The following is a 43,730-nucleotide window of genomic DNA, read 5'->3' on the forward strand; positions in this document are numbered from 1 at the left end:
AATCATGTTCGGCAGGCTCAAGGACTGGCGCCGCATCGCCACACGCTACGACCGATGCCCCAAGGTCTTCCTCTCCGCCATCGCCCTCGCCGCAACCGTCATCTTCTGGCTATGAGTCCTGAGCCTAGGACTGCCACGCCGACCGGAACGTAGAAATCCTACGGCGGCGATCATCGTGACGTGGCTTCTGGAGCCCGATCCTGGCGTGCATTACCCGTTCGGAACCGTAGTTACAGCTGGAACCCCCGTGCTGGGCAGGTGTTTCGGAGTTCTGTGCGCCTCGTTGACGCCGGAGCGTGTCGCGCGATTTCATTACATTCCGTAACCAGAATGTTTACCATGCGTCAACCTGGTCGGCAAAGTGTCAACCAACTCGCGTGATTGTCCATCGACGTTCTGGTCCGAGGTCATGCTGCCGTCCCGATCGCCAGTTGCGCACGCCATCGCCGGTTCCGTCACGCTCTTCGGCCTGCGCTGTGCCGGCAGGCCGTTACGATCAGCCTGCCGTGCCTTGTCCTCCTCAGCGCGCCAGTCGACGCCCCCTGTTCCCCCAGATCGCCCTCCGAAGCAGCTGCACCCGGCGCAACGTCACCGGCGGATCACCATCGCCAGAGATGTCGCGCAAGAACTCGATCCAGCGCCGCTCGTTATCGGTGAGCGCGCCGCAGTAGCAGGTCGGGCGGTCGCGGTGCTCGGTGAACCGATGCGTGTGCCGGCTCATCGACCGAAGATCCCGCGCAGGGTTGCCTTGACCCGGCTGGTCAGCGTGGGGTCGCTGTGGTCGCTGGCCTCGCGGATGGCCTCCAGCCAGGCGACCTCGTTGCGCGTGACGATGGTGCCGAAGATGTCCTCGACGGTCTGCGCCGAGGTGCCGCCCAGTTCCTGCTCCAGGGCGAGCTTGAACATGTGTTTCGGATCGACCTCCAGCGCCTTGGCCAGGGCGGGGACGCGGTCGAGCGGCACCTTGGAGCTGCCCTGCTTCAGCATGGTCAGGAAGTTGATCGAGCGCAGGCCGGCCTCGGCGGCGATCTCCGCCTGCGTCTTCTTGGGCTTAAGCTGCAGGATCCGCAGCTCGAGGAACTGCGCCAGCCGGGTGTCGGCGTAGGGGCGGCCGGGTCTGGTGGTCGACATGGTTGTAGCACTCCTTGTCAGCAGCGCGTCAGTGCGTGCGTCATAAGTGCTTATAGCGACGGCATGATCGGGATATCGCAGGGGACAGCGCGGTGATCTGTGCCCCCTGCGTTTTCGGAGCGAGGCGTTGGTGGGCGCATTGGGGAAGCCGGGCAGCGATGCCGGGACCAGCTTGGCAAGACGATCTGGACCGCTGCACGTCGCCGAAGGATGGCGGAAAAAAATCGCAGATTCCGCGGCAATGCTATGGCGCCGCCGCTATACGCCTCTGTTGCCACAAGCCAGGACCCCACCGATGCCGTCATCACAGCTCAAGAGATTGCAGGACGCCCAGAGGAAGGTGGCCCAGCTGGTTCATCTGGACCCCGTCTATCTGCCCATCTTCGAGCGCCTGGAGGCGGAAATCCAGGCCGCCGAGACGACCGGTGACGCCATCGAGCGGGCGCGGAGGCTGGTCGCGCTTCACAGGGCGAAGGCCTGAAGTGTCCTGTGCGCCTGCTCCAGCGAGGCACCGGCCCCGTAGCGCTCCCGGGTCAGGCTGTGTCCGAGGATGTCGCGACGGATCCGATCATCCACGCCGGCTGCCAGCATCCGATCCTCGAAGCTGTGTCGCAGGCTGTAGAGAACGTGATGCTCGGTCTCCATGAGGCCGTTCTGGCGCAGGAACTTGTTCACCGTGGCCGACAGCGAGGGGTTGTCATGGTAGCGGGGGAAGCCATCGGGGAAGGTGCGAATGGCCTCAAGGCTGACTCCGGTGAGAGGGATGACCCGCCGGGAGTGCTTTGTCTTCACCTGCCGGTCGTCGGGTTCGATGACAATGTGCGGTATGTCGACATCGAGCAAGATGCGCTTCGGTTTCAGGTTGGCGATCTCGCCCGGTCGGCCACCTGTGTTGATCATTGCCAGAAGGATGCAGCGGGCTTCGGCGTTGAGCCCGGCGAGAGCGCCCTCTGCGAGGAGCCTGTCGCGGATCCACGTATCGGAGAAGGGTGGCCGTATCTTGCCTTCGCCCTCTTTCAGCGACAGGTCGGACAGCGGCAAAACGAGGCTGAGCCGCTTCATCTTATTGACCGTCTTCAGGATTTTTCCGAGGTGGATGAGGTCCTTGTTAGCGCTGTTGGCGGTCAGGCCTTCTGCCACGACCCGTTCTACCCACCACTGGCGAAAGTCAAGCATGTCGTCGCCGGTGATCTCGGCGAGTGCCTTGTCGCCAACGATCGCGATGAAGTTGCGCACCGCCTTTTCGTGGGGATTGCGCCAGCGGCGCATCTGGTCGGGACTTTTGCCATGGGTTTTGTCGGCCGCCAGCGTCCAGTAGAGTTCGAGCGCCCGGCTGACCGTGATCGGTGGCTCTTGTGCTCCACCGAGAAAGGCCCGCGCCTCGATCGGATCCGGCTCGCTCTGGCGGACCGAGACATTCTCCACTCGGTCAAGCAGCTCCTCGGTGGGCAGGTGGGCCACATCCACCGCCTTTAGGTAGCGGAATCCGCGCGTGGCGGCCAGCTCGCGTGCGGCGGCAAAGCGGCCATCGGCATCGCTGGTGTCCCCGGCAAGCTTGGCCTCCCACGCCTCGATCATCTGCGCCCAGCTGGCGTCGGCCTTGGTCTGTGCGATGGAGGGCGAGTCCGTGTGCAGGCTGACCCACACGAACTGCCGTGGCTCGATCGTTGCGTAGCGCCTCGGCACACGCCGGTAAAGCTGGAAGGTATTGCTGCGCAGTTTGATCATGTGGACGCACTCTCACCGTGGCGCAGGCCGTCAGCGAACGGACGTGGCCTTGCATACGCTAAGATGAACTAGTCATGTGTAAGATGAAATGTAAAGCTAAATGTATAGCAATAATCGGTGTGGGGCAAAGATCATGCTCAAGAGGTCCTGATTTTTTTAATATAAACAGTAGCTTGAGGATCTTCTTCCTGGGCTATAGTGGCGGAGGAGGTGGCAGCCATCATGGATTCTCAGGAGCTCCGGAGGTGTCTAAAAAGGTCAAGCAAGCACAGGCGTTTCTTGGCTTCCTGGTTCCGGTGGGTTCCTCTACATTCCCCATAGAGCCAGCCCCAAAAGGGGGAAGTTTCGGGGGAAAGAATATGGGAACGGATAAGGGGGAAGGGCGCGGTGGTGCGTATGGGGCCGGGCGCAGGCCCCGCCTGACTGCCACGATGGTCAAGAGCCTCGGGCCGGGGAAGTATCATGACGGGGGCGGCACGGGCCTACTGCTTCGCGTCGATCCCTCGGGCGGGCGCTTCTGGATTCAGAGGCTGACTATTCACGGCAAGCGGCGTGAGATCGGCCTTGGAGGGTTCCCCACGGTCACGCTGTCCGAAGCGCGTGAGGCCGCCGCCGAGAACAAGCGGGCTGCGTATAGGGGCGGCGACCCGCTGGCCGCCAAGCGCCAGACCCGCGAGGCCCTCACCTTCTCGACCGCCGTTGACCGATACCTTGCCGCCAAGCTGGCCGAGTTCCGCAGCGACAAACACCGCAAGCAATGGCGCGCGACCCTCGACACCTACGCCAACCCGGTGCTGGGCGACATGCAGGTTGCCGCCATCGCCGTGTCAGACGTGCAGCGTGTTCTTGCGCCGATCTGGGCGAGCAAGACGGAAACCGCCAGCCGACTTCGCGGCCGGATCGAGAGCGTGCTGGCCTGGGCGACGGTGCAGGGACATCGGACGGGCGACAACCCGGCGCGCTGGGCGGGCAATCTCAAGGAGCTTCTGCCTAAGCCTAGCAAGGTGGCGAAGTCAGGCAATCACCCTGCGCTGGCGCTGGCGGACGTGGCTCGCTGGTGGGTGGACCTCGCCAAGCGTGAGGGCATTGCCGCGCGGGCGCTGCAACTCGTGGCTTTGACCGGCGCCCGGAGCGGCGAGGTTCGCGGGATGGTTTGGGACGAACTCGACCTGGACCGGGCACTGTGGACCGTGCCCGCTGTGCGGATGCAGAAGGGAAACAGGGAATATCGGGTGCCGCTGACCGCTGAGGCCATGGCGCTGCTCAACGGGCTGCAACGTGTGGAGGGCTCACCCTATGTGTTCGCCGCCCCCCGTGGGGGCGCGCTGAGCGACATGAGCCTCAGCGCCGTCATGCGGCGGATGCACGCCGACAAGGCCGCCTGCGACATTGCTGGCGGCACTTCCGAAGGCAAGGCGGGGTGGCGTGATCCCAGATCCGGGCGCCCAGCGGTGCCGCACGGGCTGCGTTCAACCTTTCGCCAGTGGGCCGCTGAGTGTGGCCACGACCGCGACATGTCCGAGATGCAACTCGCCCACGTTGTCGCGGGAGCCGTCGAGCGAAGCTATCAGCGCGCCGACATGCTGGAACGGCGTCGCGCGATGATGGCGCAGTGGGCCGCATTCCTTCGCGGTGAGGAGACTGGGGCCGATGTGGTGCCGCTTCGCAGTGGTGCAGGCGGCGCCTGACCTTCCGGCGCGATGCGTCGAAGGCTAGTCAAGCGCAAAATGTTCCGGGGCGGCCGGTTTTGTGGCTTTTCCCCGGCATGAGGTGGTGGCCTTATGGAACCCGCCCGCTGCTACCGGAAGCTGCGGTGGGTGCCGGCCCGCCCACTACATGCTGTTGACGCAGCATCGGGCAGGCCGGCGGTAGAGCAGGACCTGATAGCCCCTGCCCTCCATATGTTTCCAAGGAAGGCGCGTGCGCAATGGAAAATTGGCCACGCGCGCATGGAGGACTCGAATGTCCAAGCCCAATCAGGCCCTTGAGGCCGCCCCCCAAGCTGCGCCAATTTCGAACCTCGACGTGATCCTGCGCCGCCCCGCCGTGGAGGCCGCGACGGGCCTGTCGCGTTCCACAATTTACTCGCTCATGGCCGCCGGCAACTTCCCCGTCCCGATTCGCCTCGGGGTGCGGGCTGTCGGGTGGCGCCGCTCGGACGTGACCGCCTGGATCGACTCCCGCCAGACGCGCGCGTGATCTCATGTCCCACATGGAAAACCCCGGCGCGCTGGCGGGCGCGACCGGGGCTGGTAAGGTGTGCGATGCGGAAGCCGGGCACCCCCAAGATATAGTGCATGATCACGCGAGGCGCCAGCTTCGCGACCATAGTTCGCACACCGTCTCCTTGGTGAAAGGGGGTGCGGGATGACGGACGCAAGGACCCTGGCCGAGATGCTCGGAGGGCGCTGGAGTGGCCGCTCGGGTAACGCCCCGTGCCCGGTCTGCCAGCCGGAACGGCGGCGCGACCAAGCGGCCTTGTCCGTCACGGACGGCGACGGCGGAAAGCTGGTGCTGCATTGCTTCAAGATGCGGTGCAGCTTCGGTGACATTCTCGACGCGGCGGGCATTGGGCGGGGGGACTATACGCCCCCCGATCCGGCCGAGATAGCGCAGCGTGAGGCCGAGCGGCTGGCTGTAGCTCAACGCAAGGCCGACCAGGCGCTCCGGCTCTGGCGAGAAGCCCAGCCCATCGAAGGCACCCTGGCGGCGCGGTATCTGTACAAGGCGCGCGGCATCCCGCTTGAGCGCCTGCCGGCGGTGCTGCGCTTCCACCCCGAGTGCTGGCACGGTGCCACGGCCCGGCGCTGGCCCGCGATGGTAGCGGCGGTGCAGGGGGCGGGCTTTCCGGCCGTGCATCGCAGCTACCTGCGGCCGGATGGCTTGGGGAAGGCGCCCGTGAACCCGCCCAAGGCCATGCTCGGGGCTGTCGCTGGCGGCGCTGTGCGGCTTGCTGATGGGCCGGGGCCGCTGCTGGTGGGCGAGGGCATCGAAAGCACGCTTGCCGCGTGGGCGCTTCACGGTGACGTCACGGCGCGCGCCTGGGCCGCGCTTTCAACCTCGGGCCTGCGCGGGCTGCGCCTGCCGCCCCAGCCTGCCCAGCTGTGCATCGCGCCGGACAATGACGCCCCTGGAATGGCTGCCGCCCATGCGCTTGCCGAACGGGCCCACGCCCTGGGCTGGGCCGTGATCATCGCCCAGCCCCCGAAGGGGCAGGACTGGAATGACATCCTCGTCGCGGAGGTGGCGAAATGAAGGTTTTCAACAGTTTTGATGAGCAGGGGTTTACTCCTGAGGCACCCCAGCCGCTCTTGCGGGAAATCCCGCCCGGGGCGGCGTACCCCGTTGACGCACTCGGGCCGCTGCGCCCGGCGGTGGAGGCGGTGCAGGGGGCGACGCAAGCCCCAATGGCAATCCCGGCGGCATCGGCGCTGGCCGTGGCATCGCTGGCGGTGCAGGGCTTCGCGGATGTGGAAACCCTCGGGGGCGCGCGCCCGTTGTCGCTCTACCTGCTGACGGTGGCGGCATCGGGGGAACGCAAATCGAGCTGCGACGCCCCGCTGATGGCAGCCCTGCGCACCTTCGAGAGGGAACAAGCTCGCGTCCAGCGCGACGCCTTCCAATCCTGGCAGAGCGCACACGCGATCTGGAAGGGCGAACGCGACCGCATCCTTGCCGAGGCCAAGAAGGGCAAGGGCGAGAAGAAAGCCGCCGCCCGCGCCGACCTAGACGCGCTGGGGTCGGAACCCCAGGCGCCCCCCTCGACCGACCGTACCGTGACGGAACCGACCTTCGAGGGGCTGACCAAGCTGTTTGCCTGCGGGCAATCGTCGCTGGGCCTGTTCTCGGATGAAGGGGGACAATTCCTAGGCGGGCACGCCATGAGCCCGGACAACCGGCAAAAGACGCTGGCCGCGCTCAATTCGCTGTGGATGGGCGACCCCATCCGCCGCACCCGCGCGGGCGACGGCGCCCTGACGCTCTACGGCCGCCGGCTGGCGGTGCACCTGATGGTGCAGCCGGTGGTGGCCCGGGGCTTCATGGGCGACCCGCTGGCGGATGGCACGGGCTTCGCGGCCCGTTTCCTGATGGCTGAACCGGCCTCGACCATCGGCACCCGCCTTCACGCGAAGGCACGGCCCGACCCGATGGCGCTGTCGGGCTTCTCGGGCCGGCTGGGGGAAATCCTCGAAGCCGATATGCCGATGGACCCCGAGACGCGCGAGTTGCAGCCCCGCGCCCTGCCGCTGGCGCCTGACGCCCGCGCGCTGCTGGTGGGCTTCGCGGATGCAATCGAGGTGGCGCAGGCCCCCGGCGGCGCCCTTGCGCACGTCACAGCGCACGCATCGAAGGCTCCCGAACATGCCGCCCGCCTCGCTGGTGTGCTGACCCTCTGGCGCAACCTCGACGCGGTGGAAGTCGCCTCGGCCGACATGGCAAGCGGCATCGCCCTTGCGCAATTCTACCTGACCGAAGCCGCCCGGCTGGCCGACGCGGCGACAGTATCCGCCGAAATCGACCGGGCCGAGAAGCTGCGGCGGTGGCTGCTGGAAGGCTGGCGGGAACCGGAAATCCTGGTGCGCGACGTGCTGCGGCTGGCGCCCATCCGGGCGCTTCGCGAAAGCCCGGCGGCCCGCGCCGCACTGTCGCTGCTCGAAAAGCACGGATGGATTGTGCCGCTGCCCCAAGGCACGGTGGTGCGCGGCACGCCCCGCAAGGAAGCCTGGCGCATCGTGCGCGGGGGCGGCGATGTGGTTTGATCCCGCGAAGGCGCTGGCCGCAATCGAAGCTGAGAAAAATCCAGCTTCAGCCGCGCGTGACGGTGCGACACGTGCGACATGTGCGACACAGGTTCCCGAGGCCCCCGCTCATGTCGCACCGGTCGCACATGTCGCACGTGTCGCACGTGTCGCACGCCCCCGACCTCTGATGTTGCGATCCCGCTTGCCCCCGAAGGCTTCGACCTGTTCGATTTCTTCGAGGAGCGAGCCGCCCTGCGCACGGCTCCGAATGGGGTGATCCGCACCGAGGCCGAGGCCGCCGCGCTGGCCGAGGTTGCGATGGACGCCGGCGTCACCCCCGACGATCTTCGCGACCTTCTGGACCGGATCAGGGGCGCGCCCCCATTGGACGCCGAGGGCCTACCCTTCGCGCCCTGCCGGGTCTGCCTTGGGCGCGACTTCTGGAAACCCGCCGCGCTGCCCATCGAGGGCGAGGGGTGGCGTTGCGCGGCCTGCGTGCCGCCGCCGAAGGCGGGCGGGAGACATGCGTGTTCAGTGCCAGCGGGGCGCGCGCCATGACGCCCCGGACCCTCGTCACCGTGCGCCCCGGCCCGGTGCTGCATGTCTGGCGAGCGGGGCGCGAGGTCGCCGTGGTGCCGCTCGAACTTCACGGGGCGCTGGTGCTCGCCGAAGCGATCTTGCGCGAGGCGCGGGCCGCCCAAGGGTCAGCGGATCAGACCCTGCGGCCCATTGAGAAATCCGAAGGTTCGGCGTGGGACGAACGCGCCACCCGTGGCTTGCCGTAACGGCCCGGAGGGGTTCGCCCTATTGAGAAAAATTAAGGTCTGCGAGGTGATCGCCTGCGCACCCGTGACCGCCATGGGTGTCGGGAGAGAGCGCAGAACCTGAAAAAACCTGAAATGCGGCGCCGGATGGCGCCTGCCCCCGTAGCACCTTCGAGGTGGGCGCGACGGCGGTTACCTGTTCAAAAATGTTCAGGTTCGGCGCGGGATGAACACCGGGCCGCTGGCGGGCGCGAAGGCTGCGGGATGGCCTCAGGCCAAGGGCGTGCCCCGACGCAGCACGACGCCCCCCTCATGATCCTCGGATGGGTCGATGAACCTGATCCCCGCCTCCTCCAGCGCCCGCCGGATCGCAGCATCCGTCGAGCGATTGAGGCCGGTCGCGGTCCTGCGCGGCCCCTCGGCGCGGCGCAGGGTGGCGACCCCGACCTGAGCCTTCTCGGCGACCTGCTGGGCTGTCATGCCAAGCGCGGCGCGGGCCGCCCTGATCTGCTGTGGCGTGAGCGGTAGCATATCGTTTGATTTCAAATTGACATCCCCCATGAGAATGATATTCTGAATATCACTCGGTATCAAAGGTATCAACAGGAGCGCCACCCATGACCGAAGCGAACATCTGCCCCGACCGCCTCTCGTTTTTCGCGATGGACGTTGAGAACCTCGCCGCGACCCTCGCCGCCGCGTCGAACGGCATCAACGCCACCGGCGACACCGAGGCGAGCGCGCGCGTCATGGACGCTGTGGCCGCCGCCCTCCAGCGCCTCTCCGACGCCATGGAAGCCGAGGCTGAGGGCACGCGGTCCCGGCGCGCCGCCTGACACCGCGCCCCAACCGCACCCTGCGAGGCCCTCTCCCGACCGGAGGGGGCCTTTCCTTTACGGCGCCCCACCGACCCGGCTCACCACAACTCCATCCGCCGCGACAGGAGGGCGGCCGTTTGGCCAAGGCCGTTGCGCTCCATCCGGATCAACAGGTCCTCCGGCGTCAGTTCGGGGCGGACCAGCCGCGCGCGCAGGCGGCGAACGGTCAGCAGGGCCGTGGCGCCGTTCGCCGGCAGGTCCAGCGTGTCGGCGATGAAGTCGTCGGCGCTGCGCACGTCGATCTGGAGCCGGCCCATGACCTCGGGCGGGAAGTCGCGCAGGTTGTTGGTGATGATCTGCGCGGCCCCGGCATGCAGCGCGGCGGCGGCGACATGGCGGTCATCCGCGTCAGGCATGTCGGGCAGCGCGGGCTCCAAATGCTCGTGTCCCTCGATCATGGCTTCGGGAAAGGCCGCCTCCATTGCGGCGCGCGCCTTGCGGGCGGCGGCCTCGGGGTCGGGGCGGCTGGCCCGCAGGACATCCCGGATCATGCCGCGCTCGAACTCATCGAGGATGCGGGCCGACCAGCGCACGCGGAACAGATGCGCCTCGGCCAGCGACAGCAGCAGGTTGCGCGTCAGCGGCGGGACCAGCACGCAGGCGTCGGTGACGACGGTGAAGCGGTTGGCGAACACGCGCGGGCGCTCAGATCAGGTCGGCGTCCGAGGCGAACAGCTCGTCCAGCGCGGCCGACCGCTTCGCGTCACGCTCGGCCTGATAGCGGAACAGGTCGTCGGCCTTGATGCGGCGGTGTCGGCCCACCGTCTCGAACGGCAGGGCGCCTTGCTCCAGCAGTTTCACCAGATAGGGGCGCGAGACGTTCAGGATGTCGGCCGCCTGCTGGGTGGTCAGCATCTGGCCCACGGGCACCAGCGTCACCGCCTCGCCGCGGCTGATGTGGCGCAGCACGTCCACCAGCAGATCGACCAGCATGGGCGACAGCACGACCTCGGCCGTTTGGCGCGTCTCGGGGTCGACATAGGGCAGGCGGGCGCCGCCCGCGTCGCGGCGGGTGGCGAGGATCTGCTTGAGCTGGTCGGCCGTGGCGCGATCCTGCGCGGTGGGCAGGCCGTGGCCCAGCGGCTGGGCCATGTTGGCGTTGATGGTCATCGTTGCGCGCTCCCTCCCGATACGGCGCCGGTTCGGGTCCCTTGGCCGTGTCACAGGATGTAACACCCTGGCCCTTTCCGGACAACGATGTTCGAAATATTCGAAACGGATGAACAGGGCGTTGCCGCACCGACCGGCGGTTGCGGCCGACCGGGATCGCGGGCAGGGTGCGGCGAAAATCAACGGTGGACAGTCGTTTATGCCCATTCTGCAGTGGTTGACCCGGGATCAGGACCTGACGGCGGCGGACCGGGTGCCGTATCGGCTGCTGGAGGAGGTGGCGGAGCTGTCGGTGCCGGCATCTGGTCCGGCGGCGGGGCCCGCGCCTGGGACTGGGGGCGACAACCTGCTGGTGCAGGGCGACAATCTGGAGGCGCTGCGGGCGCTGTTGCCGCTCTATGCGGGGCGGGTGAAGTGCATCTACATCGACCCGCCCTACAACACCGGATCGGCGTTCGAGCATTACGACGACAGCCTGGAGCACGCCAAGTGGCTGGCCATGATGGTGCCGCGGTTGCAGTTGCTGCGCGAGTTCCTGAGCGAGGACGGTTCGATCTGGGCTACCATCGACGACAACGAGGGGCATTACCTCAAGGTGGTGATGGACGAGGTGTTCGGGCGGCGAAACTTTATGGGAGAGGTCATCTGGAGGAACTCCGACAACAGCAACAACAACGTCACAAAGTTCTCTCAAGACCACAATACGATCCTAGTCTACTCTAGGCAGGTAAACTGGGGGCCCAACTTTCTTAACGACCCCACAAAGAGAAAACATTTCAAGAACCCGGACAATGATCCTCGGGGGCCTTGGTTCGATGGAAATCCCGTCAATAACCCCGGATTGCGGCCGAGCCTTCAGTACAACATCGTTTCTCCCCAAGGCCACACCATAAAGCACCCTCCGAATGGTTGGCGATGGTCCCGGGAAACCATTTCTGAGAAACTAGAAACAGGAGAGCTTCGGTTTTCCAAGGATGGCACACGCCTCATCCGTCGAACCTATTTGGCCGACATGAAAGGACTTCCGCCATCAACGCTCTGGACTGATGTCGAAGTTACCGGTCACAACAGAGCTGCGAAGTATGAGCTGAAGAAACTATTTCCCAACGTGGCCGTCACCAGCTTGTTCACAACACCCAAGCCGGAGCGGTTGATCCAGCGCATTCTTGACCTCGCGACGAACCCCGGCGATCTGGTGTTCGACAGCTTCCTCGGCTCGGGCACCACGGCGGCCGTCGCGCACAAGATGGGGCGGCGGTGGATCGGGGTGGAGATGGGCGATCATGCCCGCACCCACTGCGCGCTGCGCCTGCGCAAGGTGATCGAGGGGGAGCAGGGCGGCATCTCCCGCGACGTGGGCTGGCAGGGCGGCGGGGGGTTCCGGTTCTGCACCCTCGGGGCCACGGTCTTTGACGGGGCGGGCCGGATCAACCCGGAGATCCGGTTTGCCGACCTCGCCCGCCATCTGTGGTTCACGGAATTCCGGGTGCCGATGGCGGCGCCCGATGTTGGCCAGGTAGGGGGGCCGTTCCTGGGCGCGCATGACGGGCGGGGGCTGGCGTTGCTCTATAACGGCATCCTGCGCGACCGCACGGCCGGCGGAGGCAATGTGCTGACCCATGCCGTGCTGCGCCTGATCCGCGAGGGCGCGCAGGCCGCGGGCTGGGACGGGCCGATCACCGTCTATGGCGCCGCCAACCGGCTGTCGGAGCGGACGCTGGCGGGGGCGGGGATGAGCTTCCGCCAGACCCCCTATGACATCAGGGCGCGGGTGTGACGATGGAGTTGAAGAAGTACCAGCAAGCCGCCCTCGATGCGCTGTCGCGGTTCCTGACGGTGGCGGCGGCCAAGGGCCCCGCCGGTGCCTTCGCCGCCGAGGTCGCCCGGCAGGCGGCGGAGGCGAAGCTGGAGGGCCGCACGCTGGCGCCGCGCCGGTATGTGCCCCTCTCGGAAATGGCGGCGGTCCCTTACGTCTGCCTGCGCCTGCCCACGGGGGGCGGCAAGACCCTGCTGGCGGCCGAGGCGATCCGGCTGGGGGCGGAGTATGTGCGCAAGCCGCATCCGGTGGTGCTGTGGATGGTCACCTCGGACGCGATCAAGCGCCAGACGGTGGAGGCGCTGAAGGATCTGCGCCACCCCTATCGCGTGCGGCTGGACGCGGTGACGGGCGGGCGCACCCGGGTGCTGGACATCGAGGAATTCGAGACGCTGCTGCCCACCGACATCGGGCGGTTCACCTGCGTGGTGGTGGCGACGATCCAGTCGTTCCGGGTGACGGACACTGGCCAGCGCAAGGTCTATGCCTATCACGAGGCGTTCGAGCCGCACTTCGCGGGGCTGGCGGACGACGGGATGGAGGTGGTCACGGCCGAGGACGTGGCGCGCGAGCCGCTGCTGGCGGGGCGCGAGGGCCGGGTGAAGTTCAGCTTTGCCAACCTGATGTATCACCACGAGCCGCTGATGATCGTGGACGAGGCGCACAACGCGGTCACCGGGCTGTCGCGCGCGGTGCAGGCGCGGCTGCGGCCGTCCGCGATCATCGAGTTCACGGCGACGCCGCGGGGGGTGTCGAACGTGCTGTTCTCGGTCACCGCGGGGGCGCTGAAGGACGAGGAGATGATCAAGCTGCCGATCCGGGTACGCCCGCACGACAGCTGGCAGGAGGCCGTGCGCGGCACGGTGGTGACCCGCAATATGCTGGAGGAGAAGGCGCAGCGCGAGGCGGAGTTCCTGCGACCGGTGGCGCTGTATCAGGCGCAGGCGAAGAACGGGCACCCCACCGTGGCCGAGTTGAAGGCGTATCTGATCGAGCATGCGCTGGCGCCCGAGGCCACGATCAAGGTGGCGACGGGGGAGCAACGGGAGCTCGACGGCGTGAACCTGCGCGACCCCAACGAGCCAACGCGGCACATCATCACCGTGCAGGCGCTGCGCGAGGGGTGGGACTGCCCCTCGGCCTATGTGCTGTGCGCGACGCAGAAGGTCGCCTCGGCCACCTCGGTGGAGCAGTTGCTGGGGCGGGTGCTGCGGATGCCATACGCCAAGCGGCGGCGGGACGCGGCGCTGAACATGGCCTATGCCCATGTGGCCGAGCCGTCCTTTGCCGAGGTGGCAGCGAGCCTGCGCGACAAGCTGATCGACATGGGCTTCACCGACGAGGAGGTGCGCCAGTCACTGCGGCCCGCCACGGTGGAGCAGGACGACCAGGGCCATCTGTTCGACCCGGACCCGGTGGCGCCGAAGCCGGTCCTGACCTTCGAGATCCCCGACACCGAGGAGGCGCGCGCGGCTCTGGGCGCGTTGGCCGAGGAGGGCGCCGAGTTCATCCGCACTGATACCGGCACGCTGAAGGTCGGTGTGAAGGGGGTCGTGACGCAAGCGGTTGCGGGCGCGCTGGAACAGCACACGCCCGAGGCCGACCGCCCGACCCTGCGGGCCGAGTTCGACCGCCACGCCGCGCAGGTGGCGGCGGCGCTGTCACCCGCCGACAAGGGCGCGGCCATCGAGGTGCCGTTCCTGATGGTCGAGATGGAGGGCGACCTGTTCCAGGCCGACAGCGCGCTGATCATGGAGCGGGTGGAGTGGTCCCTGCTGAGCCATCCGGCGCAGATCACCGAGGCGGAGATGAGCTTCCGCCGGGCCGAGAACGTGATCGAGATCGACATCGAGGGCGAGAAGCTGGTCTATTCCCAGACCCAGACCACCCAGCTGCCGCTCTCGGGCCTGGGCGCGCCGGACGAAGCGTCGCTGGAAGCCACGCTGGTGCAGTGGCTGGAAGGCCGGTGCCGGATGCCGGACATCCCGACCGCCGAGCTGTCGCCCTGGCTGGCGCGGCTGGTGTCCTGGCTCGTGGCCGAGCGGAACATCTCGGTGCGCACGCTGATCGACTGGCAATACCCCCTCGTCACCCGCACCCGCGCCAAGATCGCGGAGATCCGGGCCGGCGTGCAGGCGGGCGCCCACCAGATGGCCCTGTTCGAGGACACGGCGGTGCTGGGCACCGATCCCTCCTGCATCGCCCGCTTCGACGCTGCGAGCTATGCCAACGTACCGACAACCACGACCGGCGCCTTCCGCCTCCAACGTCACCTGCTGGGCCCCGACCGGGTCCCCCTGATCGACGGCGACCTCGGCGGCGAGGAATTCCAGTGCGCCTGGGCGCTCGACAGTCTGGAGGCGGTCGATCTGTGGGTGCGTAACCTGCCGCGGCACCCCGCCAGCTTCTGGCTGCCGCGCGTGCAGGGCCGCTTCTACCCCGACTTCATCGCCCGCCTCACCGATGGCCGGATCTTCGTGGTCGAATACAAGGGCGAGCATCTTGTCACGGCACAGGAGGCCCGCGAGAAGGACCTCATCGGCCGACTGTGGGCCAAGAACACCGGCAACGTCTTCCTGACCGTCCGACGGATGCAGCATGGTGTGGGACCGGTCGATCAGATGCAGCACGCTATTTCCTGATCGGCTCTCGGGTGACCAACCCGCGCTGTGTGCCCATGGCTGTACCGACCCTTGAGGTCCTCGCGCGCCTGCTCTGGCCTGAACCAAGAGCGTGGCGCACCGCACCCATAGCCCTGCGGCCGGCGCCGAAATGATCCCCGAGTGGCCTCATGGGGCCGCCGGCCGATCCGATCAACCCTGCAGTATCGGGCCACCTGTTCCGGCAAAATCCGAGGGCATCCGGCATAGAGGGAGGGAATAATTGGGGGAATGGACTTCAAAAAATCCATCAATAACAATGATTTATGTGGCATAAATGGCGGAGGAGGTGGGATTCGAACCCACGGAAGGCTTTCACCCTCAACGGTTTTCAAGACCGCCGCATTCGACCGCTCTGCCACTCCTCCGGATGGCGGGATGTGACACCGTGCGCCGGGGGGGGTCAAGCGGCGTTCCCCGTCCGGGCGCAGGCGGGCCCGGACGGGGCTGGGCGGGGCTGGGCGTCACAGCGGCAGGCGGCGCTCCACGATGCGCGCCAGGATTGAGGCGCCCACCGGCAGGCAGTCGTCGTCGAGCACGAAGGCGGGGTTGTGCAGCGGCACCGACCCGTGCTGGCCCAGCGTGCAATAGGCGCCGGGGACGACGTGCAGCATGTCGGCGAAATCCTCGCTGCCCATGCGGCGGGTGGTGGTTTCCTGCGTGTTGTCCGCGCCCACCACATCGGCCGCGGCCGCGAGGTATTCGCGCGACAGATCGGCGTCGTTGACCAGCACGTCGAAGGCGTTGCGCAGGTCGGGGGTGATGGTGACGCCATGGGCCTGGCCCAGCCCCGTGCACAGCGCCTCGATCCGGTCGTGGATCAGGTCGCGGATGGAATGCTCGAACCAGCGGATGGTGCCCGACAGCACCGCGCGGTCCGGCACCACGTTGTAGGCCGATCCCGCGTGCAGCTGCGTGATCGACAGCACCGCGGCCGAGGTGGCCGGCAGGTTGCGGCTGACGATGGTCTGCATCTCCTGGACCAGGGCGGCGGCGACGACGATCGGGTCGCGGCCCTGGTGGGGCATGGCGGCGTGGCTGCCCAGCCCCTCGATGGTGATGTCGAAGAAGCTGGCGCCGGCCATGGCGGGGCCGGGCTTCACGCCGACCTGTCCGTGGGGTGCGCCGGGGTTGTTGTGGATGCCGTAGGCCTCGTCGCAGGGGAAGCGGGTGAACAGCCCGTCGGCGAGCATGCGGCGCGCGCCGCCCAGGCCCTCCTCGGCGGGCTGGAAGATCAGCACGGCGGTGCCGGAGAAATTGCGCGTGGCGCACAGGTACTGCGCGGCGCCCAGCAGCATCGTGGTGTGGCCGTCATGGCCGCAGGCGTGCATCTTGCCGGGGATGGTGGAGGCATACGGCAGGCCGGTCGCCTCGTGGATCGGCAGCGCGTCCATGTCGGCGCGCAGGCCCACCGAGCGGTTGGAGGCGCCGCGCCCGCGCACGATGCCCACCACGCCGGTGGTGCCGATGCCCTCATGGACCTCGTCGGCGCCCCAGGCCCGCAGCCGCTCGGCGACGAGGGCGGCGGTGCGGGTTTCCTCGAAGCCGATCTCGGGGTGGGCGTGGATGTCGTGGCGGATCGCGGTCAGGGTGTCGGCCTCGCGGGCGATCTCGGGGGTCACGGGCATCGGGGGCTCCTTGGATTGGAAGGGCCAGCATAGACCGGTGCCGTGGGGACATGCCAGCGCCCGCCCGTCCGTCTGACACCGAACCGGCACTGGTGAAAATAGCGGCGGGGTCCGCTCCAGGCGGCGTGGGGGCGAAGGCGCGATTGCCTTTGTGGCGAGAACCGGCTTAGATCTTGTCTCGCCCCCGTGCCGCGAGCCACGTCCCCCATGATGCATGCCCCTTCGACCGATTGTGCACCGTCGGCAGGGGATGCGGCCCCCCGGACGGGGCGCTGTGTCATGGTCCTGGGGATGCACCGCAGTGGGACCAGCATGTTGGCGGGGACACTGGCGGCGGGAGGTGTGCATCTGGGGCGCGTTCTGGACGCGTCGTTCACGCTCAACCCCACCGGGCTGCGCGAGCCCGAGGTCCTTGTGCACATGCACGAGCATCTGCTGGAGACCAATGGCGGGGCCTGGCACAGGCCGCCCGATCGGGTCGTCTGGGGCAAGCTGCACACGGGCGTGCGCGATCTGTTCATCGAGGCGCGCGCCGCCGCCGCCCCGCCGGGCCGCCCCTGGGGCTTCAAGGAGCCCCGTACACTGCTGGTGGCCGAGGGCTGGATCGAGGCGCTGGAGGACTGGCGCGGCGTGGGGATATTTCGCCACCCCGCCGAGGTGGCGGCCTCGCTCGCGCAGCGCAACGGCTTCGATCGCGACAGGGCGCTGGGGTTGTGGCTGGCCTATAATCGCCGGCTTCTGGCGTTGCAGCGGGCGCATGGGCTGACGCTCATGGAGTTCGGCGCCGACCGGGAGCGGATGCGCGCCGATCTGGCCGCAGGCCTGTTGGCGCTGGGGTGCGATGTGGCGGCGGCAGGGCAGGTCCACGATGCGGCCATCCCGCGCCATGCGGGCGTGGGGACTGATGCGCCGCTGCCGGATGCGGTGGCGGAGGTGCTGGCCGCGTTGCGCGCGGCGGCCCGCGGGCCCGGCCGGGTCACCCCGCCACCGCGTCCCGTACCGCCCCCCGCAGCGTCGCCCCCCGTCCCGCGCACCCTGGCCGATCTGCACAGCATGCGTCTGTTTCCCAGGGACCTCGGCGCGGCGGCCTACATTCCCAGCGGCATCGCCGCGCGCTGTGACTGGGTGGTGCTGAGCGATGTGGAGCCGCCGCAGGCAACGCTGGTGCGGTTGTGCGACACCGACCGACCGCGCCATGTCTTTGTGTCCCTGCGCAACCCCTCAGCCGCGCTGCGATTTTTCTTCGAGCGGGTACTGCCGGAGATCCCCGGCCCCTTCGTGCTGATCAGTGGGTCGCAGGATGTCACCGTGCCGGTGCAGACCGACCGGCGCTGGCGTCCGTTTGATGCGCGGGAACGGGCGTGGATCGAGGACCTGCTCGCGGATCCGCGGCTGATCCGCTGGTTTGCCGAAAACCTAGACACCGCCGGGCATCCGCGGATGGAGCCGATGCCGGTGGGGATGATCTGGCCCGCGGGAGTGCCGGATCCGGACGCCCCTCTGCCGGTTCCAGCGCCGCTGGGACCGCGTCCGCTGCGGGTGTTGTGTGCGCATCGAATCCGCGAGGGGGTGCAATGGCAGGCCCGGCGCGACGTTAGCGCGCTGGCGGCCGGCTCCTGGGCTGCGTTCTCAACCCTGCCGGACCGCGAGCTGTCGGAGGCCGAATTCGCGGCACAGCTTGCGGCCCACAGCTTTGTGCTGTGCGTTGAGGGTGGTGGGCTTGACCCCTCGCCCAAGGCCTGGACGGTGCTGCTGCACGGCGCCATCCCGATCCTGCGCGACACCCCCGTGGCCGCGGCCTATCGCGGATTTCCGGTGGTGGTGGTGCCAGAATGGTCCGCAGACGCCCTGACACCTGCTCGTCTGGGGGCGTGGAAGGCGTCCCTGCGCCCCAGCTTCGAGGACCCCGTGCGCCGTGCGCGCGTTCTCGCGCGCCTTGGAATCGCGCATTGGTGGAAGCGGGTGTCGGTCCATGTCCCGCCACCGCCTCAGATGTGAAAAGAAGCAGTCGTAGCCACCCCTTCGGATCGTGTCGGGTCGGTGGTGTTCAGGCCTGCGATGCCTTGCGCCGCCAGCCCATGAGCCCGAGCAGCCCCAGCCCACCCATCAGAAGCGGAAGCGCCGCCGGGACGGGAATGACAGTGGTCGGCGATGTGCTGAACGTGGCACTGAAGCTGCCACCCTCGCGGGCGCCCTGCAGGTCGCCCGCGATTCCGGCGAAGCCATCGAACACGTTCAGGAACGCCAGGGCGTTGCTGTCGGACGTCATGCTGAAGGTGAAGTTCCCGGAGGTGGTGATGGCGGGGCCACCAGTGTTGAGCACGTAGTCGTTGATCGACCAGGCGATCGGTATGGCGCCGCCAAAATTCAGCGTTCCGGATCCCAGGCCGGTGGTGCTGTTCGAAAGCCCGAGGATATCGGCCATGAAGGAGGAGATGGAGAACAGCCCCAGATTGGTGCGGTATTCGTTCCGCAAGCCGTTGGGGCCGCCGAAGCCTGTGGTCGTGTCTTCGTCGACCGCGTCGAGGAGGCTCGTCACCCCCTCATAGGCCATCTCGGAGGTGATCGACCATCCAAGCGGGGCTGCCCCGGTGGGGTTCTGGAAGCTGTTGGAGGTCTGGAACTGCCCCTGCATCACCATTGCCCGGGTGGCGGTGCCGTTCGGAACATCGAAGGAAACCTGCCCGCCGGTCAGGGTGATGTCCAAGGACCCGCTGATGGTGCTGGCCTGAACATCTGCAACGGTGAAGGCGACCGCGACCATTGCCAGTCCTGAAACGTACTTGTGCATGGCGATCCCCATGAAGTGCTTCCTTAAACTAAAGGATATGCTCTATATCCAGAGGAGTGTGGTCCATAATGATCTTTCGATCAAGTACCAAGTGTGGCTAGGTCGGCGCCGTTATGCATAGAATTTGATCAGATCAATCCGTGCAGGCGGCTGCTGGGATAGCGGCGCAGCCGCGCGCGGGGGCCCGACACGACCGACCCGTCAGGCAGGTCGCGCGTGACGAAGGCGCCGTTCAGCACCGCCGAGCCGTGCCCGATCCGACGCCGCTCGGCGATGCCCGTCTGCCCCGACAGATAGCATTCCGGGCCGATGTCGGCATGACCCGCGACCATCACCTGCGAGGACAGGAAGCAGTGATCGCCGATCCGCGCGTGATGGCCGACCACTGTCATGGACCACACCACCACGTTGTCTCCGATGATGGAAAACGGCTGCACCGCGCAGGCATCGAGGATCAGGCAGTTCTCGCCGATCCGCTGGGCATAGACGGTGCTGGCGGGGTGAACGAAGCGGGCAAACCGGTAGCCGCGCGCCTTGCCCTCGAGGTAGCGGTCGCGGCGCAGGGTGTTCATCCGCGCAAACGAGAACGGGCCGAACAGCGTCACCCGGTCGGGGGGGAAGTGGTCCTCCAGATCTTCCCAGGCGACCAGGGGGCGGCCGTCGTGGTGCTCGGCGGTGCGCCAAGCCGCGTCGACTGTGTAGCCGACGATTCGGATGCCGGGCTGGGCGGCCAGATGAAAGGCCACCGTCTGCGCCGCGCCACCGGTGCCAAATAGGACGAGCTCGGTCATCGAGCACGGCCCTCGGCTTCGGCACGGGCCAGGGCGGCAACGATCCAGGCGATGCTAGCGAGGTCCAGGTCGGGGGCGGTGGGCAAACCCAGAAGCCGGTCACACAGCCTGCAGGTGACCGGCAGGACCCCCGCCGCCTCCGCCTTCGCCTCCGGGGCCTGCGTGTCGGCAAACCAGGGCTCCCGGTGGACCCCGTGGCCGTACCAGCGCCGGCTCTCGATGGCGTCGGCGTGCAGGGCGGCCTCGGCGCGGGCGCAGGCGCCGGCGTCGGTGGCCTCATAAAGGGCATAGGCCGGGCTGATCCGGGGCGGCAGGTGCAGCCGGCCCGCCACCCGGCCCTGCGCTGCCCGTGCATAGCTGTCGGCCACATGCGCCTGCGCCGCGCGGCGCGCGGCCAGATCGTCCAGCATCGCGAGCCCGACCGCGGCGTGGTAGTCGCTCATCTTGGCGTTCAGGCCGATGGTGCGGGCTGCGCGCGTGCCGAAGAACCCGAAATTGGCGATCTGCATGACCCGGCGCTGTCCCGAGGCGCAGCCCCAGGCCACCGCGCCCCCTTCGGCGGTGGAAAAGCTCTTGGTGGCGTGGAAGCTCAGCGCCATCGGGACCGTGTCCGACACCGTCCCTGGGGCGTCGCACAGCGCCTCGAACCCGGCCGCCGCATCGACGACGACGGGCACGCCGGTTTCGGCCTGCAGCCGGGCCAGCCCGGCGATGTCGGGCAGGATGCCATAGGGGGCGGCCGCGACGATCAGCCCGGCACGGCCGAAGTCGGGGTGCGCGCGCACCGCGTCGGGGTCCAGCGTCCAGCGCACGGGGTCGACATCGGCGAACACCGGGCGCCAGCCGCACATCTCGGCCGCCTGGGCGGTCGCCACGAAGGTGAAGGCGGGCATCAGGGCCACCGGCCGCGCGCCCTCCGCCACGCCGCGCCCGGCATGGGCCAGGATCGCCAGCATCAGCGCCAGCGTGCCCGAGGCTGCCAGGCGCAGCCCATGGGGCGGCACGGCGATCAGATCGGCCAGCCGCCCCTCCAGCTCCTCCACCAGCGGGCCGCGGTTGCTGTAGAGGCGTGTCGCATCGATGCGGCGCAGATAGGGCAGCAGCCGCTCGACGCAGGGCAGCAGCGGGCGAAAGACGGGCACCGGCGCCCTTGGCGCAGGGTCGGCCGGTGGCGGTGCCGCCTCCTGCGCGCGCGACAGATTCGGCGGAAACCCTTGGTCGTCTGCCATCGCGGAGATCCCTGCCGCTGTTGGGTGGTGGTGCGCCGATTGGCGATTTCGCGATGATAGCGCTGCGGGCAGGCCAAGCACAGGGCCCGCCGCCGGGATACCACCGTCTTGTCGGCCGCGCGGCGGTGCTGCTAGATCCTGCCCCAGGGCCGCGTCGCCCCCCCGAGAGGCCCGCATGCCGCCCGCCAGCGATCCCCGCCATGACCCGAGCCTGGAGATCCGGATCCCGATCTCGCCTACGCGGGGCTTCTATCATCAGGTGCGTTTCTTCGAGCACAACCTGCGCCGGCTCGGCGGGATCTACGAGCGGGCCCTCCTGCGCGTGGTGGTGGGTGATGACGCCGACATGGCCGCGGTGCGCCGCGACAACGCCTGGAGCGCCGGCCGTCCTGTGGATTGGACCGGCGTGCCGCGCGACATCTTTGCCCGTCACGGCATGTGGGGAACTGCGGATTGGCGCCTGATGCTGCCCCCCGAGACCGACCTGGTGGTGCTGGCGGATGCCGATACGGTCTGGCTGCGCGACATCGACCCGTTGCGCCACGCGATCGGACCTGGCGCGGTGGTCGCCGGCCACATGGCCCACGGGCCGCCCCCCATGCCGCGCGATGCGGGCGTGCTGGCGCGCACCCGCCGGCATGCGCTGTGGCCGGTGATCCTGCAGCTGTTCGACCTGCCGATGCCGGACCGCCTGCATCCTTATTCGATGGACGTCGAGGGCGCGTTCGGTCTTGCGCCGGCCTATTTCAACCTCGGGTTTGTCGTCCTGACGGCCGAGGCCATGCGTGCCTGCGGCCGCCGCGTCCCACCCGTCCAGGACCGTCTGCTGGAGGTCTGCCGTTCGCGCATGCGCTGCCAGATTGCGCTGACGCTGGCCTGCCTGATCGAGGGAGTGACGCAGGAGGTCCTGCCGGCGGAGTACAACGCCGCCAACGACCCCGTGCATGCAGCGCACAACGGGGTGTCGCCCGATGCGGTGCGGGTGCTGCACTATCTACGCACGCGAGAGCTGCAGCGCGACCGCATCCTGCTGCCCGAGCACCGGGCCGAGACGCTGGCGCTGGAGGGGGGGCATCCGCTGGACCGGCTGTTGCTGGAGCGGGTCGCGGAATTCCTCGGCAGCGTCGCCACCGGGGACGGGGGGCGACCTCCGCCCGGGGCCGGATGAGCGGGCATGGGCCATGGGGCAGGGGGCGGCGATGACATTCTGGACCCTCCATATCGGGACCCGCAAGACCGGCTCCAAGGCGTTGCAGCGGTTCCTGCGCGACCGCGCGGCGGCGGACCCGGCCGGGCTGTGTTATCCTGCGTCGGGGCGCGGGGCGCTGTGGCACCAGCCGGTCCACATGGCGCTGTGCGACGGCGACGACGGACCGCTGTCGCAGGCGGTCCGCGCCGCTGATCCGGCCCGGCATGCCCGCGCGGTGCTGTCGTGCGAGCTGTTTCACACCTTGCCCCGTCCGGCGGTGGCGTGCCTGCGCCGACACTTGGGTACGGCGCGGATCGTGATCTTTCTGCGCCGTCAGGACGCTGCTATCAACTCGCTCCTCAACCAGTACGCCAAGGCGCATCGGATCAGCCATGCGCAGGTCGTGGAATTCCGCGCCGCCGCGCTGTCGGCGCTGCCCGAGTTCGACTATGCCGCCATCCTGCGCGACTGGGAGGACGTCTTTGGCCCCGGCAGCGTGGTGCCGGTGATCTATGACAAGACCGTCGATGTGGTGGCGGCCTTCTGCGCCGCCACCGGATTGGAGCCGCCGCGCGAGGCCGCCCCCGCCGGCAACCCGAATCCGGCGCTGTCGCGGGCCGGCTATGCGGCGTTCCTGTCTGCCAAGCGGGCGGTGCGTGACCTTGACGAACTGCCCGGGGTGGTGGAGGATCTTCGTCGACGCTTGGGCCACGAGCTGTTGGACACCCGGCAGGTGGAGCCGCCGTGGCTGTTCGAGCCGGCCGAGCGGGCCGCCATCATGGCGCAGTACAGTGACGGCAACGAACGGGTGCGTGCGCAGTGGTTTCCTGCGCGTCGCGCACTTTTTGACGGGGGCTGACGGGCATGGTGCACCCACGCGCAGCCCAAACCCGGGCCGTCGGCCCCCTCCCTCCGTCAGAGGCCCGCGGTCGATGCTTGGCGCGGAGCCGGCCATGACCGCCGGTGACAAGCCGTTGGTGCCGTTCGCGCCCGCTCACATCGACCATGTCCGGCGTGAGCTTGCCAGACTGGAGGCGGCCTGGGGCGGCGGCGATCCGGTGTCCACGCTGCTTGCGGATGTCCGCGGCATTGTTCTGGGAACCCATGCTTCTGGGGATGTGACCGCTTAGGCCGCCGCCACCGCCCTGCGGCAGCGCCGCCCGTTCTCAATGCTGCGTCGTAACCACCCGGTTGCGGCCGCCTGCCCGGGGTGAGGTCTTTTCCTTATGCTACGTCGTTATTGGCGTCGGCAACGACGTCGTATGCGACGGGGGCGGTGATGCGGGATGGGGTGCTGCTCGGGGTTGAGCGGCGGCGTCGCTGGACGGATGAGGCCAAGCTGGCGATCCTGGGCGAGGTCGGGGTGAACGGCTGGACCGTGGCGGATGTCGCGCGGCACCATGACGTGACGCGGCAGCACATCTACCAGTGGCGGGGCGAGATGCGGCGCAAGGGGCTGTGGCCTCCGGACGACGCAGCCCTGTTCCTGCCGGTGGAGATGACGGCTGCGCCGGAAGTCACGGCGGAGCCGGGCGGGCCCTCAGCGGAGATCACGGTGATGCTGCGCAATGGCCGACAGTTGCGGTGTCCGGGCGGGATCGGGGACGCGGCCCTCGTGCGGCTGGTGCGGCTTCTGGAGACGGCATGATCGGGCCGGGGACCGGGGTGCGGGTGTATCTGGCCTGCGGTGCGACCGACATGAGGAAGGGGATCGCGGGCCTTGCGGCGCTGGCGCAGGACCAGCTGCGGCAGAAGCCCAGCAGCGGGGCGGTGTTCGCGTTCCGGGGCCGCAAGGGCGACCGCTTGAAGCTGCTTTACTGGGACGGCCAGGGTTTCTGCCTCTACTACAAGGTCCTCGAGCGTGGCCGGTTTCCGTGGCCAAGCGCGGGCGACGGCGCTGCGCGGCTGACCTCGGCGCAGTTGGCCATGCTGTGGGAGGGCATCGACTGGCGACGGCCCGACTGGGGCGCGCCGCCGGCCCGTGTGGGTTGATTTATCCGGCTGGATCGCCTTGTTTTCATGGCGTTCACGCGTGGCCGGTGGTAACTTTCGGCATGTCCGCCGACGCCGCAATCCTGCCCGAAGATCCTGCGCTTCTGAAGGCGATGATCGCCGTGCTGCAGGCCGAGAACGCCAGGATGTCGGCGACCATCCGCGCCCATGACCAGCTGGTCCAGACGCTGCGACTGCGCATCGCGAAGCTGAAGAAGCAGGCCTTCGGCAAATCCTCGGAGAAGGTCGAGCGCGAGATCGAACAGCTCGAGCTGGCGCTGGAGGACCTGCTGATCGCCGCCGCCGAGGGCGACACCACGCCGGCGGCCGAGGACGAGGCCGCGCCCGCGGCGCCCGCCGGCGCGACGGCCGGGCGCAAGCCCCGCCGCCGCCCGCGCGTGTCGGATGCCACCCCGCGCGAGCGGCGCGAACTGGACCCCGGCCCCTGCTGCCCGGACTGTGGCGGCGAGCTGCGACCGGTGGGCGAGGACGTCAGCGAGATCCTCGACATGGTCGTGGCACAGCTGAAGGTCCTCGAGATCGCGCGGCCGAAGAAGTCCTGCCGGCGCTGCGAGAAGATGGTGCAGGCGCCCGCGCCCAGTCGCCCGATCCCGGGCAGCATGGCGAGCGCGGCGCTGCTGGCCTACGTCCTGGTCTCCAAATTCGACGATCACCTTCCCCTGTATCGGCTGGCCGAGATCTTCGCCCGCATGGGCGCGGATATCCCGGACAGCACGCTGGTCGACTGGTGCGGGCGCGCGATGAAGGTGCTCAAGCCCCTGATCGACCGGATCGAGGCCGAGATCATGGCCAGCGACCTGCTGCACGCCGACGACACCCCGATCCGGGTCCTGGACCGGTCCCTGCGCGACCGGGGCCTTGGCAAGGGCGTGAAGAAGGGCCGGATCTGGGCTTATGTCCGCGATCAGCGCCCATGGGCGGGAACCGCGCCGCCCGGCGCCGTCTACCGCTTCGCCCCGGACTGGAAGGAAGAACACGTCCACGAGCACCTTCAGAAGACCGAGGGGATCCTGCAGGCCGACGGCTACAAGGGCTATGCCAAACTCTACGATCCCGGGCCCGACGGCGCCGTCCAGCTCCGCGAGGCGGCATGCTGGGCGCACCTGCGCCGCGACTTCCATGATATCTGGACCTCGACGGGATCAGCGATTGCCCGCGAGGCACTGGACCGCATCGGGGCGCTCTACGACATCGAACGCTCCATCACCGGCCAACCCGCCGATGTCCGCCGCACCACGCGTCAGGAACTCAGCAACCCCAAGGTCGAGGCCTTCCGTGCCTGGTCCGAGCAGCAGCTCACACGCATCCCCGGCAAGGGCGACCTCGCCCGCGCCTTCCGCTATGGCCTCAGCCGCTGGCCCTCGTTCTGCCTGTTCCTCGCGGACGGCCGCGTGGCCATAGACAACAATCCAGCCGAGCGTGCCCTGCGGCCCATTGGAATCGGACGGAAAAACTGGCTCTTCGCAGGCGCCGACACCGGTGCCGAAACCCTCGCGCGCGCCATGACCATCATCGAGACGGCCAAGATGAACGGCCTCGATCCGCAGGCCTACCTCGCCGACGTCCTCGATCGCATCAACGATCACATGATCAACCGGATCGACGAGCTGCTGCCCTGGAACTGGGCGCCACGCACCGCCCCGCAGGCCAAGGCCGCCTGATGGCCACCGTCACACAGGTCTACGCACTGGACCACGTCGCGCAGATGCTCGGTGAGGATCTGGAAATGCTGGAAGCGATCGTCAGCAACGACGACAACCTCTGCTACGGAAACATCATCAGCGTCCACACAGGCTCCGACGAGAGCGCCACCGTGCTCACCGCCCATGGCATCGAGGAGCTGCGCGACATGCTCCGTGACGCAAGGCGCTCCCCCCAACACTGGAGCGACTTCCTCAAGGATTTCGTCGACGACCCGGACATCATCGCACGCGTCAAGGAAAAAGGACCGCGGTAGCAACCGGGTGGTTACGCTGCGTCTCGGCGACGGCGAGGGCAACGTTCTGGGGTGCCGTGATCCCGACCTCGACCCGGCGCAGGAGCTGGCGTGGTTCGACGTCGTCTTTCGCCTGCAGGCGGGGACCGGGCTCGGGGCTGGCGACGCGCTGGACTTCGCGGCGCGGTTCGAGCGGGCTGCCATCGCGGCAGATGTGCTGGGTATCCGCGGCATCATGCCTTGGGCGCCACCGCGCGATGTCTATGCGAGTATCGGTGGTTATGTGCGCAACTGCCTGGCCGATGGGCGCATCCGGGCCGCGCTGGGGCATTTGCGGGCGCAGGACCAGGTGGAACGCTGGGCTCGGTCGGGGGCGCTGCGCGGCAGCCTGCTGACCCATGCCTGGGTCCATATCCCGTTGCTGGACCATCTGCCCGATCTGGTGGCCCTGGCCGACCGGGTCATCGTTGTGAGCGGCCGCTCCGAGATGTTCGCGCCCTTTGCGCGGCGCCATGGTGGCCAGGGGACGGTGGAGTTCGTCGAGGTGCCGTTGGAGCCACCCCTGCGGGCTGGGCCGGGGCGGCATTACCCGGACGTGTTCGAGACGGTCTGCCGACAGCTGGAGGGGGATCTGCGGGGGTGCCTGGTGCTGGTGGGAGCGGGGATCTTCGGCAAGATATACTGTCATGTCGCCCGCAGCTCGGGTGCTGTGGCGCTGGACCTGGGCAGCGGCTTCGATATTCTGGCAGGCCACAAGACGCGGCCTGTCCATAGCTTCTTCGGGGATGCGCTGGCGCGGCATCGGCTGGTTTAAGCCGGCGCGCATCTCTCCCGGCACCTCAGCTGCGGGCGTAGACGTCCTCGTAGCGGATGATGTCGTCCTCGCCGAGGTAGCTGCCGGTCTGCACCTCGATCAGGACCATGGGCAGCTTGCCCGGGTTCTCCATCCGGTGGACGGCGCCGAGCGGGATGTAGACCGACTGGTTTTCCGTCACGAGAGTCACGGTGTCGTCCACCGTCACCCTGGCGGTGCCCTGCACCACGATCCAGTGCTCCGAGCGGTGGTGGTGGCTTTGTAGGCTGAGGGCCGCGCCGGGGTGCACGACGATGCGCTTGACCTGGAAGCGCGTGCCGATGACCAGGCTTTCGAAATACCCCCAGGGGCGGTGGTCGACGGGGAAGGACTCCGCCTGCGGGCTCTGGCGGGCCTTGAGGGCGGACACGGCTTCCTTGACGCGCTGCGCGTCGCCGCGGCGCGCGACCAGCACCGCGTCGGGCATGGCCACCGCGATGATGTCCTCCAGACCGATTCCCACCACCTCCTGGCGGGGGGATTCCGAGCGCAACAGGCTGCCGGTGCAGTCGATGGCGGTGGCGTGCTCGGAGACGACGTTGCCGTCGCCGTCGGGCCCGGCCTCGCGCCACACCGCGTTCCAGTCGCCCAGGTCCGACCAGCCCGCGCCGAAGGGCACCACCGCAAGGTTTTCGGCCTGCTCCATCACCGCGTAGTCGATCGAGATGTCCTCGGCCCCGGCCCAGGGGCCGGGCGCCAGCCGCAGGAAGCCGAGGTCGGCCTGCGCCCCGTCCACCGCCCGGCGCACCGGGTCCAGCAGCGCGGGGGCATGCGCCTCGAAGGCAGCCAGGATTGCGCGCACCGAAAACAGGAAGATCCCCGCGTTCCACAGGTAGCGCCCGTCGGCCAGCATCTGCGCCGCGTGCTCGGCATCGGGCTTTTCAACGAAGCGCACCAGCGGGCCGGCGGCGGTGGCGTCGGCCGCCAGCGCCTCGGGCAGCTCCAGCCAGCCGTAGCCGGTCTCGGGGCGGTCGGGGCGGATGCCGAAGGTCACGATCTGACCCGCGCGGGCGGGGGCTGTGGCTTCGGCCACCGCCGCGCGGAATGCCTCGGCGTCGGGCACCACATGGTCCGAGGGCGCCACCAGCATCAGCGTGTCGGGGTCGTTGTGCTCCAGCCACAGGGCTGCGGCCAGCACGGCGGGGGCGGTGTTGCGGCCCATGGGCTCGATCAGCACCGCGCCGGGGTCGATGCCGGCGGCGGTGAGCTGTTCGGTGACGATGAAGCGGAAATCCGCCCCCGTCAGCACCAGCGGCGGGGCATAGCCCGGCCCCGACAGCCGCCGCGCCGAGGCCTGGAACAGCGTCTCCTGCCCGACCAGGGGGACGAACTGCTTTGGGTAGCTCTTGCGCGACAGCGGCCACAGCCGGGTGCCGGAGCCGCCGCACAGAAGGACGGGCGTAATGGTCATGGCGCGAAGCTCCCCTTCTGGGTTTTGCGGTGCGGCCCGACGACGGGGTCCGCCAGTGTGGCCCCTCGGCGCGGTCATTGCCAGATGTCTGGCCGATGGATACGGCAGCGGTGCGGATGCGTCCATGCGCGTCGGCGCGGATTTTCGGCCCGGTGGGGGGTGTGCCCGAATTCGGAGCCATGGTGGGAGGGGTTCGGATGCTGCCTGGAGGGGGGCATGGAGGTGCGAAAGCTTGACAACCGCACGCCCTTCGTGATAAAAGTATGATAATGGAAAGATGTGTCCGCGATGGCCCTCGCGGGCTTTTTTCGTTTTGGGGCTTTGGGTTTGCAGGGGGCGATCAGGCATCCCGGTCGCCTGCGCCCCGGCCCGACTGTCCGTTTCCAGATGATATTCGACCATTGCGCGGCTCCGGTGCGGGCCGCCTCCACCGTGGCCGGCCTTGCCATGCCGCGCCCGCCTGTCCTTTCGACATGATCTCGTCCGATGCCCCGGTGTTGCGCGCCCGCGCCGCCGGGGCCGCTCGGCGTCCCTGCGGGCCCTGCGGCGGTCCGGTGCCCCGGCGCGGCCGGGCCGCCGGCGCGCCGTGGTGCCGGCCGAGCCAGGAGCGCTCTGTCCATGACCTTCCATCTTTGCCAGGTGACCGGCACCCTTGTGGCGCCGGATGGCTCCCCCTTGCCCGAGGTGCAGGTGCAGTTCCTGCCCGCCCCGGTGAGCGCGCGCGGCGTGGGGGCGCAGACCCTTGCGCCGCATCCGGTGTCGGTCCTCACCGACCCCGAAGCCCGAATCGATGTCGCGCTGACCCCCGGCGTCTACAGTGTGCGCACGCGGGCGCCTGAGGGCCGCGAATACCCCCCTTTTCTGGTCGATGTGCCCGGGGGGCCGGTGGCGACCCTCGCCGATATCCTGCTGCATCTGCCGGCGCCGCAATCGGTCTATGACGCCGCCGCCAGCGCCCGGGTCGCCAGCAAGGCTGCGGCCGATGCCGCCGGCAGCGCCGCCGCCGCCGGCACGGCCGGCGACAGCGCCACGGCCGCCGCAACCTCGGCCGCCGCCGCCGAGATGAGCGCCCAGGGTATCGCGGACACCGCGGTGCAGGTGCAGGCCGACCGCGCCGGTGCGACCTTGGCCGCCGGGCAGGCCCAGACCGCCGCGTCGACGGCGCAGTCGCAGGCCCAGACGGCCTCGGCCTCGGCGGTGCAGTCCGGGGTGCACGCCACCACCGCCACCATGGCGGCCGTGACGGCGGAACAGGCGGCTGCGCTGGCCGAGGCCAGCAACCGCACCTTCGCTTCGCGCGCGGCCTTCGAGGCGGCCCAGATCCCGGCCGACGCCGACAGCTGGACCGTGCTGCACGCCGGGCTGCGGCTGGCCTATCGCCGTGACGCCGCCGGCACCGCCATCGAGAGCGCCAATGGCACCCGCGGCGCACCGGTGGGCGGCGTGCGCCCCGAGCACTGGGGCGCGGCGCCGGGCGTGGACTGCGCCGCGCAGATCCAGGCCGCCATCGACTGGCTGGAGGCGCAGGGCGGCGGGGAGCTGCTGTTTGCCGCGCGCAGCTACCCGATTGCCGCCACGATCCGGGTCAGGCGCAACGTCTGGCTCAGGGGCGAGGGCTGGCACTTCGAGGGCGATTTCACCAATTCCGCCGTGATCACCGGCAGCCTGATCGAACTGCAGCCCGGCGCCAACTGCGACCTGGTGCTGTTCCGGGCCGATCCCGCGCCGGGGGTCACCGTCCGCCAGCGGCTGCATGGGGGCATGCGCGACATCGGCGTGTTCGGGCGCCGGTCGAACAACTTTGCGCGCGCCGCGGTGGATCTGAATGCCGCCGGGCGGGGCATCCGCATGGAGGGGGTGTCCTATGTCACGCTGGACAACGTGTGCGTCTTTCGGTGCGCTGAGGCGGGCGTGTCGCTGGGCAGCTTTGACTATGGCGGTGGTGTCGGGCTGTTGTCGTGCAACAACATGAACTGGCGCAACGTGCTGTCGACCGGCAATGCCGGGGACGGCTTCGAGATCTTCGGCGGCGACGGTACCTATTCCCAGCTGGTCGCGGGGTTCAACGGCCGGCACGGTTTTCGGGTGGGGGATGGCCCGCTGGTGGGCTGCAAGGCCTGGAACAATGCCGAGCGCGGGTTCACCATCAGCAGCAACGCTGGCATGATCGGGTGCGATTCCTATGACAACGGGCACTGCGGCGTGCATGTCGCGGCCAAGGACGTCCGGTTGATCGGCTGCGAGATCCGCACCAACGGCACGGCGCAGCTGCCAAATGCGCGCGATCGGGCGGGGGTGTTCATCGCCTCGGGCGCGCAGGACATCGTCATCGAGGGCAACACCGTCGACAACAAGCCCGGCAAGACCCCGACCCAGCAGGTCGGGGTCCTGTGCGAAACCGCGGGCGTGCGGATCATGCTGGGCACCAATGTCGTGCAGGACAACACGTTGGCCAATCTCGCCATCGCCGACCTGACCACGGCGCAGCTGCATGGATCCGTCCCGGCGGGCGACCTGCGGCATCCGGGGTTCACCGCCACCGGCAACATCGACCTCGACGACCGGGTCCTGGCCCGGGCAAAGGGCATGACCTTCAGTGTCTGGGGCAATGTGACATTTTCCAATGGCGTGCTGGGGGTTGGGGCGAACACGGTGGTCTTTGCCAACATCGCGGCCGGCGCGACGGTGACGGAGCTGACGGCCGACATCAGCCGCGGCATCCCCCTTGTGATCGTGCGCAATGCGAGCGCGGCCCCGCTGATCTTCCAGCACGCCAACAACCGGTTGCGGCTGGTCGGCGGGGTGGACCGTACGCTGGCGCGCAACGAGGCGATCATGTTCGTCTGGGTCACGGGCAGCATCTGGCAGCAGATCGGCTGAGCCGGGTCTGCGGCTCCCCCCGGTTCTGTCCCCCGGCCACGCGTGCCGGGGGCGTCAGAGGTTGATGATCCGCTTGTAGTGCCGACGCAGCAGCATCAGCCCCAGCACCATCGGGACCAGCCCCACGGCGAAGACATAGGCGGGCGAGATGTAGCTGGGGTCATAGGTGGGGTAGAATCCCACCCGCATCTGCCCGGTGATGTGAATGAGCGGATTGTACCACAGGATCTGCTGTCCGATGGGGGGCAGGTCCTCGTAGATGAAGAACACCCCCGACACTAGGAACAGCGGAAAGGTCAGGATGTTCCAGAACGACTCCCATAGCGGGAAGGTGGGAAAAAGATAGGCGTTCAGACAGCCGATCCCCAGCCCCAGCACCGCCGCCATTGCCACCGCCAGCAGGATCTGCGGCAGGTCGAGCAGGGTGCGCGTCTCGAACAGCAGGATGCTGCCGGCAAAGACGATGTACATCACCGTGAGCCCCGTGACCGTCTGCACCAGAAACCGCGCCAGAAGGGTGTCGACAAAGGTCACCCCCGGATAGGCGAGCAGCGCCCTGGAGAAGGTGATCGCCCCCGCCACCACGTCCGAGATGCGCCGGTAGAACAGCAGCGACAGCACGCCCGTGGCATAGAAGATCGGAAAACTGATCCCCAGTGACGGGTTGCGGATGCGCAGGCCGAGCACGAGGATCAGGATCAGAATGGCCACCCCGCCCACCGGCTCCAGGATGGTCCAAGCATAGCCCCCGGGCGACCGGCCGTAGCGTGTCGACATCTCGCGCAGCATCAGCGCCAGCACGCTGCGGGTGCGCTGGAAGTGGCGGCGGCGCAAGGGATCGGGGTGTGCCCGTGTCATATTGGCCCCATCCTGCCGATCCAGCGGTCCCGGGGCCGTCCCGTCCGCGTGATCGGGGGCGCGGTCTCTGGATTTGCCCCTGTCGACCCTATAGTGAAAACGGGCTGGCACTGCAAAGGGCCGGCAGTGGCGACGCGCCGCGGCCCCGTTCGGGGCGCTCCGCGCCGTCCACTGGACAGCTGGCACGGGAGATCGGCGGCTTGGCAGGGCAGACCACCACCGATGCGGATGGGCCCGCAGACGCGTCACCTTCGCGCGAGACGGACAAGCCCGGCCGCGCCGCGCGCCCGGAGCGGGTGCGTCCGGCCGCGCGCCCTGGACCCCCCGAGGCTACCGAAACACCCGAGCGCGAGGCCCGCGGCCGAGGTGGCGGCGGCCGCAAGGACCGGCGCAGGGCCGACGCCGACCCAGGCCGGGCCTCCGATACGGTGCCGCCGCCCGTCCCGGCGGCGCATCTGCGCCCGCGCCACCGGCTCGCGTTGCTGAGCTTTCTGGTGCTGGTGCTGCTGCCGGTGGCGGTGGCGGCGTGGTATCTTTATGATCGCGCGGAGGACCAGTACGCCTCGATCATGGCGTTCTCGGTGCGCTCGGAGGACAACAGCTCGGCGCTGGATGTGCTCGGGCGGCTGGGCAGTTTCGGGGCTGGCGGCGGTGCCGGGGGCCGCGACGCCGAGATCCTGTACCAGTTCATCCAGAGCCAGGAGCTGGTCGCCCGGATCGACGCGCAGCTTGACCTGCGCAGCCTTTATGCCCGCCATGTGGACCGGGACCCGATCTTTGCCTTCCGCCCCGGGGGCACTATCGAGGATCTCACCGACCACTGGGCGCGGATGCTGCGCATCGCCTTCGACAACGCCACCGGGTTGATGGAGATCCGCGTTCTGGCGTTTGACCCGCACGAGGCGCAGGCCATCGCGCGCGCCATCCTTGCCGAGAGCACCGAGCGCATCAACGAGCTGTCGGCGGCAGCTCGGCTGGATGCGACGCGCTATGCCCGCGAGGACCTCGACGTGGCGCTGGAGCGGCTGCGCCAGGCGCGCGAGTCGCTGACGGAGTTCCGCGTGCGCAGCCAGGTGGTCGACCCTTCGGCCGACATCCAGGGCCAGATGGGGCTGCTCAACACCCTTCAGGCGCAGCTGGCCGAGGCGTTGATCGAGCTGGACCTGCTGCGCGAGACCACCCGCCAGACCGATCCCCGCATCACCCAGCAGCAGCGGCGCATCGAGGTCATCCGTGCCCGCATCGTCGAGGAGCGCGCCCGCATCGGCGGCGGCCGGGGGCCGTCGGGCGAGGATTTCGCCACAGTCATGGCGGAGTTCGAGCGCCTGAGCGTGGATCGCGAGTTCGCCGAGCAGGCCTATCGCTCGGCGATGTCGGCGCATGACGCGGCGCTGGCCGACGCGCAGCGCGCCACCACCTATCTGGCCACCCATGTCATCCCGACGCTGGCCGAAAGCGCCCGCTACCCCGAGCGCGAGAAGCTTCTGGCGCTGACGGCGTTCTTTCTGTTTCTTGCCTGGGCGGTGGGTGTGCTGGTGTTCTACAGCGTGCGCGACAGCCGCTGAGGCAGGGGGCGGGGCATGGGCGCGCACCACAGGAACACGACCGGCACGGACGGCGCCGGCGCGCCCGCGCCGGGGTCGATCCGCATCGAGAACGTCTCCAAGACGTTCTGGGTCCGGGGACAGCCGAAGCACGCGCTGCGCAATGTCAGTCTGACAATTCCGCCCCGCACGGGGGTGGCGCTGCTGGGGGCCAACGGGGCGGGCAAGTCCACGCTTTTGTCGATGATCGCTGGCACGCTGGCGCCCGACGCCGGGCATATCCACCTGCACGGCAGCGTGTCATGGCCCGTGGGGTTCCGCGGCAGTTTTCACCGCGACCTGACCGGCGCGCAGAACACCCGCTTCGTGGCCCGCATCCACGGCGTCGACACCGAGGCGCTGAGCGACTTCGTCGAGGAGTTCGCGGAGCTGGGCCCGCATTACCACATGCCGCTGCGCACCTATTCCAGCGGCATGCGGGCGCGGCTGTCGTTCGGGGTGTCCATGGGGATCGCCTTCGACACCTATCTGATCGACGAGGTTACCAGCGTCGGCGACGCTGATTTCAAGGCCAAGAGCCGCGCATTCCTGATGGCCCGGCTGGAGACCAGCGGGGCCATCATGGTGAGCCACTCCATGGGCAAGCTGCGCGAGATCTGCACCCGGGGCGCGGTCCTGCAGGACGGGCACCTGACCTGGTACGACGATATCGAGGACGCCATCGCCCACCACGAGGCCAACATGCGCCGGCGCGCGCGCCATCCCGTCACCTTCGATGATGACGACGAGTGAGCGGGCGGTGGGCGCGCGGAGGACTGGCCGGGAGGCCGCGCCCTCAGGGCCGGGGCGGCGCGCGCCGCCGTCCGGCCCGTCCCGGGGAGGGGCGCCGCCACACCACCCCGCCCACGGTCCTGGCCAGCAGCCACAGCTCGCCACATGCCGTGGCCCGGCGCTGCCACACCAGGTCCAGCCGCGCCTTGCGCGGCACACAGCGACGCATGTAGACCGCGTCGGTTTCCGCCGCCGTCCGGCAGGCAGCCAGAAGACGCTCCTCGTGGCGGTGGAACACCAGCGTGGCCAGCCCGGTCAGGCCGGGGCGGTCGCGCAGCACGCGGGCGTACAACTCAGGACAGCGCGCGACATAGAGCCGTTCGGGTGGGCGCGGGCCCACGAAGCCCATGTCGCCGCGCAGGATGTTCCACAGCTGCGGCACCTCGTCGAGGCGCGTGCGCCGCAGCACCCGCCCCAGCCGGGTGACCTGATCGGCCCGGTCACCGCCCAGGACCCCGGTCGCTTCGGCCGCCACCCGCATGGTGCGCAGCTTGTAGAGCCGGAAGCTGCGTGTCGGCGTGCGCATGCGTTCGGCCATGTGGAACACCGGCGCGCCATCGACCAGCCGGACCAGGCCCGCCAGCACCGCGAGCAGTGGCAGCGCCAGCGGCGCCACCAGAACCACCAGGACCAGGTCCAGCGCCCGGGCCGGAACGATGCGTTTGCGCGCGCTCATGCACTCCGGGCCAGCATGGCGCACCGCGGTGCGTTGCGTCGGTGCCGCATTGATGAAGCGGTCGGTCCCATCTCGTCTCTGCGTCGTTGACCCCACTTTTTCGGGCTGTATCGTGCCGCCATCGGGCTAGTCCACCGCGAAACCTCCATCCTGGGGCCATGGCGCACCAACTGGCTGCGGATCGGGCAAAAGACATACAAGGCGCCCAAGCGCCTCCCAGCGACAGGATTGGCAATGGCTCAGGCACGGCAAGGCGGGTCCATTCCCCACGGCATCGGCCCGTCGCCCTGCGTACAGTCTCCGCCCTGCATCCAGCGTCCCCCCGGTGGTCGCCCGGTGTGGCGCGGACTGCGGGTGGTGGTGGTGGTGGCCGGGCTGGTGCTGCTCGCGGGCTGCGCCACGCTGCCGCGCAGCGCCGCGGTCCAGGGCGAGATCCTGCGCAACAGCACGTCTGATACCCGCGACATCGCTGTGGTGCAGGTCACCCGTGCCGGGCTGGGCGCGATCGGCCGCTGGCCCGCGTCGGTGGGGTCCGGCGGGCAGGACACGGGGTCCTGGCTGCCGCGCAGCGCGGGCCCCGACAGCCCCGTGATCCGTCCCGGAGACAGTATCAGCCTGACGGTGTGGGACAATGATCCCAGCTCGCTGCTGACCCCCGAGGGGGCCAAGCAGGTCCGCATCGAAGCGCTGCCGGTCTCGCCGCAGGGGACGATCTTCGTGCCCTACCTCGAGGAGGTGGTGGTCAATGGCCAGACCCCTGACCAGGCCCGCCGCCGCATCCAGGAGCAGCTGGATGCCATCCTGCCCTCGGCGCAGGTGCAGCTGATCCTGGGGGCCGGGCGGCGCAGCTCGGTCGATCTGCTGGGCGGCGTGGGGACGCCGGGCAGCTATCCGCTGCCGGATCGCAACTTCTCGGTGCTCAACCTGATTGCGGCGGGCGGCGGCGTGGCCGGGCTGGAGAACCCCCAAGTGCGGCTGACGCGTGACGGTCGGGTGCACCGGATCGCGCTGGAGCGGCTTCAGGACGACCCTCGGCTGGATACCATCCTGCGCGGCGGCGATTCCGTCAGCCTGGAAGAGGACCGCCGCCGCTTCATTGCCCTGGGTGCTGCGGGCCAGCAGAACGTGATCCCCTTCGGACGCGGGCAGGTGACCGCGCTGGAGGCGGTGTCGATGATCGGCGGGGTGTCGGGTGACCGTGGCGCGCCGGGGGGCATCCTGGTGTTGCGCGAATACGCGCCCGCTGCGGTGGACCCCGAGGGGGTGCGCGGGCCGGACCGCGACCGGGTGGTCTTTGCGCTCGACCTGACCACCGCGGACGGGCTGTTCAGCGCGCGCAACTTCACCATCGCGCCCGACGATCTGGTGCTTGTGACCGAGGCGCCGGTGACCTCGTTGCGCACCATCCTCGGCCTGGTGGGCCAGGGCTTCGGCGTAGCCGCCCGGCTGGAGTGAGGCGCGGCCGGGGGGCTAGGGTGCCGCGCGGCTGCGCCGCGGGCGGGCCATCGCGCGGATCTGCCGGTGCGGGCGATGGCGCTGGCCGGCGATCCCGTCGCGCACCGCCAGCGCCAGCAGCCGCAGGAAGACCGGGCGCTCGTCCCGGTCATATTTGCGCAGCTTCAGCGCCCATTTCGGAATGCTGATCAGCACCACCGGCCAGAATAGCACCGCGCCGGCGGCGGCGCGGTAGGCGAACAGGCCATTGCGGTAGTTGTAATAGACCTTCCACAGCGGGCGGTGCACCTGCCCCTGGCCGCGGCGGAAGGTGGTGCAGTCATGCTCGAAGGCGATCCAGGGGGCAAAGCCGATGCGCCCGCCGGCCCGGCTCAACTCCAGGGTGTAGAGCACGTCGTCGCCATAGATGAACAGCTCGCCGCGCGGATAATCGGCCCGGTCCAGCGCGGCCCGCGACAGGAACAGCCCCACGAAGGAGGCCGTATCCACGGGCATCGGGTGGAGTGTGTCGTAGTGGGAATTCGCGACATGGAACCCCGCGCGCCCCCCCCCCATCAGCGTGCGCGCAAAGCTGCGCCAGCACCAGAACGGGTTGCGCGCCGGGCGGTTGGTCTCGCAGATGGTGCCATCGGGATAGTACACGCCGCCGGCGAAGGCGTCCCAGGCGGGGGGAGCGTCCGCGGCTGCGCCCGTCACCATGCCGCGAAACCGTGCGAGCGCCCCGGGGTGGGGGCGGGCGTCGTCGTCCATCACCAGATACCAGTCGGCATCGAACAGCGCGCGCGCCATGCGCAGGCCCTGCTCGAAGCCACCCGCGCCGCCCTGGTTGCGCCGGCTCGTGTGCACATGCAGCCGGGCATCGTCCACCCCGCCCAGCCAGTCCGCCGTACCGTCCCTGGAGGCGTTGTCCACCACCACGAGGTGGTCCACCCCCTCCGACAGCAACCGCCGCACCGTGCGGCGCAACTGTCCCAGCCGGTTGTACGTGACGACCACCGCCACCAGCCGCACGATCTCCGGTGCCCGATCAGGGGTTCGGTCCGTCGCCGGGGCCGCCACGGGGGCGGGCGCAATATCCGCCGCTGGGATGCCCGTCGCCTCGGCGTGCGTCCTGGCGGTACTGCGGGGCTTCAGACCGTCGAACATCGCGCGCCGCTCATATCGGTCGGACGGCGAAGGCTGGCATCCGTGTGCCGCGCGCGTCGTGGATCCGGAAGGTGCGGGCGGTGTCCAGCGCCTCACGGATCGTCACGTCCATGTCCAGATAGCGATAGGTGCCCAGCCGGCCGACGAAGGTCACACCGACCTCGGTGTCGGCGCGCTCGACATAGGCGCCAAGCAGCTTTTTTTCCTCCACCAGCCTGATCGGATAATAGGGGATGTCAGCGGGCGCGCAGGCACGCGAATATTCCCGGTAGCACACCGACAGGGCGTGATCTTCCCAGGGGGCAAAATGCCTGTGCTCGGTGATGCGGGTGAACGGCACATCGACCTCCGGATAGTTCATCACCGCGCAGCCTTGATAGTCCCCCCCGTGGGTGAACCTCTCGAAATCCAGCGTGCGGTACCCTAGGCGGCCCATGTCGAAGTCGTACCACGCGTCCAAAGGGCCTGAATAGAAGACATGGTCGAAGTTGCCCGCCATGTCCCGGGAAAACCGCGACTCCAGATGCACCTCGATGCCCGGATGATCGAGAATGCGCCGGACCATGGCCGTGTAGCCGGTGGTCGGCATTCCTTGGAAGCGGTGAAAGAAGTAATTGTCGTCGTAACTGAATCGCACCGGCAGCCGCCGCAGGATCGACGCCGGCAGCGCGGAGGGCGCGCATCCCCACTGCTTGACGGTGTAGCCCCTGAAGAACGCCTCATAGAGATCGCGCCCCACGAAGCGCAGCGCCTGTTCCTCGAAAGTCTGCGGGGCCACGATCGAGGTGTCGGCCTGCGCCTCGATGAAGGCAAAGGCCTCGTCGGGGCCCATGGCGGTGCCGAAGAACTGGTTGATGGTGTGCAGGTTGATGGGCAGCGCATAGACCCGCCCGCCGACGGTGGTCTTCACCCGGTTGCGATAGGGGCGGAAGATCTCGTAGCGGTTGACGTAATCCCACACCTCGGTGTCGTCGGTGTGAAAGATGTGCGGGCCGTAGACATGCACCAAGACCCCGGTCTCGGGGCAGCGTTCGGTATGGCAGTTGCCGGCGACATGATCGCGCGCCTCCAACACGGTGACGGCATGGCCTGACTCGGCCAAGGTCCGGGCGATCACGGCGCCCGACAGCCCCGCCCCCACGCACAGGATGGATTTCATGCCCATGTCACCATGTCCCCGGGTATGGATGCCATATTCGTCAAAAGCCAATCCTGCGGTGCTACACCGTCGATCCCCCCGTCTTGTGGTCAGCCGGTCCGGTGTTCGTCAAGGGAGTTGTCGCTTGGGAATGGTTCATGCTGCGCGCTGTTCCTGGCCGGCCATGGGGGCGCCGCCGCCAGCTTTGTGGGGGAGCGCGTCGGCGCCCCCATGGCCTCCGCGCCGGCTGTCGGGCCGTTCGGGGTTGAGCCAGACGGCACCGACAGTCTGCCAGTTGCGCGTCTTGCCTGACCAACGTGCTGGGTGCCTTTCACGCGCGGCCTGATAGACAGCGTGGCGGTTGGCGAGGAGCGCCACATCCGGCATTGATTATGTGACCGCCCCCCGACGGCATCGATGTGCAAGGTGGGCGGTCACATCATCAACGCCGATCCAGAAGCGCTTTCAAGCTCTTCTCAGGATGCACGTAAGATGACACATAAGAACCGGATACCTTCATACTTTTCATTCAAAAACAATGGCTTATATTTATTATTGGCGGAGAGAGAGGGATTCGAACCCTCGAGACGGTTTCCCGCCTACACGCTTTCCAGGCGTGCGCCTTCGACCACTCGGCCACCTCTCCGTCGCCGCTGCGTTATCAAAGTGTGGCGGGTTAGGGAAGCGGTCCGGATGCGCTCGGGCGATGGTTCTGCGCGGATCCTGCACGGCGGGCAGAGATTTCATGGGGCGGGCGGGATGAAACTGCTGTCGGGCGCGTTTTTCCAGTATCAAGGAGGGAGACGTTCCATGACTGCACGACTGACCGACGGCCTGCGCAGCGCCGTGAAGACCCTGCGGCGGGACGGCCCCGTGGGGCTGGTGGCCCGGACCCGCCTGCGCGAGCCCGGCGCCTATGAGGACTGGTGCGAGGAGCGCGACGTCATCGCGATCATCGCCACCCTGCGTCGGCTGTCCGAGCGCCAGCTGGAGCGCATAGGCATGAGCCACGCCACCCTCGCACTCGATGTCGAGGACCTGGTGGCCCGCGCCATCCGCGAGCGCGAGATCACCGGCGAGGTCCTGCGCGTGGTCGACACTGCCCCGCAGCGGATGATGGCGGCCGAGTAAACCCGTAAACCCGCGCCGCCATCGCGATCCCTCCGCCGTCGAGGGCAAATGCAAAACCCCCCGAGTGTCACCGCACCCGGGGGGTTTTGGCATGCGGCACCGGCCCTCCGCCGCGTTGGCCGCCCCCGCCATGCGCCGGCTGCAGGGGCTTTGGCTGCAGGGCCTTCCGTGGGACCTTCGAATCTGGCGGGCAGGCCCGTGTGGCGGTGCGCACCGCGGGCAGCAGGATGGGGCGGACAGGATGGCGCAGACGCGGTGCCCCCTGTGGCATCCCGCAGGGCCCTGAAACAGGCGGGGCGCCCTGCGGATCCTCCGAAAGACGCCCCGTGGCGGACGGATCCGCGCGGCCTCAGCGCTGGACGCGGATCACCTGGGCAACCTCGTCGAGCTGCAGGATCGCGCGCTTGATGTAGAAGCCCTGCATGTGCAGGTGGTTGGCAAGGACGCTCGTATCGCCGCCACCGTTGAGCACCACCGCCGGGCGCAGCAGCGCCGCCGAGCGCAGGCTGTCGAGGGTCTGCACCCAGATCGAGGTCAGGCCCTGCGCCTCGATCAGGGCCGCGAAATCCCGGCCCAGCTCGCGGATCAGCAGATAGTTGCCGTAGGCGACACCCTTGTTGAAGTAGAAGATGTCGTCGGCGACGAAATCCAGGACGAAGTTGTCACGGCGCAGATGCGCATCCGTGAGTGCCGCGCGCGCGCCCAGCTCGGATGCGATGCGCTGCACGATGGCCGCCAGCGCGTCGGCGCGGGTTTCGAACACCGCCTGGCCGGCGGCGACGCGGGCGTTGTAGGCCTCCAGCGCACGCATGGCGACGCGGTACTGGTGGTCGGCCGGCTGCACCGGCAGGAAGCCCTCCTCGAAGTTGAAGAACCACACGTCGGTGGGGAACTGCAGAAGCCCCGCCGCGCGCTCCAGGTCGGGGTCGATGGCCGAGGATCCGCGCAGCCGGCCGACCTGGTCCTCCAGCTCGATGGTGAAGCGGCTGACGGCGCGCATCAGCCCGCGCTGGAAATTGGGCGTGTTGTCAAGGAACGCCGTGGGATAGAACGCCGGATCGTTGGCGATCCAGCGGTGGGTAACCGTCTCGCGCTTGATCAGGCCCGCGGCCATGTTCACCGCGTGGCTGCCGCCCTCGACCGCATTGACCGGCACGAAGTCGAGGTCGGTGTCGATGCGGTGCATCAGATTGCCGATCACCCCGAAGTACAGCACCACCAGCGCCACGACATAAAACGTGCCGCGCTTGGCGATGGTGGTGGGGCGTGTGCCGAACACCAGCGCCGGCACCGATCGCCTGGGGCTGGGCACCGGCAGCTGGGGGCGCACGATCACCTCGTTGGCCATGTCCTGATCTCCATTTCCTTTGATCCCCCGGAGCCGCGGCCTGCGCCGCCGCTTTTTCAATGCATTCGACACAACAACGCGGGAAAGCCGGGTTTCATCCCGCGGCGCGGCCTTCCCCACACCCATCATCACGAAGCCGTGATGATGGGGATGAAACCGCGTGCCCGGACGTATTCATTCACCAAGGCGCGCCGACTTGCCCGCCCGGATCATCCGCCGGGGCCCCAGCAGCCCCGCTACACCATGAGAGGGAGGGGCCAGCGTGGCCATCGCCGAACAGATCCATACCCATGTGCAGGGATTGCGCCGGTACGCGCTGGTACTGACGCGCAACCCCGACGACGCCGAGGATCTGGTGCAGGAAACGCTGACCAAGGCGATCGCGGCGGCCCACACCTGGCAGCCGGGCACCGAGCTGCGGCCCTGGCTGTTCCGCATCCTGCACAACACCCATGTCAGCGGCCTGCGCCGGGCGCGCGTGCGCGCCGATGCCGCCCCCGACCTGCCGGAGGCGGTATCCCAGCCCGACGCGCTGGCGCGCATCGAGCTGGCGCAGGTCCTGCAGGCGCTGGAGGAGCTGCCGGAGGCGCAGCGCAAGCCCATCCTCCTCGTGGCGCTGGAGGAGATGAGCTACGCCGAGGCCGCGCGCAGCCTCGATGTGCCGCTGGGCACCTTCATGTCGCGGCTGGGCCGGGGCCGGGCCGCGCTGCGCAAGCTGATGGGCGAGCTGCGTCGCGGCAAGCTGCATCTGATCGCTTGAGAGAGAGGGGCACACCATGACCCGCCAGATCCCCGCCGCCGATGCCGACCTCGATGCCCTGCTGATGGCCCACGCCGACGGCCAGCTGTCCCCCGAGGAGGCCGCCGAAGTCGAGGCCCGGCTGGAGCAGGACCCCGATGCCCGCGCCACGCTGTCAGCCTGGTGCATGCAGGGCGCCGCGATCCGGGCCGCCGCAGACGCGCTGGACACCGCCCCGCCCAGCCTGCGCACCGCCGCGCTGGAGCGCGAACTGGCCCGCGCCCTCCAGCGCCAGGGCTGGCGGGCGCGGCTGATGGGGCCGATGATGGGCGCCGGCCTGCGCCGGATCGCCGCCGGTGTGGTGCTGTTCGCCGCCGGCTGGGGCGCGCACTGGATCCATGACGCCGCCACCACCCCCTATCCCGGCTATGTGGCCGAGGGTCTGGGCGCGCATCAGGTCTTTGCCAACGACCTGCTGCGCCCGGTCGAATTCACCGCCGAGGCGACCGAAGGCGCGCTCGACTGGGTGGCCGCCAAGCTGGACCGCAAGCTGTCGCACCCCTCGCTGGCGCCGCTGGGGCTGGAGCTGGTGGGCACCCGCATGCTGGGCACCCGCGAGGGGCCGATGGCGCAGTTCATCTATGAGGACGCGGACGGCCACCGGATGTCGCTGATCCTGGCCCCGCACCCCGAGAACATGCCCGCCGCCCCCCTGCGCATGGCCCGCTGGGGCGAGGATCGCGTGGGTTACTGGCGCGACACGCAGCTGGATTACGCCGTGGTGGCTCAGACCAGCGACATGCAGATCCAGGCCGTGGCCGAAGAGGTCGCCCGGCTCCTGGGTCCGGGCTGAGCGGAGGGCACGGGGCCGGGGGGAGGACCAGGATCATGGGACCGGACCGGACCTTAGGATCGGAGCTGCGGCCCGAGGCACCTCCCGATGCGCCCCCGGCACGGGTCCCATGCCCCCGCCATGCGGCCTCCCATACGGGGCCTCCTGCCATACGGCCGCCCCTGCGGACCCCATCTCCCGATACTGGCCCCCCTACGGACCCGGATGCGCCGTCCGACGGGCACTCGCGATGCGGGCGCGATGCAGACCCGCCTCGGACTCGATTGCGGGCCAGATTGCGGATCCGCCGCACCCGGACCGGCGGACGGCCCCGCGACGGAACGATCGTGGGGCCGCTGTGGCGCCGTGGCGCCTCGGCCATGGGGCGGCGGAGCAATTGCCCAGGGGTGCGGGCATGGCCCGTCGCACGCTGTGCGCGCGCCCGGATCGCCCAACCCCGCCCTGCCCTGCCCCGCCCTGCC

General features: G+C 68.8%; 42 protein-coding genes, 2 tRNA genes and 2 pseudogenes. 27 read left to right on the forward strand and 19 right to left on the reverse strand.

The features are described from left to right. Positions 1-115: pseudogene (locus CCR87_RS11850) on the forward strand (IS5/IS1182 family transposase); the annotation flags it as partial. A gap of 405 nt (positions 116-520) precedes the next feature. Here CCR87_RS11850 and CCR87_RS11855 read toward each other — a convergent pair. Both CCR87_RS11855 and CCR87_RS11860 read right to left on the reverse strand, forming a co-directional pair. Beyond that, on the reverse strand, positions 521-721 hold the full coding sequence (locus CCR87_RS11855) for a hypothetical protein (RefSeq protein ID WP_201157776.1): 201 nt from the start codon (positions 719-721) through the stop codon (positions 521-523). Continuing rightward, the gene (locus tag CCR87_RS11860) at positions 718-1,131 is read right to left on the reverse strand and encodes a helix-turn-helix domain-containing protein (RefSeq protein WP_201157735.1); all 414 of its coding nucleotides are present in this window, start codon (positions 1,129-1,131) and stop codon (positions 718-720) included. The genes CCR87_RS11855 and CCR87_RS11860 overlap by 4 nt, the downstream gene beginning before the upstream one ends. 295 nt (positions 1,132-1,426) lie before the next feature. On the opposite strand from CCR87_RS11860, the gene CCR87_RS11865 reads away from it, so the two are divergent. Continuing rightward, positions 1,427-1,612 (forward strand): hypothetical protein, encoded by a 186-nt coding sequence (locus tag CCR87_RS11865; protein ID WP_207186628.1) that lies wholly within the window; start codon positions 1,427-1,429, stop codon positions 1,610-1,612. Here CCR87_RS11865 and CCR87_RS11870 read toward each other — a convergent pair. Then, positions 1,594-2,859, reverse strand: a complete 1,266-nt coding sequence (locus CCR87_RS11870) for a tyrosine-type recombinase/integrase (protein WP_201157737.1) — start codon at positions 2,857-2,859, stop codon at positions 1,594-1,596. The genes CCR87_RS11865 and CCR87_RS11870 overlap by 19 nt on opposite strands. Positions 2,860-3,290: 431 nt before the next feature. On the opposite strand from CCR87_RS11870, the gene CCR87_RS11875 reads away from it, so the two are divergent. The 6 genes from CCR87_RS11875 to CCR87_RS11900 all read left to right on the forward strand — a co-directional run bounded on the left by CCR87_RS11875 (position 3,291) and on the right by CCR87_RS11900 (position 8,386). Beyond that, entirely contained in the window at positions 3,291-4,547 is a 1,257-nt protein-coding gene (locus CCR87_RS11875) for a tyrosine-type recombinase/integrase (protein ID WP_201157738.1), read from the forward strand. A gap of 274 nt (positions 4,548-4,821) precedes the next feature. Beyond that, a complete protein-coding gene (locus tag CCR87_RS11880; protein ID WP_201157739.1) occupies positions 4,822-5,058 on the forward strand; it encodes a helix-turn-helix transcriptional regulator in 237 nt (78 codons plus the stop codon). 168 nt (positions 5,059-5,226) lie between these two features. Continuing rightward, a complete protein-coding gene (locus CCR87_RS11885; protein WP_201157740.1) occupies positions 5,227-6,114 on the forward strand; it encodes a DUF7146 domain-containing protein in 888 nt (295 codons plus the stop codon). A 152-nt stretch (positions 6,115-6,266) separates the two neighbouring features. Then, complete coding sequence (locus CCR87_RS11890) at positions 6,267-7,619, forward strand: YfjI family protein (RefSeq protein ID WP_201157741.1); 1,353 nt, start codon at positions 6,267-6,269, stop codon at positions 7,617-7,619. 255 nt (positions 7,620-7,874) lie between these two features. Then, positions 7,875-8,159: a hypothetical protein gene (locus tag CCR87_RS11895; protein ID WP_201157742.1), complete on the forward strand. Its 285-nt coding sequence runs from the start codon at positions 7,875-7,877 to the stop codon at positions 8,157-8,159. Beyond that, positions 8,156-8,386 (forward strand): hypothetical protein, encoded by a 231-nt coding sequence (locus tag CCR87_RS11900; RefSeq protein WP_201157743.1) that lies wholly within the window; start codon positions 8,156-8,158, stop codon positions 8,384-8,386. Before CCR87_RS11895 ends, CCR87_RS11900 begins: the two co-directional genes overlap by 4 nt. 249 nt (positions 8,387-8,635) lie before the next feature. Here the strand turns inward: CCR87_RS11900 and CCR87_RS11905 are convergent, their stop codons facing one another. Continuing rightward, positions 8,636-8,980: a helix-turn-helix domain-containing protein gene (locus CCR87_RS11905; RefSeq protein ID WP_242511981.1), complete on the reverse strand. Its 345-nt coding sequence runs from the start codon at positions 8,978-8,980 to the stop codon at positions 8,636-8,638. Positions 8,981-8,982: 2 nt separating this feature from the next. Between CCR87_RS11905 and CCR87_RS11910 the strand changes: the two genes are divergently transcribed. Then, the gene (locus CCR87_RS11910; RefSeq protein ID WP_201157744.1) at positions 8,983-9,201 is read left to right on the forward strand and encodes a hypothetical protein; all 219 of its coding nucleotides are present in this window, start codon (positions 8,983-8,985) and stop codon (positions 9,199-9,201) included. 80 nt (positions 9,202-9,281) lie between these two features. On the opposite strand, the gene CCR87_RS11915 is transcribed toward CCR87_RS11910, so the two are convergent. Together CCR87_RS11915 and CCR87_RS17305 are read right to left on the reverse strand one after the other, a co-directional pair. Beyond that, positions 9,282-9,878, reverse strand: a complete 597-nt coding sequence (locus tag CCR87_RS11915; protein WP_201157745.1) for a VapC50 family PIN domain-containing toxin — start codon at positions 9,876-9,878, stop codon at positions 9,282-9,284. A 10-nt stretch (positions 9,879-9,888) separates the two neighbouring features. After that, a complete protein-coding gene (locus CCR87_RS17305; protein ID WP_242511982.1) occupies positions 9,889-10,353 on the reverse strand; it encodes a helix-turn-helix domain-containing protein in 465 nt (154 codons plus the stop codon). A 109-nt stretch (positions 10,354-10,462) separates the two neighbouring features. Between CCR87_RS17305 and CCR87_RS11925 the strand changes: the two genes are divergently transcribed. Both CCR87_RS11925 and CCR87_RS11930 read left to right on the forward strand, forming a co-directional pair. Next, complete coding sequence (locus CCR87_RS11925; RefSeq protein ID WP_242511983.1) at positions 10,463-12,130, forward strand: site-specific DNA-methyltransferase; 1,668 nt, start codon at positions 10,463-10,465, stop codon at positions 12,128-12,130. Positions 12,131-12,132: 2 nt separating this feature from the next. Next, the gene (locus CCR87_RS11930; protein WP_201157746.1) at positions 12,133-14,811 is read left to right on the forward strand and encodes a DEAD/DEAH box helicase family protein; all 2,679 of its coding nucleotides are present in this window, start codon (positions 12,133-12,135) and stop codon (positions 14,809-14,811) included. A gap of 296 nt (positions 14,812-15,107) precedes the next feature. Here CCR87_RS11930 and CCR87_RS11935 read toward each other — a convergent pair. Then, a tRNA-Ser gene (locus CCR87_RS11935) sits at positions 15,108-15,197 on the reverse strand. Positions 15,198-15,293: 96 nt separating this feature from the next. After that, a complete protein-coding gene (locus CCR87_RS11940) occupies positions 15,294-16,457 on the reverse strand; it encodes a M20 aminoacylase family protein (RefSeq protein WP_201157747.1) in 1,164 nt (387 codons plus the stop codon). A 312-nt stretch (positions 16,458-16,769) separates the two neighbouring features. On the opposite strand from CCR87_RS11940, the gene CCR87_RS11945 reads away from it, so the two are divergent. Continuing rightward, positions 16,770-18,455 (forward strand): hypothetical protein, encoded by a 1,686-nt coding sequence (locus CCR87_RS11945; protein WP_201157748.1) that lies wholly within the window; start codon positions 16,770-16,772, stop codon positions 18,453-18,455. 49 nt (positions 18,456-18,504) lie between these two features. Here CCR87_RS11945 and CCR87_RS11950 read toward each other — a convergent pair whose 3' ends face one another. The 3 genes from CCR87_RS11950 to CCR87_RS11960 form a co-directional block, all read right to left on the reverse strand. Beyond that, positions 18,505-19,260, reverse strand: a complete 756-nt coding sequence (locus CCR87_RS11950) for a hypothetical protein (protein ID WP_201157749.1) — start codon at positions 19,258-19,260, stop codon at positions 18,505-18,507. Between the two features lie 116 nt (positions 19,261-19,376). Then, entirely contained in the window at positions 19,377-20,039 is a 663-nt protein-coding gene (locus tag CCR87_RS11955; protein WP_201157750.1) for an acetyltransferase, read from the reverse strand. Then, a complete protein-coding gene (locus CCR87_RS11960) occupies positions 20,036-21,268 on the reverse strand; it encodes a DegT/DnrJ/EryC1/StrS family aminotransferase (protein ID WP_201157751.1) in 1,233 nt (410 codons plus the stop codon). Before CCR87_RS11960 ends, CCR87_RS11955 begins: the two co-directional genes overlap by 4 nt. A 175-nt stretch (positions 21,269-21,443) precedes the next feature. Between CCR87_RS11960 and CCR87_RS11965 the strand changes: the two genes are divergently transcribed. The 8 genes from CCR87_RS11965 (at position 21,444) to CCR87_RS12000 (ending at position 27,220) form a co-directional block, all read left to right on the forward strand. Continuing rightward, positions 21,444-22,436, forward strand: a complete 993-nt coding sequence (locus tag CCR87_RS11965; protein WP_201157752.1) for a hypothetical protein — start codon at positions 21,444-21,446, stop codon at positions 22,434-22,436. A gap of 31 nt (positions 22,437-22,467) precedes the next feature. After that, on the forward strand, positions 22,468-23,316 hold the full coding sequence (locus tag CCR87_RS11970) for a hypothetical protein (RefSeq protein ID WP_201157753.1): 849 nt from the start codon (positions 22,468-22,470) through the stop codon (positions 23,314-23,316). Between the two features lie 94 nt (positions 23,317-23,410). Beyond that, positions 23,411-23,587, forward strand: a complete 177-nt coding sequence (locus CCR87_RS11975; RefSeq protein ID WP_201157754.1) for a hypothetical protein — start codon at positions 23,411-23,413, stop codon at positions 23,585-23,587. 149 nt (positions 23,588-23,736) lie between these two features. Further along, positions 23,737-24,105 (forward strand): IS66-like element accessory protein TnpA, encoded by a 369-nt coding sequence (tnpA, locus tag CCR87_RS11980; RefSeq protein ID WP_201157755.1) that lies wholly within the window; start codon positions 23,737-23,739, stop codon positions 24,103-24,105. Further along, a complete protein-coding gene (gene tnpB, locus CCR87_RS11985; RefSeq protein WP_201157756.1) occupies positions 24,102-24,449 on the forward strand; it encodes an IS66 family insertion sequence element accessory protein TnpB in 348 nt (115 codons plus the stop codon). Before tnpA ends, tnpB begins: the two co-directional genes overlap by 4 nt. A gap of 62 nt (positions 24,450-24,511) precedes the next feature. Continuing rightward, positions 24,512-26,131 carry an IS66 family transposase gene (gene tnpC / locus CCR87_RS11990; protein WP_201157757.1) on the forward strand — a complete coding sequence of 540 codons (1,620 nt, stop codon included), beginning with the start codon at positions 24,512-24,514 and terminating at the stop codon, positions 26,129-26,131. Then, positions 26,131-26,427: a hypothetical protein gene (locus CCR87_RS11995; protein WP_201157758.1), complete on the forward strand. Its 297-nt coding sequence runs from the start codon at positions 26,131-26,133 to the stop codon at positions 26,425-26,427. Before tnpC ends, CCR87_RS11995 begins: the two co-directional genes overlap by 1 nt. Before the next feature lie 7 nt (positions 26,428-26,434). Further along, the gene (locus tag CCR87_RS12000; protein WP_201157759.1) at positions 26,435-27,220 is read left to right on the forward strand and encodes a hypothetical protein; all 786 of its coding nucleotides are present in this window, start codon (positions 26,435-26,437) and stop codon (positions 27,218-27,220) included. Positions 27,221-27,245: 25 nt separating this feature from the next. On the opposite strand, the gene CCR87_RS12005 is transcribed toward CCR87_RS12000, so the two are convergent. Then, positions 27,246-28,670 (reverse strand): mannose-1-phosphate guanylyltransferase/mannose-6-phosphate isomerase, encoded by a 1,425-nt coding sequence (locus CCR87_RS12005; protein ID WP_201157760.1) that lies wholly within the window; start codon positions 28,668-28,670, stop codon positions 27,246-27,248. A gap of 618 nt (positions 28,671-29,288) precedes the next feature. Here CCR87_RS12005 and CCR87_RS12010 point away from each other — a divergent pair. Next, a complete protein-coding gene (locus CCR87_RS12010; RefSeq protein WP_201157761.1) occupies positions 29,289-31,550 on the forward strand; it encodes a right-handed parallel beta-helix repeat-containing protein in 2,262 nt (753 codons plus the stop codon). Between the two features lie 54 nt (positions 31,551-31,604). Here the strand turns inward: CCR87_RS12010 and CCR87_RS12015 are convergent, their stop codons facing one another. Further along, positions 31,605-32,408 (reverse strand): ABC transporter permease, encoded by an 804-nt coding sequence (locus CCR87_RS12015; RefSeq protein WP_201157762.1) that lies wholly within the window; start codon positions 32,406-32,408, stop codon positions 31,605-31,607. Positions 32,409-32,836: 428 nt separating this feature from the next. Between CCR87_RS12015 and CCR87_RS12020 the strand changes: the two genes are divergently transcribed. Next, positions 32,837-33,973, forward strand: coding sequence for a sugar transporter (locus tag CCR87_RS12020; RefSeq protein ID WP_201157763.1), 1,137 nt, complete (start codon positions 32,837-32,839; stop codon positions 33,971-33,973). A gap of 15 nt (positions 33,974-33,988) precedes the next feature. Further along, a complete protein-coding gene (locus tag CCR87_RS12025) occupies positions 33,989-34,744 on the forward strand; it encodes an ABC transporter ATP-binding protein (RefSeq protein ID WP_201157764.1) in 756 nt (251 codons plus the stop codon). Between the two features lie 43 nt (positions 34,745-34,787). On the opposite strand, the gene CCR87_RS12030 is transcribed toward CCR87_RS12025, so the two are convergent. Beyond that, positions 34,788-35,459: a sugar transferase gene (locus CCR87_RS12030; RefSeq protein WP_201157765.1), complete on the reverse strand. Its 672-nt coding sequence runs from the start codon at positions 35,457-35,459 to the stop codon at positions 34,788-34,790. Positions 35,460-35,795: 336 nt separating this feature from the next. On the opposite strand from CCR87_RS12030, the gene CCR87_RS12035 reads away from it, so the two are divergent. Further along, a complete protein-coding gene (locus CCR87_RS12035; RefSeq protein ID WP_338048919.1) occupies positions 35,796-36,914 on the forward strand; it encodes a polysaccharide biosynthesis/export family protein in 1,119 nt (372 codons plus the stop codon). A gap of 15 nt (positions 36,915-36,929) precedes the next feature. Here the strand turns inward: CCR87_RS12035 and CCR87_RS12040 are convergent, their stop codons facing one another. From CCR87_RS12040 to CCR87_RS12050, 4 genes and pseudogenes are all read right to left on the reverse strand, one after another. Then, positions 36,930-37,910, reverse strand: a complete 981-nt coding sequence (locus CCR87_RS12040; RefSeq protein ID WP_338048920.1) for a glycosyltransferase — start codon at positions 37,908-37,910, stop codon at positions 36,930-36,932. A gap of 160 nt (positions 37,911-38,070) precedes the next feature. After that, positions 38,071-39,225 carry a UDP-galactopyranose/dTDP-fucopyranose mutase family protein gene (locus CCR87_RS12045; RefSeq protein WP_201157768.1) on the reverse strand — a complete coding sequence of 385 codons (1,155 nt, stop codon included), beginning with the start codon at positions 39,223-39,225 and terminating at the stop codon, positions 38,071-38,073. 129 nt (positions 39,226-39,354) lie between these two features. Further along, positions 39,355-39,579, reverse strand: a pseudogene (locus CCR87_RS17310) (hypothetical protein); the annotation flags it as partial. Positions 39,580-39,754: 175 nt separating this feature from the next. Further along, a tRNA-Ser gene (locus CCR87_RS12050) sits at positions 39,755-39,844 on the reverse strand. Between the two features lie 164 nt (positions 39,845-40,008). Between CCR87_RS12050 and CCR87_RS12055 the strand changes: the two genes are divergently transcribed. Then, positions 40,009-40,329, forward strand: coding sequence for a hypothetical protein (locus tag CCR87_RS12055; RefSeq protein ID WP_201157769.1), 321 nt, complete (start codon positions 40,009-40,011; stop codon positions 40,327-40,329). 349 nt (positions 40,330-40,678) lie between these two features. Here CCR87_RS12055 and CCR87_RS12060 read toward each other — a convergent pair whose 3' ends face one another. After that, the gene (locus CCR87_RS12060) at positions 40,679-41,677 is read right to left on the reverse strand and encodes a DUF2333 family protein (protein WP_201157770.1); all 999 of its coding nucleotides are present in this window, start codon (positions 41,675-41,677) and stop codon (positions 40,679-40,681) included. 262 nt (positions 41,678-41,939) lie between these two features. Between CCR87_RS12060 and CCR87_RS12065 the strand changes: the two genes are divergently transcribed. Together CCR87_RS12065 and CCR87_RS12070 are read left to right on the forward strand one after the other, a co-directional pair. Then, complete coding sequence (locus tag CCR87_RS12065; protein ID WP_201157771.1) at positions 41,940-42,437, forward strand: sigma-70 family RNA polymerase sigma factor; 498 nt, start codon at positions 41,940-41,942, stop codon at positions 42,435-42,437. A 16-nt stretch (positions 42,438-42,453) separates the two neighbouring features. Further along, positions 42,454-43,269, forward strand: a complete 816-nt coding sequence (locus CCR87_RS12070) for an anti-sigma factor family protein (protein ID WP_201157772.1) — start codon at positions 42,454-42,456, stop codon at positions 43,267-43,269. Positions 43,270-43,730 lie beyond the last annotated feature (461 nt).

The sequence above is a fragment of the Rhodobaculum claviforme genome (assembly GCF_016653255.1).
Lineage (GTDB): Bacteria > Pseudomonadota > Alphaproteobacteria > Rhodobacterales > Rhodobacteraceae > Rhodobaculum > Rhodobaculum claviforme.

What these genes read in the sequence shown, in the direction of transcription:
- CCR87_RS11855 (WP_201157776.1), bottom strand. Translation starts at nt 721, where the DNA reads ATGAGCCGGCACACGCATCGGTTCACCGAGCACCGCGACCGCCCGACC.
- CCR87_RS11860 (WP_201157735.1), bottom strand. Translation starts at nt 1,131, where the DNA reads ATGTCGACCACCAGACCCGGCCGCCCCTACGCCGACACCCGGCTGGCG.
- CCR87_RS11865 (WP_207186628.1), top strand. Translation starts at nt 1,427, where the DNA reads ATGCCGTCATCACAGCTCAAGAGATTGCAGGACGCCCAGAGGAAGGTG.
- CCR87_RS11870 (WP_201157737.1), bottom strand. Translation starts at nt 2,859, where the DNA reads ATGATCAAACTGCGCAGCAATACCTTCCAGCTTTACCGGCGTGTGCCG.
- CCR87_RS11875 (WP_201157738.1), top strand. Translation starts at nt 3,291, where the DNA reads ATGGTCAAGAGCCTCGGGCCGGGGAAGTATCATGACGGGGGCGGCACG.
- CCR87_RS11880 (WP_201157739.1), top strand. Translation starts at nt 4,822, where the DNA reads ATGTCCAAGCCCAATCAGGCCCTTGAGGCCGCCCCCCAAGCTGCGCCA.
- CCR87_RS11885 (WP_201157740.1), top strand. Translation starts at nt 5,227, where the DNA reads ATGACGGACGCAAGGACCCTGGCCGAGATGCTCGGAGGGCGCTGGAGT.
- CCR87_RS11890 (WP_201157741.1), top strand. Translation starts at nt 6,267, where the DNA reads ATGGCAATCCCGGCGGCATCGGCGCTGGCCGTGGCATCGCTGGCGGTG.
- CCR87_RS11900 (WP_201157743.1), top strand. Translation starts at nt 8,156, where the DNA reads ATGACGCCCCGGACCCTCGTCACCGTGCGCCCCGGCCCGGTGCTGCAT.
- CCR87_RS11910 (WP_201157744.1), top strand. Translation starts at nt 8,983, where the DNA reads ATGACCGAAGCGAACATCTGCCCCGACCGCCTCTCGTTTTTCGCGATG.
- CCR87_RS17305 (WP_242511982.1), bottom strand. Translation starts at nt 10,353, where the DNA reads ATGACCATCAACGCCAACATGGCCCAGCCGCTGGGCCACGGCCTGCCC.
- CCR87_RS11925 (WP_242511983.1), top strand. Translation starts at nt 10,463, where the DNA reads ATGAACAGGGCGTTGCCGCACCGACCGGCGGTTGCGGCCGACCGGGAT.
- CCR87_RS11930 (WP_201157746.1), top strand. Translation starts at nt 12,133, where the DNA reads ATGGAGTTGAAGAAGTACCAGCAAGCCGCCCTCGATGCGCTGTCGCGG.
- CCR87_RS11940 (WP_201157747.1), bottom strand. Translation starts at nt 16,457, where the DNA reads ATGCCCGTGACCCCCGAGATCGCCCGCGAGGCCGACACCCTGACCGCG.
- CCR87_RS11945 (WP_201157748.1), top strand. Translation starts at nt 16,770, where the DNA reads ATGTTGGCGGGGACACTGGCGGCGGGAGGTGTGCATCTGGGGCGCGTT.
- CCR87_RS11950 (WP_201157749.1), bottom strand. Translation starts at nt 19,260, where the DNA reads ATGGGGATCGCCATGCACAAGTACGTTTCAGGACTGGCAATGGTCGCG.
- CCR87_RS11955 (WP_201157750.1), bottom strand. Translation starts at nt 20,039, where the DNA reads ATGACCGAGCTCGTCCTATTTGGCACCGGTGGCGCGGCGCAGACGGTG.
- CCR87_RS11960 (WP_201157751.1), bottom strand. Translation starts at nt 21,268, where the DNA reads ATGGCAGACGACCAAGGGTTTCCGCCGAATCTGTCGCGCGCGCAGGAG.
- CCR87_RS11965 (WP_201157752.1), top strand. Translation starts at nt 21,444, where the DNA reads ATGCCGCCCGCCAGCGATCCCCGCCATGACCCGAGCCTGGAGATCCGG.
- CCR87_RS11970 (WP_201157753.1), top strand. Translation starts at nt 22,468, where the DNA reads ATGACATTCTGGACCCTCCATATCGGGACCCGCAAGACCGGCTCCAAG.
- CCR87_RS11975 (WP_201157754.1), top strand. Translation starts at nt 23,411, where the DNA reads ATGACCGCCGGTGACAAGCCGTTGGTGCCGTTCGCGCCCGCTCACATC.
- tnpA (WP_201157755.1), top strand. Translation starts at nt 23,737, where the DNA reads ATGCGGGATGGGGTGCTGCTCGGGGTTGAGCGGCGGCGTCGCTGGACG.
- tnpB (WP_201157756.1), top strand. Translation starts at nt 24,102, where the DNA reads ATGATCGGGCCGGGGACCGGGGTGCGGGTGTATCTGGCCTGCGGTGCG.
- tnpC (WP_201157757.1), top strand. Translation starts at nt 24,512, where the DNA reads ATGTCCGCCGACGCCGCAATCCTGCCCGAAGATCCTGCGCTTCTGAAG.
- CCR87_RS11995 (WP_201157758.1), top strand. Translation starts at nt 26,131, where the DNA reads ATGGCCACCGTCACACAGGTCTACGCACTGGACCACGTCGCGCAGATG.
- CCR87_RS12005 (WP_201157760.1), bottom strand. Translation starts at nt 28,670, where the DNA reads ATGACCATTACGCCCGTCCTTCTGTGCGGCGGCTCCGGCACCCGGCTG.
- CCR87_RS12010 (WP_201157761.1), top strand. Translation starts at nt 29,289, where the DNA reads ATGACCTTCCATCTTTGCCAGGTGACCGGCACCCTTGTGGCGCCGGAT.
- CCR87_RS12015 (WP_201157762.1), bottom strand. Translation starts at nt 32,408, where the DNA reads ATGACACGGGCACACCCCGATCCCTTGCGCCGCCGCCACTTCCAGCGC.
- CCR87_RS12025 (WP_201157764.1), top strand. Translation starts at nt 33,989, where the DNA reads ATGGGCGCGCACCACAGGAACACGACCGGCACGGACGGCGCCGGCGCG.
- CCR87_RS12030 (WP_201157765.1), bottom strand. Translation starts at nt 35,459, where the DNA reads ATGAGCGCGCGCAAACGCATCGTTCCGGCCCGGGCGCTGGACCTGGTC.
- CCR87_RS12045 (WP_201157768.1), bottom strand. Translation starts at nt 39,225, where the DNA reads ATGGGCATGAAATCCATCCTGTGCGTGGGGGCGGGGCTGTCGGGCGCC.
- CCR87_RS12055 (WP_201157769.1), top strand. Translation starts at nt 40,009, where the DNA reads ATGACTGCACGACTGACCGACGGCCTGCGCAGCGCCGTGAAGACCCTG.
- CCR87_RS12060 (WP_201157770.1), bottom strand. Translation starts at nt 41,677, where the DNA reads ATGGCCAACGAGGTGATCGTGCGCCCCCAGCTGCCGGTGCCCAGCCCC.
- CCR87_RS12070 (WP_201157772.1), top strand. Translation starts at nt 42,454, where the DNA reads ATGACCCGCCAGATCCCCGCCGCCGATGCCGACCTCGATGCCCTGCTG.